Below are 57,671 nucleotides of genomic sequence, written 5' to 3' on the forward strand. Positions count from 1 at the left end.
CCGTGGCATCCTACGACAACGGCAACGTGTGGGAAGACTCGTGCTGCGAGCTCTTCCTTTCGCCCACCGACGACGGCACCTATTATAATATAGAGTGCAACGCCGCCGGAACGATGCTCATCGGAGCCGGAGCGGCCCGCGCCAATCGCGAGCGCGCCAACCAGGAGGTGCTCAACACCGTAGACCGCTTTGCCACCATGGGCCGCATTCCGTTTGCCGACATCGAGGGCGAGCGCACGTGGCAGCTGTGCCTGTCTGTGCCCGCCACCGCCTTGTTCCACCACAAGCTCCAGTCGTTCGCCGGCCTGCGGGCCCATGGCAACGTCTACAAGTGTGGCGACAAGTTGCCCCGTCCCCACTTCGTGTCGCTCTTCCCCGTCGACGTGCCCAAGCCCGACTTCCATCGCCCCGACTTCTTCGGCCCCATGCAGTTTGAGTAAGGCGCGAGCCACGCAATGCTTGCCAAGGCGCAGCCACGCCCGCAACGGGAGGGTTTGCGCCGACGTCAGGTTTGTCCCCAATGGGTTTAGAGATAATGGGCGCCAAATGATGGTGCTGTCAAAAAAATGATGTATCTTTGTAGGCAACAGTTATCACGGGAAACTTTATATGATGTCATTCGAAAAGGAAATCAACGAGTACGAACGTCTGAGGGCTACGTATCAGGCGGAGGTGATCGATAAAATGGAGCGTGAAGAGTATCGGCAGTTTAATGAGGTGCTTTTCTCTACCCATTCGTGCGCCATCGAAGGCAACTCGTTCTCGGTCGACGACACACGCGAATTGAAAGAGAAAGGCCTTGGCATGATTCCCGCGGGCAAGACCCTGTATGAGGCTTTTGAGATGCTCGATCATTTCCAGGCATACGAATATGTGCTCGACCATATCGACCATCCGCTCGACGAAGAATTCCTGAAAGAAGTGAACCGACGTGTCACCCTCCACACGATTGCTTACCGTGCGCCCGACGCCACGCCCGGCCAATACACCACGACCGACATGGCGGCTGGCGACACCGTGTTTGGCGACCACGGGCAGTTGGTGGCGAGGGTGCCCCAGCTGCTTGCCTCCACTGAGCGCGCCATCGTTGCGGCAGCGGCCCATCCCATGGTGCTTGCCGCACGCTTCCACGGCTTCTACGAGTATCTGCATCCCTTCCGCGACGGCAATGGCCGTACGGGGCGGCTCCTCAGCAATTACATCTTGCTGCGCATGCACCATCCGCTTCTCATCATTCCCGCCACCAGTCGCCAGGAATACATAGCGGCCCTGCGCATGATTCGCACCGAGGCAACCGACGAGCACCTTGTTAGCTTCTTCTTCAAAGAGGCCATGCGGCGAATGACCGACGAGTTGGCGCAGAAAGAATCCAACACCCAACGCTTCAAGATGTTCCTGTTCTGATTCGCCATCGATGGCGACGGGCTGCGAACACCTGTGCCCATTCCTGCCGTTTCGGCCGTTCCCGCAACCAATTGGGGACTATTCTTGCTCCGGCCGGCACCTGTTTTTTGCCGTTTTATTTGCAAAGCCGTGATAAAATACTTAACTTTGCAGAAAGTATTTATGTTACGCGCAACTACAATCTATCTTTTTACATGATCATTCGCAATTTCTTAACTGCAGTGGGCTGTCTCTTGGCAACCGCACTGCCGGCTCAGACCCTCTTGAAGGGCTATGAGTATGGTACTGCCACAGCCCCCACGGGCCAGGAGTGGCAGCAGCCCGAGTTGATTGGCTACAACAAGTTGCAGCCGCACGCATGGTTCACCAGCTTCGCTTCGGTCGACGAGGCCAAGGGCGTCCTGCCCGAGAAGTCGAGCTATTGGATGAGCCTCGACGGCAAATGGAAGTTCCATTTCGCCAAGAACCCCGACGCCCGCCCCAAGGATTTCTATCAGGCCGGTTACAACGACCAGGCATGGGACGATGTGGAGGTGCCCATGTCGTGGAACATGTATGGCCTTCAGAAAGATGGCACACAGAAGTATGGCACGCCCATCTACGTCAACCAGTGGGTCATCTTCAAGTATAACATCGCCGTGGGCGACTGGAAGAACGGTGTGATGCGTGAGCCGCCGAAGGACTACACCACCTACGAGTATCGCAACGAGGTGGGCTCCTACCGCCGCGCCTTCACCCTGCCGCAGAACTGGAAGGGACGCGAGGTCTACATCAGCTTCGATGGTGTCGACTCGTTCTTCTACCTCTGGGTCAACGGCCACTATGTGGGCTGCTCGAAAGACTCGCGCGACGTGGCCGAGTTCGACATCAGCCAGTGGGCCAAGCCTGGCCACAACGAGGTGGCCGTGGAGGTGTATCGCTCTTCCGACGGTTCGTTCCTCGAGGCTCAGGACATGTTCCGCCTGCCCGGTATCTTCCGCACCGTGGCCGTGTATAGCAAGCCCAAGGTGCACGTGAGCGACCTCAAGGTCATTCCCGCATGGACGGCCGACGGCACAGGCAAGCTCGCCGTGGACTACACCGTGAGCAATGTGGGCACCAAGGACGTCAAGGGCTACACCGCCGTGTTTAAACTCTTCGCCAACAAGCTCTATGGCGACGCTGAGGGCGAGGCGCGCGTGCTGACCACAACCACAGGCAAGATCAATCAGGCCAAGAACGCCAGCAGCACGCTCCACGAGAACTTCACCGTGGCCAACGTGCGCCCCTGGAGCTCTGAGGAGCCCAATGTCTACACGCTTGTTTGCGAGCTGCGCGACAAGAAGGGCAACGTGGTGGAGGCCGTCAGCACACAGACCGGTTTCCGTACCGTGGAGATTCGCGACGTGGCCGCTAAGGACGACGAGTTCGGACTGGCGGGCCGTTACCTCTTGGTCAACGGTAAGCCGCTGAAGCTCAAGGGTGTGAACCGCCACGACACCAACCCCACACGTGGCCATGCCATCACACGCAAGCAGATGGAGGAGGAGATCATGCTGATGAAGCGTGGCAACATCAACCACGTGCGCACATCCCACTATCCCAACGATCCTTATTTCTATTATCTCTGCAACAAGTATGGCATCTGGCTCGAGGCCGAGGCCAACATCGAGAGCCACGAGTATTTCTATGGCAAGGAAAGTCTGAGCCACGTGCCTGAGTTCCTCAACCAGCACATCGGACGCATGATGGCCATGGCACACGCTCGTGTCAACGATCCCTGTATAGCCATCTGGAGCCTTGGCAACGAGGCCGGACCTGGCGACAACTTCAAGGCCAGCTACGCTGCCATCCACGAGTATGATCCTTCGCGCCCCGTGCAGTATGAGCGCAACAACGACATCGTTGACATGGGATCCAACCAGTATCCCTCGGTCAACTGGGTGCGCGCTGCCGTGCGTGGCAACCTCAACATCAAGTATCCGTTCCACATCTCCGAGTATGCCCACTCCATGGGTAACGCCGTGGGCAACCTGCAGGATTATTGGGATGCCATCGAGTCGACCAACTTCCTTTGCGGTGGTGCCATCTGGGACTGGATCGACCAGTCGATGTACAACTATACTCCCGACGGAAAGCGCTACCTCGCTTACGGTGGCGACTTTGGCGACACGCCCAACGACGGCCAGTTTGTGATGAACGGTATCATCTTCGGCGACCTCGAGCCCAAGCCTCAGTACTTCGAGGTGAAGAAGGTCTATCAGAACATCGGTGTGAAATGGGCCGACAAGGCCAAGGGCACACTCGACATCTTCAATAAGAACTATTATACAGGCGACCTCACCGACTACGACGTGACCTATAGCCTCACGGCCGATGGCCTGGAGGTGGCTAAGGGCCAACTGGCTGTGGGCAGCGTGGCTCCCCGCCAGCACAAGGTGGTGACCGTCGACGGCCTGGCCAACGCCAAGCTCGACGCTGGCAAGGACTACCAGCTCTACGTGGCCTTCCACCTGAAGAACAACACACCGTGGGCCAAGGCCGGATATGTGCAGGCCGACCAGCAGCTGCTCGTGCAGACGGCCGCCGAGCGCCCGTCGCTCGCAGAGGCTGCCAAGACGGGTGCCAAGATCAATGTGAAGGAGACCAACGCCGACATCGCCATCGATGGTGGCAACGCCTTCGCCATGACCTTCGACAAGGCTACCGGAACGCTCCGCAGCCTTACCTATAACGGCAAGCAGATGTTCGCCGACGGATGCGGCCCGCGTCTCGACGCCTTCCGCGCTTGGGTGAACAATGACAACTGGGTGTACCAGGGATGGTATGCCAACGGTTTGCACTGCCTGGAGCACAAGGCGCTCGAGAGCCACGTGGTGACCAACGCCGACGGTACGGTCAGCGTGAAGTTTGTGGTGGAGAGCCAGGGCACCGAGACCGCCAAGCTCGAAGGTGCCGACAAGAACTGGAAGAAACTGACGAAGACGGGTGGAAAGCCTGAGTTTAAGTTCACCACCAATGTGGTTTACACCATCCATCCCGATGGAACGGTGGAGAACCGGAGCACCGTTTCGGCCAACCGACCCAACCTAACGCTGGCTCGTCTGGGCTACGCCATGAAGTTGCCGAAAGCCATGAAGCAGATGAAATACTACGGTCGCGGACCGGTCGACAACTATCCCGACCGTAAGACCAGTCAGGCTGTGGCCATCTGGAACCAGCCCGATGTGGCTCGCGAGTTTGAGAACTTCCCCAAGCCGCAGGATATGGCCAACCACCAGGATAGCCGCTGGGTGGCCCTCAGCGACGGTCAGCAGGGTGCCATCTTCGTGGCCGACAGCGTGATGAGCTTCTCTGCGCTGCCCTACTCAGCCCAGCAGCTCGCCATGGCCAACCATCCCCATGAGTTGCCCGCAAGCGACGGCGTGTGGCTCCATATCGACCACGCCATCACCGGACTGGGCGGCAACAGCTGCGGACAGGGTGGACCGCTCGAGGCCGACCGCGTAAAGAGCACCACACAGTCGTTTGGATTCGCCATCCGACCCACCACAACCATGGCCAACGACCAGCTCACCAACCTCGCCAACGTGGCGCTCGACGGACAGGCTCCGCTGAGCATCAGTCGCGCTACCGACGGTGTGGTGACCATCAACGGCGCCAAGAACCAGACCATCTATTATAAGGTGAACAACGCCAAGCGCGTATCGGTCTACAAGGGCCCGTTCAACCTCACGGAGGGTGGTCGCGTGGTGGCCTTCGCCAAGGGCTCACGCTTCAACTACTCTCAGCAGTTTGAGCGCATCGATGCCATCCCCGTAACGGTGAAGTTCGCCAGCTCGGTAGAGAGCGGCGAGGGCGACGCTGAGCACATGGTGGACGGAAATCCCAACACTTACTGGCACACCATGTTCAGCGTTACAGTGGCCAACTATCCCCACTGGGTTGACTTCGACTGCGGTGCGGCGAAGACCCTCAAGGGCTTTGCCTACCTGCCGCGTCAGGACTCGCAGAACGGCAACATCAAGGACTACGAGATCCAGGTCAGCATGGACGGTAAGACATGGGGCCCCGTTATTGCCAAGGGAGCCTTTGCCAATAACCGCAGCCTGAAGCGCGTGCTCTTCGAGAAGCCCGTTCGCGCCCGTTACCTCCGCTTCACAGCCAAGAGCTCGCAAGACGGACAAGACTTTGCCACCTGCGCCGAGTTTAGCGTGCTCGAGCAGTAAGGCGCAAGCGCCAAGAAAGATATGAATGAGGCTGAGGAATGCCTCGGGCTACCAGGATTTGTTTTGGATGATCCCAAGACACATCCTGTGTAGCCACAGGAGCCTATATAGGGTGCAGGCCCCAATCCAGACGATTGGGGTGTGCACCCTTTTGCGTTTCTTGCAAACCCTGTGTAGCCGCAGGAAGAACTCGTGTAGCCGCAGGAGAATTCTGTGTAGCCGCAGGAGAACCCTGTGTAGCCGCAGGAAAAACGCAGCGTAAGGATAGGCAAGAGCCAGCCTAAGCCCAAGCGTGGCGTCGTGTAAGATGAGCCACGGCCCTGTGTTAGGTCAGCGTGTGGCCCGCCTAAGATTGGCCCAAACGCTGTATCAGGCAAGCAAGCCGATAGTTCAGGACCAGGCAAGTCTTCATGTAAGACGATGACGTAGCGTTCTTGGACCCTGTTGGCCTTCTGCTTTCCTTCGCCAGCCATTCTATCCCCATTCCCTTGCAAATCGAAGCCCACTATGCCCAATAGGTTCCAATGCCTATCGCGCACAGTGGGCTTTTTTGGTTCCCGTTGGTCGTTGCCTTTTACCCCGAATCGGTCATTCGTTTTTACCCCGAATTGGTCATTCGATAGCAATCCGAATTGGTCATTCGATAGCAATCCGAATCTCACTCAAACCCAAAAGGCCCACCCGTTGCCATGATGTTGGCGGCGGGTGGGCCTTTGCTATGTGTTGCTTGCTATGCGCTATGTGTGGCGCTTTGCCCTACCTTGCAGGTGGGATGGGCGCTACGCTGGGCGCATAGGGCATTTTCGGGGTTAGAGGGGCTTATACTCCACGAAGGCCTCCATGGCCTCGTAGCAAGCCAGACCGAGGTTGTCGTAAATCTTGGCGGTGTTGCGGTTGCGGTCCTCCGAACGCTGCCAGAACAGGCGCTCGTCGTTGCCCAGGAACGGAGCGCTCTCCATCTGGCTCTGGTGCTTGAGGATAGAGTTGCGCTTGCCTCTGAGCTCCTCGGGGCTCATGGGCACACACATCTCGATGTTCTCGATTTCCCACTCGGCCCATGCTCCGCGGTACATCCAGATGCGGCAGTCCTTGAGCCACTCGGCCTTGGCCTCCTTCTCCAGGTCGATGGCAGCGAGCACGGCGTCGGTGCACTTGCGGTGTGTGCCGTGGGGGTCGGCCAGGTCGCCGGCGACGTAAATCTGATGAGGCTTCACCTCAGTGATAAGCTTGCGAACGATGTCGACGTCCTTCTCGGTCATGGGGAGCTTCTCGATGGTACCGCTCTCATAGAACGGCAGGTCGAGGAAGTGAACGTGGTCGAGCGGAATGTTGTTGTATGTGCAGGCTGTGCGAGCCTCACCGCGGCGAATCAGACCCTTGATGGTCAGGATGTCGCGTGTGTCGGTATCGCCGTCCTTCTTCTTCTTGAAGAACTCCTTGATCTCTTTGTATTTGTTCTTGATGACCTCGTCCTTGTTGCCATCGAAGATCTGGTTGAAGCCGTTGATGAAGTGCATGAAGCGTGTAACCTCCTCGTCGCCCACAGCGATGTTACCGCTGGTCTCGTAGGCAATGTGCACGTCGTGACCCTGCTCCACCAGTCGACGGATGGTGCCACCCATTGAGATGACGTCGTCGTCGGGGTGCGGAGAGAACACGATGACGCGCTTGGGGAATGGTGTGGCGCGCTCGGGACGATAGGTGTCGTCGGCGTTGGGCTTGCCGCCGGGCCATCCGGTGATGGTGTGCTGCAAGTCGTTGAAGATCTTGATGTTGGCGTTATAGGCTGATCCGTAGATGGTGAGCAGCTCAGACAAGCCGTTCTCATTATAATCCTTGTTGGTAAGCTTCAGGATGGGTTTGCCTGTAACCTCGCACAACCACACCAGTGCGGCGCGTGTGAGCTTGTCGGTCCACTTGCAGCTGGTGACGAGCCAGGGGTGAACGATGCGTGTCAATCGGCCAGCGGCTGCGAGGTCGATCATCACGTGAGCGTCGTTGTGGGTCTGCAGGAATGTGGCGGGGATGGCGTCGCTGATAGAGCCCTCCACACACTTCTGGATGATGGCAGCCTTCTCCTCGCCCCATGCGGTGAGGAAGATCTGGCGCGCCTTCAGGATGGTGGAGATACCCATGGTTACGGCGCAGGGAGGCACCGTCTCGTTGGTCGACTGGCTCATCGACATCTCCTCGCGTGTGAGGCTGTCGATCAGGATGAGGCGTGAGCTTGAGGTGAGGCTTGAACCCGGCTCGTTGATGGCGATGTTGCCAATGCGGCCGATGCCAAGCAGCATGATATCGATGCCGCCGAAGCTCTGGATGCGCTGCTCATAGAGGCGGCACGACTCCTGTACGCGATCCTGGGGCACGGTGCCTTCGAGCGTGAACACGTTCTGCGGATTGATGTCGATGTGGTTGAGCAGGCGCTCTTTCAGCTGGTTGAGTGTAGAGTTCTTTGCGCTCGGCTGCAAGGGGAAGTACTCGTAGGCGTTGAACACGACCACGTTAGAGAAGCTCAGCTTCTCCTCCTTGTGCAAGCGGATGAGCTCGTTGAATACCGGAGTGAGGCTTGAACCGGTGCCCAAACCGAGCACGCAGTACTGGCCCGACTGCTGTTTCTGGCGGATAGCGTTGGCAATGGTGGTAGCAATGCTCAGCGCGCCCTCTTCTGTTTTAGGGAAGATGGTTGTGGGAAGCTTCTCACAACGAGTCAGCTCTGACAGTTCAACAGCGGTTTTAGGATGATAGAATTCCTCAGGTACCTTGTTCAGTACAATCTGAGACGATAAGTTTAATTTTACCATAATGGAATTGATTTATTAGGCTTGTCTGTTAGTTGGCAAAGGTACAAAACTATTCGTTTAGTTGGTCGTGTTTTGCGAAAAAACTGCATACAATTAATGTTTTTTGTCCTTTCGCGTCCTTTTGGCCCATCAAATCGCCCCCGCTGGCATGGTTTGCGAAACAAGGCTTGGGCTTTTCCGTCGGTTTTTCGCCTGTTGGGCAAGCGTGAGGGTGGAGCTTTCGGTTGGTCGTTTGGTCTCCGTTCGGTCAGCTGTTTGGCAGATTTGTTTTTTGCGTTATTCCCCATTGCCAGCAAGAGGTGAGACGTGGCATGTAAGGAAATGGGCGAAGATGCCATGCTTATGGAAAATAATGCTTACTTTTGCAGTTGTCTAACGCGTGGGCCTTTGGCTTGCGCTTAACATTAGAATCATGAAACACATACTTCTCACCCTCCTTGCCGCCTTGTCGTTTTGCGGCAGTTGCTCGGCCCAAACGCCTGTCCTGACGTTGGAGCCGAAGCCGTTTATTGAGGCCGCGCGGGCCGACTCCACCGCCGTGCTGCTCGATGTGCGCCGCCCCTCCGAGTTTGCCGAGGACCACATTGATGGCGCCACCAACCTCGATTGGCTCAACACGAAAGTATTCCGACACGGCATGAAGAAGCTCTGTCGCCAGCGCACCTATTATATTTATTGCCGCAGCGGTCGCCGTAGCAACGCCGCCGCCGTCTACATGCAGAAGAAAGGCTTCCACGTGGTCGACATGAAGGGTGGCATCTTGCGGTGGAAAGAGCAGGGCCTGCCCGTCGTCAAGTAACCCCCAATCGACCTAATGGCCCATTGGGGGTTAACGCTTTGGTGTGGTTGAACGCAGATGCGCCCGGCCTATTCGTGCAGCAACTGGCGCAGGTGGGCGAGGTAAGCATCGACGTTGGGATCGTCCATGCGGCTCCATACGTCGCCCAGGAAAGCGGCGCCTCCAAAGTGCCAGGCCCTGAGCGCGGCGATGTTTGTGGCCGTTACGCCACCCAAGGCCACCACCTGACGGTCAATGAGCCGCTCCTTGGCGGCTTGGCGGAGCTGCTCCTCGGGAAACGCGGCGGCGTAGCCCACCTTGGATATGCTGTCGAAGATGGGACTGAGAAACACATATTGGTGCCGTGGCTTGCTGGCCGCCACCTCCTCCAGGCTGTGGCATGAGCACGACACGCTGCCGCCATAACCCTCGGGCGCTTGCGGGTTGCGGCGGTTCAGATGGATGCCATGCGCGCCGTAGGCCTCGGCCAACTCAAAATGCTCATGCAGCACCACCTGTCCACGCCACCGCTCGGGTATGCGCTCCAACAGGTCACGGCACTCGTCGGCGGAGGCTCCGGGCTTGCGCAGATGCAGCAGGTCGAGCCCATGACCGAAGAGCTTGTCGATGAAAAAAGCCTCTCCCGGCACGAAGTCGGGAGAGGTGATGACGATCCATTTCATGATATGGAAAGGGTTTCGGTTTCAGTTCAGTGGGAAAGTCCGAGGCTTTCGCCGCCCATGCGGCTTACTTCTTTAACTTCTCGATGATCAGGTCGGCCACCTTCTTGCCCGAGAGCATCATGCCGCCGAAGATGGGTCCCATGCGCGGTGTGCCGGCCACGGCAGACGAGGCCATGCCGCATACGTAGAGGCCCGGGTAAATCTCGCGGGTTCCCTCAACCACCATGCGTTCGCCCTCGACCACATCGAGCGAGCGCTCACCGATGACGCCACCCGTGGCGGTGTCGAGGCGAATGCCATTCTTGCTGGCCACCACCTTACACATCTCGCTGTCGTGGCCCGTTCCGTCGATGACACACTTGGCCATGATGTTCAGCGGGTCGACGTGCAGGCCTTCGCGGAGCACCGGTGTCCAGTTGACCACCACACCGCTCACCACGTTGTCCTTAAACACCACATCCTCCACCGAGTAGCAGTTGAAGATGGTTGCGCCAGCGTGCACGGCGTGGTAGAGCAGTGCCGATGTGCTCTCCACCGAGTCGATGGTGTAGAGGCCGTCCTCGAAGGGCACGTAATTGATGTCGAAATCCTTCACGATGTGCAAGGCTTCCTCCTGAATGACAATCTGGTTGAACATCATGGCGCCGCCCCACATGCCGCCGCCGGGCGACAGCTTGCGGTCGAACTGTGCCACTTTCAGACCGGCCTTGGCCAAATAGTAGGCTGCCACGATGCCCGAGGGGCCACCGCCTACGATGGCCACGTCGAGGTCCAAGTTTTTCTGCAGTTTGTCGAAATAGGTACTGATGATACCTTTTGATACTTGTGTCTCAATCATTTTTCTTATGTCTTTAAACAGTTAACGTTATTATCCCTCGCAGCTCTTGAGCGAGTGGCTGATGCGTGCGGCGCAGAAGTTGGGTCCGCACATGGTGCAATAGTTGGCGTCGACGGTGTTGCTCGTCTTGTAATACTCGAGCGCGCGCTCCGGGTCGAGCGACAGGTTGAACTGGTCTTTCCAACGGAAGTCGTAGCGTGCCTTGCTCAGCGCGTCATCGCGCACGGTGGCTCCGGGGTGTCCCTTGGCCAGGTCGGCGGCGTGGGCGGCGATCTTGTAGGTCACCACACCCGTTCGCACGTCCTCCTTCTCGGGCAGGGCCAGGTGCTCCTTGGGTGTGACGTAGCACAACATGGCCGTTCCATACCATCCAATCATCGAGGCTCCGATGGCCGATGTGATGTGGTCGTAGGCCGGCGCGATGTCGGTCACGAGCGGGCCGAGCGTGTAGAACGGTGCGCCGTGGCACTTCTCTATCTGTCGCTCCATGTTCTCCTTGATCTTGTGCATGGGCACATGGCCGGGACCTTCGATAAACGCCTGCACGTTCTTGGCCCAAGCGCGCTCCACCAGTTCGCCCATGGTGTCGAGCTCGGCAAACTGCGCCGCGTCGTTGGCGTCGTGTGTGCAGCCTGGCCGCAAGCCGTCGCCGAGCGATATGGCCACGTCGTATTGGGCGCAGATGTCGCAGATGTCGTCGAAGTGCTCGTAGAGGAAGCTCTCCTTCTGATGCACCTTGCACCACTTGGATATGATGCTTCCGCCACGGCTCACGATGCCCGTGAGGCGCGTGTCGGCCAGGTGGATGTTCTTCAGTCGGATGCCGCAGTGGATGGTGAAGTAGTCCACGCCCTGCTCACACTGTTCGATAAGCGTCTCACGGAAGACGTCCCACGTAAGGTCCTCGGCCTTGCCGTTCACCTTCTCGAAGGCTTGGTACATGGGCACGGTGCCCACTGGCACGGGACAGTTGCGCAGGATCCACTCGCGCGTCTCGTGTATGTCGCTGCCCGTGGAGAGATCCATGAGCGTGTCGCCACCCCATTTGCAGCTCCACACCGCTTTGTCGACCTCCTCCTCGATGCCCGATGTGGTGGCCGAGTTTCCGATGTTGGTGTTGATCTTCACGAGGAAATGGGTGCCGATGATCATCGGTTCCGCCTCGGGGTGCTTACGATTGGCGGGGATGACGGCGCGTCCCTCGGCAATCTCCTTGCACACGAAGGCCGGTGTGATGTGGGTCTTGATGCCCAGTTCCTCGCAGTTCATGTTCTCGCGTATGGCCACATACTCCATCTCCTGTGTGATGATGCCCTGCTTGGCGAAATACATCTGCGTTTGTCCCTCCTTGCGACCGTCGATCCACGGCTGGCGCAGTCGGGGCAGTCCCTTCTCGAGGTTGATCTCCACGGCGGGGTCGCTGTAGGGTCCGCTGGTGTCGTATACGTAGACCGGCTGGTTGGGCTCCTCATGGCGCACACCGTTCTCGATGGTTACGGTGGGCGTCAGTCGCACGCGGCGCATGCCGACGCGTAGGTCGGGATAGAGCTTGCCGCTCAGGTAAACCTTCTCTGAGGAAGGATAATCGAATTTGATGTCTGTCTTCATATAATGGTTATTCAGGTTGGTTCTCGTTGGAAACGGTGGGGTGGGTCAGCCCCGGTCGCCCACCAGTCCGACGAAGCGTTGCATCTCCTCGACGGGGTCGTTGGCGTTGAGGATGGCGCCACTCACGGCAATGCCCGTTACGCCCGTTTGCTTCACCGACGTGATGTCGTCGGCCAGGATTCCTCCAATGGCCACAATGGGCAGGTCGATGTGGTGTGCCCGCATCTGCTCCACGATGTGGCGATAGCCCTCCAGGCCGAGGATGGGCGACAGGTTTTTCTTGGTAGTGGTAAATCGGAAGGGGCCGCACCCTATGTAGTTGGCACCTTGTCGGTGCAGTCGCTCCACGTCGTCGAACGTGTTGGCCGTTCCGCCAATGATCTTGTCGTTGCCCAAGATGCGGCGCGCCTCATCCACGGGCATGTCGTTCTTTCCCAGGTGAACGCCGTCGGCTCCCGTGCGCTCCACCCATTCCACATGGTCGTCGAGCACAAACGTGGCGCCATGCTTGCGGCACAGGTCGCCAATGGGCTTGGCAGCCTCCATAAACTCGGCCTCGGTGGCCCCTTTCATGCGGAGCTGAATCCATCGGCATCCGCCCTCGAGCGCCAGTTGTGCGCCCTCCACATATCCATAGCGCGCGTTGGCGTGTGTGATAAATTGTATCATGACTTGATGAGTTTTTCAGGGTTGAACAAGTGGTCGACGGGCCCATGGCCGGCTCCAATGGCAACATCCTTGCCAGCCTCAATGGCTTGGGCCAAGTAGTCGACGGCGCTGCCCACGGCCTCGGGCAGGGCCAGTCCGCGTGCCAAGAACGACGCGATGGCCGACGAGAGCGTGCATCCCGTGCCATGGGTGTTGCGGGTTTCGATGGTGGGATGCTCGTAGGAGCGGGGCGGTTGGCCGGGCATATACAGTCGGTCCACCTTCTGTTGGCCTTCCCAATGGCCGCCCTTGATAAGCACGGCCTTGCATCCCAGTTGGATGATGCGGCGTGCGGCCTCGTCCATGTCGTCGAAGGAGCGGATGGGCATGTGGGCCAACACCTCGGCCTCAGGCAGGTTGGGCGTGAGCACCGTGGCCATGGGCAACAACTGTTGGCAGAAGGCGTCGACAGCGTCGGGCTGCATCAGGGGCGACCCACTGGTCGACACCATGACCGGGTCGACCACCACAAAGCGCGGATGGTAGGGGCGCAAGGCGTCGGCAATGGCCTGCAGCGTGGGGCGGTCGTTCACCATGCCAATCTTGATGGCCACGGGCGCCACGTCGTCCATCACAGCGCGGATCTGTCCGGCCACCACGTCGGGCCTGATGGCCTGCACGGCTTGCACGCCCAGCGTGTTCTGCACCGTGACTGATGTGACGGCCGATGCAGCATAAACCCCTAAGGCCGACATCGTCTTGATGTCGGCTTGCAAGCCTGCTCCGCCACAACTGTCGGATCCGGCAATGGTCAGTGCGCAAAGATATTTCATGCTTTCCTGTGTTGGCAGGGGAGCATCGGCGCTACGTACCACAAAAGACAATACGGAATAGAAACAGCCTCGCTATCACCTGTCGTTACTGTGAAGGAAGCAATCCCTGCGGCAGCATTACCTGCGTCAGGTTCTATGGGTATAATCTCAGCAACACACTCGTGAAGCACCCCTTATTTCTTGTTGGATCGGGCAAGTCCTCCCAACGGCTCGGTGGCCGCCTTGGACTTTAATCGAGGGCAAAAGTAACGATTAAATGCAACAATCGTGCACGTTGCCTCGGATATTTAAGAATTATTCACGCCAGCGGTGCCCCAAGCGCCGAAGCTGCCTTTCGGCCTTCGGCATGGCACATGGCTTGGGGCCAAAGCGGCAAGCGAGCGCCATGTCACGGTGCGGTCAGAAATCCTCCTGGGGCGACTCTTGGCGCTCCCAACCGGCGCTGAACACGTCGGGACGAGAGCGGAGGCGCGACACCACGAGGTCGAGCAGCGACTTGTGCTCCCCCAATATCTGCATGTCGCAGCACACCACCACCTTGTCGCCCGCCCCTTTGTAGAACAGGGCGTTCACCTTTATGTTCTTGTTGAACGCCAGCATGTCCATGAGGAACTGCTGGGTTCGGTCGGCCGAATGTTTCATACACTCGGCCCGCACCGTGTAGTGGTACATCTTGGTGTTGAGCTTCAGGATGAAGGTGCCGAGGGGCCGAAACACGCAATGGGTGATCAGCACACACGCCACCAACACGAAGGCTTCGAGGTACATGCCCACGCCCGCCAGTGTTCCGCAGGCCGCCGAGCACCATATCGTGGCCGCCGTGTTGAGTCCCCTCACGGTGAATCCCTCCTTCAGGATCAGTCCGCCACCCAGGAAGCCAATGCCCGACACAATCTGCGCCGCGATGCGCGAGGGGTCGCCCGTGCCACCCGACGTCATGGTGACCGACAGTATGGTGAAGGCGGCCGCTCCCACCGCCACAAGCACGTTGGTACGCAGGCCTGCGCTATGCTGGCGATATTGTCGCTCCATGCCGATGAGCGTGCCCATGAGGAAGGCGCAGCCCGTTCTCACTATAAAGTCAATCAGCGTAATCATAGCTTTATGTTTTAGGTGTGTTGTTGCAAAGATAGTGCAAACGAGCGCCATGAAAGCTTGCTTTCAAATGGCCGAGTGCAGCCTATCTTATGCAAAGATATGAAAATAAACCTAAACCTGTTGCGGCAACCCCTTGGATTTTCGTGGCGAATGGCTTTTTTGTATAGGTCATGAAAAGATGCGGCGCCAAATCACCGACATTATCAGAAAGACAAGATAATACAGATCTTAAGATAGCGCCCCCCATGAGATTGTTGGGATTGTTGGGATTGTTCTGAAAAAAAATGTGCGCACTTTTTACGTGAACCAGACGAGGAAAACCTGTTTGGGCGAGATCTTCGACTCAAACAATGGGGCCTTACTTCAACATCAGGCATGTATCGAGTTGCGTCTGGGCATGTATCGAGCCTCGATTAGCCATGTTTCGCACTGCGAAAGGCCATGTTTCGCAACTCGATTAGGTATGTTTCGCAACTCGATTAGGTATGTATCGCAACGTCGAGAGTGGCCCCCGAAGCGCCAAGCGAATCGTTGTTACAATAAAACGTTGATTGATAGACAGTTGCAAAAACTCGCCAAGAAGCACGTATTTGCGCCCAACATTTTTCGCGTTCAAAAGAAACGTGTAGTTTTCAATATAGGTTGTTTCGATTTTTGAGTCATAATTACGCCTTCTTCAAATCTTTGCCGCCCCTCCCACAGCTATCCGCCTCACCTTCGTCAAACCCAAATGGGTCATTAGGCCGAAATAGGGGAGACTATTGGGAGGTTATTGTTTCTTTTCAACTCTTGTCAGCGTTTCTTTCGGCATCTTGCTTCCGTTCGCGTTTCGCCATAGCCCGCTATGCCTTTGGGTGTGCTTGCCGCACCCTGTGTGAGGGCGGAATACCTATTTTTGGGTATTGCAACATCGGGGAGAATGGTGTAATTTTGCGGGTTGAAACGCAATCGTTCTAAAGATGGGCCCTTGGCGCGCTCCTGCGGCAGTGGCTACGGAGCAACAAAAACATTACAATCATCATCATTATGAAGCGGCTTATTGTTATACTCCTGGGCTGCCTGCACCTTGCCGCGGTACACGCACAAGAGTTTGGCGGACAATTGATTTCCGAATGGCAATGGGACATGAACCAACACACCAACTGGTTGAACCAGGTGCGCCTCGACCTCAACCTGCCCCTGTGGCATGGGCGGGGAGCCATAGAGGCCGCCACGCTCCATCTGGCCAACATTCGCCACGAGGCCCTCATCGACGATTGGCAGGGCTTCTCCAACATCGAGGCAGGCAACATGCTTGCGGCCATCGCCGTGCTGGGCTATAGCCACCATTGGGCGTCGGCGCGCGTGTTTGTGGGCGTGCGCAATGTGAACGAGGATTTCTTCACATCGCCCGTCACGGCGCTCTTTGCCAACAGTTCGTGTGGCATCGTGCCCACCATTGCCGCCAGTTACCCCATCGCCAACTACCCGTTCTCGGGCCTCACGTTCTATTTCGATGTTACGCGCGGACGGTTCACCTTCCGCAACAGCTTATGCAATGGCGTGGGCCGCAATGGGTGGCGCCACGACGACAACCCCTTCCTCTTGCGCCCCAAGGACGATGGGGTGTTCAATATGTCGCAGCTCGAATACGCCCACCGTGGCGCCCACTATTTTGCTGGGGCGGCCATCCACACCCGCCAGTTTGCCCTCGACGACGACGGAGCCCTGATGCCCGCCAGCGTGGCATCCCATCACACCACGGGCGCCTGGTGGGTCTATGGCGAGCAACGCCTATGGCAGCGAGGAAGGCAGAGCCTCACGGCCATGGCCCAATACTCCGAGAACACCTGCCGCCAGAACGCTTGTTACCGTTACGCCGAGCTCGGCGTCGCCTATACCGACAGCGTCAACACCTGTGGCCTCTCGGGCCAATACGCCCGTTACCAGCAAGGCAACGAGTGGTCGGCGGAGCTCACCTGGCGACGCACGCTCAACGCATCGGTAGCCGTGCAACCCTCCCTCCAATACATCCACAACCCCAACGGCAGCTTCGTGGCGCTCACAGCACGCCTTTGCTGCACGTTCTAACCTCGCCTTGCGCGCCTCGAAGGCTACGTCGGTTAGCTTTGCTTGGTATGTCGCCCGGTTGGCCTGCCTGACCTTGTTCTTGCGCTGGCCTCCAATGGCTATGGGCTGTGAGAGTTGCACGTGCTTGGATGTGCTTTTCGCCGCCTTTTCCTTTCTTAGGGTTTCGCATCTAATTGTTTGGCAGATGCGCACAGGGGGATGCCCGGTGGCTTCGCTTGTCAGTGTTTTTGAATAAAAGTCATGCCACCACCCCATCTGTCTGAGCCGGCAAAAGGGCGCATAGGGTGGGGGAAGCTCCTGTAATGAGCTGCGAGGTTACAGTTTGATACCTTTCAAGTGGTGAAAAACAACTCATCGAGAAGTGGAATCATTCCGGTGGAGCCTCTGTAGGGGTGCGGTTGTGTCACCATGCCTTGTCTACAGACAAACTTTGTTTTGCTGCACGGGTTTGCGTCAAAAAAACAGGTTAAACATGTTGCGAAATGGAGAATCGTGTTATAATCCCTGTTTTTCAAAATGCAACTTTTTTAATAAAAATACGCTCAAAAGTTTGTGTTTGTAGCAATGATACTGTGTATTTGCAACCGTTAACTTGAGATTTTAAACGAAAAGAGTGTTTTTGTTAAATTGATTTCGTGATGAAAAGCAGTTGTTTGGCGCTCGCCTTTGCATGGATGTTGTCGTCGTTTGCAGGAGTGAACAGCGCGTCCGCACAGAGTAGGTTGCAACCCATAAAGGGTAGTTCGGTAAGTGTTTCCCCATCGAAAGCGAACGTTCCGGTTCGTCGGGAAGTAAAAAAACTGATCGTTTCGATCGCCTCGCCCAATGGCTTCGAGTATGCGGGTGTCGATGAGAATGAGCAGTCGATGGCCGATTATACGTTTGGCTCAACGCAGAACACAGGCAAGTATCTGCAATGGAGCAACGAGGCTTACGACTATGGCCGCACTTACTACCTCAAGCATTGGAACGTGAGCATCAAGCAAGACTACGACACGAGCACGGGCATCGACGACCTCACCATCGCCAAGCAGCCTACGGCATCGGCCAAGAAGGGCGTTTACAGCCTGACGGGTGTGAAGCTCAGCGATGGCAACGACCTCAGCAACCTTCCTAAGGGCATCTATGTGGTCGACGGCAAGAAGGTGATGAAGCGATAAGCGGGGTGTCTCGATATTTGGCAAATATGGGTAGGCTTCGGCCTGCCCTTTTTGTTGGCGTAGGGTTGGTGGTTGCGGTCGCCATGGGCTTTGTGGAGCGACAAGTACATAAAATATGTGAAATTGTGCGCAATATGTTTGATCGAACGAGAAAATGATATATATTTGCAAACAATAACACGCAGATAACCTTCAAAGACGAAAGAATATGAGAAAGTTTGCTACGAAATCGATCCTTGCCTTGGCCTTGTGCGGCTTGACCCTAAGCTCTTGCATTGGCTCTTTTGGCCTTACCAACAGCGTGCTGAACTGGAACAAGGGCTTGAGCAGCAGTAAGTTTATCAACGAGTTGGTGTTCATCGTGATCAGTCCGGCCTACGCCATTTGCAGCATGGCCGACCTGTTTGTGCTGAACGCCGTGGAGTTTTGGACAGGCGAGAAGTTGGTGGCCCATGTTGGCGAAACCAAGGAGGTGATGGGCCAAGACGGCAAGCTCTATGCCATTAAGACCCTGAAGAACGGTTACGAGATTACGGCTCCCGATGGCGAGGTGTCGTATCTTGTTTACAATAAGAAGCAGAAGAGCTGGAACTATCAGGACAAGGGCGCCCTGAAGGAGCTGTTCCGCTTCAATGAGGACGGCACCATCCAGGCCACGCTTCCCGATGGCCGCAAGATGAACGTTACGCCCGACCAGGCTGGCCTGACGCAGGTGCGCATGGCCGTGGGCGGCGGCGTTTACTACGCATCGCGATAACAGGTGGCTGCGTCGCACTACGCTTAGCGCATCATAACATCATAAAAGCGCCGGCAAGGATTCGTCCTCGTCGGCGCTTTTATGATCCCCAATCGGTCATTAGGCCGAAATAGGAGAAATAGTAGGATGTTATGGTTTCTTTTCAACTCTTGTCAGCGTTTCTTTCGGCATCTTGCTTCCATTCGCGTTTCGGCATAGCCCGCTATGCCTTCTACGCGACTGTCGCAACCTGCTCTAAACAAGCACTACCAAGAATTGAAATCTAATGACCGATTGGGGATGTTGGGGTTATGCGGGGGCGATGCTGTCCGCTCGCCTTAGCGCGTAGGCTCCCATGGGCCACGCTTGTTGCCGGCCGCTATGGGAGCGGTGTCGCTCATTTGCCATAATCGTTGTAGAGCATGAGGAGGCAAGCGGCGCTGCAGCTGAAGTGGGAGGCTTGCATGGGCTTGCCCGTGTGGGTGTCGTAGTTCTCATAGATGGGCGCACCCTCGGTGAGGCCCTCTATGTTGCGGAACACCTGGTCGGTATAGGCGTCGGCCTTCTTGCCCTCGCCATAGTTGCGGTAGCCCTTAATGCCATAGTAGGTCTGGTCGAGCCAGATGGGTCCGCGCCAATAGCCCTTCGGGTCATACTTTGGGTTGTCGGCCGCGATGGTGGGGAAGGGAATGTAGGTAGAGAACTTCTTCTTGTTGTCGAGCAGTTTGCGCGCCTTGGCAAACTGCTCCTTCGTGGCGATGTTGGCCCAAAACGGTATGTAGCCCTCACATCCCGCCTCGCGCACAAAGTCGCGTGTGGCGTTCATGCGGCGGTCGTAGAAGAATCCATCTTTCTTGTCGAAGAAATAGTCGGCCACCATGGAGCGATAGTCGGGCAAGAGGAACGGCTCGTCGAGCAAAGCGGCAAACTTCTTGAGCAGCGTGTATTCGAGCGACAGATAGGCGTTGAGGTCCACGCTCTCTTGGTCGGTGCTCCATGCGTCGGGCCCATTTTGCAGCATCTTCGTTCCGTCGAAGCGTATGGCGTTGTCCATGCCGCTCTCCCATGCGGCTGCCACCAGCGTACCGTCTACCGATCCAAACTCGCAGATGTGGTTCTTGTCGTGGTCGCGCTTGGCATACCACCACTTGTGGTATTTCAGCAACTTGGGGTACATCTCCCTCACAAAGGCCGTGTCGTGGGTGTGCTCGTAGATCTCGTTGACCGCCCACGCCGCCAATGGCGGCTTGCTGTCGCGCTCGTTGTTGGCCGATGCGTCGGGGTAGATGCAATCGATGATCATGCCGTCGGGCTGCTGATAGTCGAACATCACGCGTATGTTGTCCTTCGCCAGCTCGGGGTAGAACGAGGCCATGGCCGCTGAGAAACGCCAGCAGTCCCAAGCCCAGCACCCCACGAAATAGCTCACCGCATGGCTGGGCACGATGCCGTCGTGGAAGAGGGCTCCGCGCTTGGAGCGCCAGTTGGAGAGCAATGTGACGATCGACTTGGCCGCCACCCTATTGTACTTGGCCGGCATGTCGGGTCGGATCACCTTCCTCAGGTAGCCGTTCCACCGCGCCTCGTTGGCCTTGAGCGATGCCTCGGGGTTGGCCAGTAGGCTCGCCGTGTGGACCTGCTGCACCGACGCCTCCGTGTCTTGCGTCACGATGCTGATGGCGGCGGTGAGATGGGCCATGCCCTCAGGCACGGTGGCCACGTAGTTGTGGCCCGCCTTGGCCACCCTTACCTGCTCGGGGAACGTGAGCATCACGCGCTCGCCCCCGTGGCAAGCAATGAGCACCGTGCCGTTCTCCACCGAAAGCTGCATCTTGCGGCTGACGCTGTCGGCCCCGAAAACGAGCTGTCGCTTGGAGGGATTGTCAATGGTGAGGAGCGCCGTGCGGGCGTCTACAAACTGCAGGCTCTCCTGGATGGTGGCGCCATCCCGTGTGAGCGCCATGCGCACCTCGCCCGGACAATAGCTCCGCTCCTGCATGGTGCCGCCTTGGAGCGCCACCAGCGAGCGGGCGTACCAATGGCGGTAGTAGATGCTGTAGGGTCCGCAGAAACCCGTGGTGGGCTGGGCTTGCTCCGGAAGGGTGAAGCCCATCCATGATCCCATGTCGGTGAAACATCCGTTGTGGCGGCGTGGCGCTCCCGGCGTAAGGTGGATGTTGATGATATCGTTATACTCTCGGCGCGTGGTCTGCGCCATGCCATCGGTCGACAGCATGGCGAAACCCAGCGTGAGCAGCGCCATTTTCTTAAGGCTTACCATATCTTCTTCGTTTTTAGGATGAAAGAAAGTAGCATTTGCGACGGTTGCGTCCGCATCATTTTTTCATGATCGTGAAGCCGTAGCTCCACTCGTGCGGCGTGATGGTGTACTCGGGATGCACCATGGCTCCCCATGTGTTGTCGCCACCCACACCCATCTGCCTGTGGTCGATGTTGACCCACACCATGGGCTTCTTGTCGACACATCCGCCGTGGCGGTGCTCCTGCATCGACGGGGCGTAGAGCAGGTCGGCCTGCGGAAAGTTCCATGCGCTGACGCTCAACGGCTCGTCGCCCACCACCTTGAGGCCCTTGTTGGCCTTCGAGGCGAGCGTGAACCAGCGCACGTCGCACTTGTTGGCCGTTTCCTGCGCCCTCACATAAGGATGGTATTGCTCCCACACGCTGGCCGAGTACTTGCCGATGAGGTAGCCGCTCTTGCGGTCGGCGTAGTTCTCCTGCGGTCCACGTCCCAACCATGTCATCTGGTCGTAGTCGGCCTTGAGAATCATGCGCATGCCGAGGCGAGGCATCTCGGGCAACGCCTTGTTGCCCGGCGTGAAGTGCATGTCCACGTGGATGCGTCCGTCGGCCATGGCCTCATAGGTCACTTGCAGCTCCGACTGCTGCTCGGGCATGTCGAACGTGGCCACTACGGTGGCCTTGTCCTTGTTGGAGGGTGTCAGGTCCTCTATGCCCTTCAGCACCATCTTGCTTGCCGCCTCACGCCATGTGCCGCAACGCACCTGTGTGCCGTTGGCCACATCGTTGTCGGTGATGCCACGCCAGAAGTTGGGTTGCAGTCCGGCGATGAGCATCTCCTGCCCATCATATTTGAGCGACGTCATCTCGCCCGTCTTCTTCGAGAAGGTCACGCTATAGTTGGCGTCCTGCCCCTTGATGGCAATCTCGTCGGCTGTTTCGGCCTTTTGCAGTTGTCCGGGCACCGCCACATCGGCCTTGTTCGCCTGCACGGGCAACAGCACCTGCTCGATGGCCACCTCGTGACCTGCCGGCACGGCCCCCGTGGCCTTCTTTGTTGAGGCGCGCAGGGTGAGGAAATACTCGTTGTGGGCCGTGGCGGGCAACTGGCCCATGGGGATGACCATCTCGCCGCTCTGGTGAGGCTTGAGCGAGGGGAAATTCATCTTGCCGCTGGCCACCGTCTCGCCATTGGTCTCCACAGCCCATGCAAGCTGGTAGTTGTCGAGCGTGGTGTAGTCGAACCGGTTGGTCACCTTGATGCGGTTGGCCGAGAAGGGCACCGGCTCGAAGGCGATGTTCTGATACACCTTCTTCACCTCCCAGATATGGGGATGGAGCGATCGGTCGGCCGCCACCAGTCCGTTGGCGCAGAAGTTGGAGTCGTTCACCACACCCACGAAGCCCATGTCGCCCCCGTAGGCCCAGAACCGATGGCCCTTGTCGTCGGTCTTGGCGAATGTTTGGTCCACCCAGTCCCAGATGAATCCGCCCTGCAACTGGTCGTGCTTGTAGATAAGGTCCCAATAATCCTTGAGGTTGCCCTCGCTGTTGCCCATGGCGTGGGCATACTCGCAGAGGATGAGGGGGCGGGCGTCGCGCTGTGTGACGTGGCGTTGCAACGACCAGATGCGTGCGTACATCGGGCAATAGATGTCCGACTTGGCGTTGTAGCCACCTCCCTCATACTGCACGGGGCGTGTGGGGTCGATGGCCTTCGAGAGGTCGTAGAGCTTCTCGAAATTCTTGCCGTAGCCACTCTCGTTGCCCATCGACCAGATGATGACGGCCGTGTGGTTGCGGTCGCGCTTGATCATGCGGTACATGCGGTCGTGGAAGGCGGGATACCAGTCGTCGCGATCGGCAAGCTGCTTGTACTTGGTTTCTAAGATGCCATGACACTCAATGTTGGCCTCGCCCACCATGTAAAGGCCATACTTGTCGCAGAGCTGGTACCACTCGGAGTAGTTGGGGTAGTGGGAGGTGCGCACGGCGTTGATGTTGAATTGCTTCATCATCTTCACATCCTTCACCATCTCGTCGATGTTGAGCGTGCGTCCGTGGATGGCGTTGTGCTCCTGTCGGTTCACGCCCTTGATGGTGAGGACCACGCCGTTCACCATGAGCAATCCGTTCTTCATCTCCACGGTGCGGAACCCGAAGGGCTGCGCCACGCTCTCCTGCACCCGTCCGTTCTTGTCGGTGGTGTTGATGACGAGCGTGTAGAGGTAGGGCTGCTCGGCGTTCCAGGGCTGCACCCCCTTGATCACATTGGCGAAATGGAGCAACGTGTCGGTAGCCGATGCGATGGTCTGGCTTTGGGCGTAGATCGCCTTGCCGGCGGCCGTGAGCACCTTCACCTCCACCTTCTGTCCCTTTTGGGGCTGCATCATGCTCACGTCGAGCGTGAAGTTGCCGTCCTTATAATGGTTGATGAGCGCGTTGCCCAACACATAATCGTTCAGCCTGCTCTTCGGGCGAGCCTGGATGAACACGCTGCGTTCGATGCCGCTGTATTTCCAATAGTCTTGGTCCTCCAGGTAACTGCCGTCGCTGAATCGGAACACCTTCAGGGCCAAGCGGTTCTTGCCCTTCTTCAGATAGGGTGAGATGTTGAAATGGGCGGGCAGCCGACTGTCCTCGCTATAGCCCACCCTCTTGCCGTTGATCCAGAGATAGAAGGCCGACTCCACGCCCTCGAAGTCCATGATGATGTCCATGCCCTTCCACTCCTCGGGCACGGTAAACTCATGCACATAATGGCCCACGGGATTGTAATCCTGTGGCACCAATGGCGGGTTGGCCTCGAAGGGATAGGTCACGTCGGTGTAGATGGGCGCGTCGAATCCTTGCAGTTCCCAACTGCCCGGCACCTGTATGTTTTGCCATCCGCTCACATCGTAGGAGGTCTTGAAGAAATCGGTGAGGGCCAAGCTGGGGCTCTTCACCAGTTTGAATTTCCACACACCGTTAAGCGACCGGCGACGCTCCGTCTGGGGGTTCAGTTGGAAGCGCTGGGCATCGTCCATACGCAGTTGGGCCAAGGCGCCGCTCTCCGTGGTGAAGGGCAGGTAGTGGGCCGTCATGGGCATGCGGTTGATGTGGGTCACGGTGGCGTCTTGCCAGGGGTCGGAGGCCGGCGCCTGCTTACGGTCTTGGGCCGCCGTGGCCACCGCTGTGTGGGCGCAGCAGAGGCCGAGGCCCACGACGAATGAGCAGAGTAATTTTCTCATAGGTTATGATAGATGTTAGGTTTTTGTCGTTAGTAGTGGTGGGTAGGGGTTAGAGCGAGCAGAAGAACGTCACCAGGAAGGGCACAGAGAAATCTACGCAACATCCGTGGAAGATGGATACGATGATAAACTTCTCGCCCGAGGCGCGTGTGATGATGGGCAACGTGGTGTCCATGGTGGTGGCGCCTCCCACGCTGATGGGCGCCAGCTTGCCGAAATACTTGGCCAGCAGGGGAGCGCACAGCAGGGTTAGGATCTCGCGGAAGATATTGGCCAGCAGGGCGATGGTGCCCAGTTCGGCGCCACGATACTCGGTGATGAAGATGCTCGACAGCGAGTAGTAGCCGAAGCCGGAGCCGATGGCCAGGCAGTCGGTGAGCTGGCGGTGGCCCAGCAGCACCGACACGGCGGCGCATCCCGCCAAGGTGCCTAGGATGGTCATTACGGGCAGCAGCATCAGGCGCGGGTTCATCTTCTTGAAGCTCTTGAGAATGGTGGTGTCGCAACCGATGCTGATGCCCACGCAGAACATGAGGCAGCAGAGGGCGTAATAGCTCACGCCGCTATCGAGGAACGATTGCGGAATGATGTGGTACAGACCTACGATGATGCCCAGTAAGAAGAATCCTACGATGATCAGGCTGCCTTTCATGCCTCGCCTCCTTCCTGGTGGTGGGCCTTGGCCTCCTTGGCGCTCACGTAGCGCCACAATGCCCAGGCGAAGAGCACACTGCCGGCGCACCCACCGATGGTGAGCACTATGGCTTCGAGGCCCAGCGTTTGCAGGCCGTTGACGATACGCGGATTGCCGCCCACCTCAATGCCGAGGAGGAACAGCAGCACCCATATCAGGGCGGTGATGATGCGCCCAATGGCGCCCATCTTCTTATTGCGGAGCAGGTAACCGGTACCTATTCCGCAAATCATAATCATTACGATTGTAAGCATTGTCTATTTATCGTGTTCTTGTTGTGTGTTGGCAACTGTGGGTTAACTGATTGCTTTTCAAAAGGCTATTCTTTAGGCGACGCAAAGTTAGGCAATTCTTTGTAGCCAACCAAACTTTCGCACCTCCTTTTTCTATGTGCCCCCACCTATTATTATAAGGTGTAGGTGGGTGGCGGAGCTACGAGCCTCCTTGCCTGTGCTGTGGGTGCGCCGCTGGGCCTTGGCAGGGGCGTGGGCCATGCGGAGGTGGCAGGGTGGCGCAATGGGGCTGATGGACAACTGGCGGAAAGGTAGGATGTGTTGGATATTTTGGTGAAAAAGTTGTGCGACGTTTTTACGCGAAATAGCGAGCGGGAACGTCGTTTTTATGCGCTTTTGCCCTCCAACAGGAGGCTCTGATTTGCCCTTAGGTATCTTTCGAGTTGCGAAACATGCCCAACCCTGCCTCGAAAGACCATCTTTCGTGCCTCGAAAGGTAAGGGATGGCATTGCGAAAAGGCATGTTTCGCAACAAGAAACGTGGAATTGGGAGTGTGGAATAGGATGTGTGGAGCACAATGTGCTGAATATCAGACGGTTGGGTAAGATTTCCGAGAATGGCGTATTTCGGCCAAATGTTTCCATCGTGGAAAAGAAATGTGTAGTTTTATATGTAGATTGTTGCGATAATTGGGTGTCGCCCGCAACGGTCGTCCTCCCTCTATCCACTATCGTCGATGGCAGAATCCTTACGGCTTTGGGCCGATGGTTGGATAAAAAGTGGTATCTTTGCAACGGCTTCCCACCTTCTCCCTCGGCGACAAAACCGGGGAAAGGCGGGCGGCACCCATCCTAATCATAGAAAACAAGCATATCAAAACCATGGCAAATATCAAGATTTCCACTTCCTTGGGCGACATTACCGTTCGCCTCTACGACGACACACCCATTCACCGCGACAACTTCCTGAAGCTGGCTTCGGAGGGTTATTACAATGGCACGCTGTTCCATCGCGTCATTCGCGACTTCATGATTCAGGGCGGCGACCCCGACTCGAAGGGCGCGCCGGCAGGCAAGCAGCTCGGTGTGGGCGGTCCCGACTACACGTTGCAGGCCGAGATCAAGCCCCACCTCTTCCATAAGCGCGGCGCCCTGTGTGCGGCCCGACTGGGCGATGAGGTGAACCCCAACAGGGAGTCGAGCGGCAGCCAGTTCTACATTGTGTGGGGAAGCGTTTACAATCCCTCCCAACTCAAGCAGATGGAGAAACAGATGAAGCAGAACCAGGTGGCCGTGACGTTCAACGACCTCGTGAGCTACCACAAGGAAGAGATTATGAACATGCGTCGCAACCGCGACCGCGCCGGACTGCAGGCCATGCAGGAGCAACTGCTGAAGGAGGCCGAGGACATCTGCAAGGCCAATCCCGCCGGCTTCACCGAGGAGCAGGCCCAGGCCTACACCACCGTGGGCGGCACACCCCATCTCGACGGTCAGTACACCGTGTTTGGTGAGGTGACCGACGGGCTCGCCGTGGTGGAGAAGATCCAGGGCGTGAAAACGCTGCGTGGCGACCGCCCGTGCGACGACGTGAAGGTCATCGCCATGACCGTGGAGGCGTAAGCATCCCTACCTCTTTCGCCCCGTTTCTTACCCCATTCGCATTTCATGGGGGCGAAAGAGCGTACAAAGGGAAAATATGAACAACTTTTGGTTGTAAATGAATATTCCCACATCATGATTATTCGGTAACTTTGCAGCCGAATTCTTAATGTAGGTATGAAAAGATTATTGTTCACATTTTCCTTCGTCTTCCTGGCCAGCTATGGCATGGCGCAGGAAACGCTCTCGTTGGGGCAATGCCTGAAAATGGGCATTGAGCGAAACCTCAACCTCAAGACTTATGAGGGCAACGTGCTCAAGGGAAAGCACAACATCAGTGAGAACCGCTCGCGACTGTTGCCGCAAATCAACATCGGCGCCGCGCTCAACGACAACTTCGACCCTCCCGTGTCGGTGACCGACGGCTCCGCCTATGGCAAGCCCTACAACGTAACCAACACGTTGCAGTATAACGCGTCGGCCAGCGTCCAACTCCAGATGCCGCTCTACAGCCAGACGGCACGCACCGCGCTCAACATCGCCAAGACCCTCGATGTGCTCAACACCCTCTCCTACGCCAAGGCCAAGGAGGACCTTATCGTGCAGATCAGCAAGATGTATTACCTCGCGCAAAACACCGAGGAGCAGATAGGCATCATCAAGGACAACATCAAGCGACTGGAGGAGTTGCGCGACATCACCCAGGCTTTCCACGACAACGACATGGCGCTCAGCGTGGATGTGAAGCGCGTCAACGTGAACCTCGAGAACCTCAGCGTGCAATACGACAACGCCAAGGCCATGCTCACCCAGCAATACAACATGCTGAAGTATGTGATCGACTATCCGGCCGACAAGGCCATCGCCGTGGAGAAGGCCAACATACAGCAGATCGACATGGCCGCCCTCACCGGGCTCGACGAGAACCTCTCTGAGCTCCAGCTCTTGCGCACCCAGCAAACGCTGGCCGAGCAACAGAAAAAACTGGCCAAGGACGGCTACCTGCCCACCGTGGCCATCAGCGGCAACTGGACCTACACGGCCTTCACCGATAAGTTTAAGAATTGGTTCCACTCGGGCGAGTCGAACCATTGGTATCGGTCCGACGGCATCGGCCTGTCGGTGCGCGTGCCCGTATTCGACGGATTCGAGAAGCGTTCGAAGATACGAAAGGCGCAGGTCGACATCGACAATGCCAAGCTCGCTTACGAAAACACCATGAAGGGCATGCAGACGCAGTATGCCAACGCCGTGAACGACCTGGCCAACAACCAGCGCAACTTCAGCAAGCAGCGCGACAACTACCTGCTGGCAGAGGATGTGTATAAGGTGACGAGCGACCGCTACCGCGAGGGCATCGCCTCGATGACCGAGGTGTTGCAAGACGAGATGAGCATGAGCGATGCGCAAAACAATTATCTCACCGCACATTACAACTATCAGGTGTCGAACCTCACGCTGCTGAAACTCACCGGACAGTTGGACAAACTACTGAAACCCTAATGGACCATAAGGTCAAAAAATCCCCAACGACAATATAAATCATCATGGAAACAAACAACAACAATACGACCAACAACACCAATCCCGTCGACAATAACCAGCCGTCGGCCCACGAAGTAACCGCCAAGCAACTCAAGCGCCAGCGCATACGCCAACTGCTGGTGAGCCTCATCGGAGTGGCCATCCTCGTGTGGGGCATCGCCAAGATAGCATGTATGTTCATGGATTACAAGAGCAATGAGCAGAGCGACGACGCGCAGGTGGAGCAGTATATCTCGCCCGTGAACATGCGTGCGTCGGGATATATCAAGAAAATCTATTTCAAGGAGCACCAGGATGTGAAGAAGGGCGACACGCTGCTCGTGCTCGACGACCGCGAGTATCGCATCCGCGTCATGGAGGCTGAGGCTGCGCTGAAGGACGCCATGGCTGGGGCCAATGTGGTCGACGCGTCGCTGCAAACCACCCAGACATCGGCCACCGTCTACGAGGCGTCGATCGCCGAGATCGAAATTCGCCTGGCCAAGCTCGAGAAAGACCGCCAGCGCTACCAGAACCTGGTGGCCCGCAATGCCGCCACGCCCATCCAACTCGAACAGATTGAGACCGAATACAACGCCACGAAGAAGAAACTCGACGCCACGCGGCGCCAGCAGAAGGCCGCCTATTCGGGTGTCAACGAGGTGCAGACGCGCAAGAAGAACACCGCAGCGGCCATTGAGCGCGCCCAGGCTGCCTTGGAGATGGCCAAGCTCAACCTCTCCTATTGTGTGGTGACGGCGCCATGCGACGGAAAGCTTGGGCGAAGAACGCTCGAGGAGGGACAGGCCGTCAACGCCGGACAGACCATCACCTACATCATGCCCGACACCCAGAAGTGGGTCATTGCCAACTACAAGGAGACGCAGGTGGAGAAACTCTATGTGGGCCAGAAGGTCTTGATGACCGTCGACGCCTTCGAGGGCAAGGAGTTTGAGGGGCGCATCACCGCCATCTCGGGCGCCACCGGATCCAAGTATTCGCTCGTGCCCACCGACAACTCGGCTGGCAACTTCGTGAAGATTCAGCAGCGCGTGCCCGTCCGAATCGAGTTTGTGGGACTGAAGAAGGCCGACAACGACAAGTTGGCGGCGGGCATGATGGTTGTTGTTAAGGCCCAACTCAAGAAATGACACAGGCTGAGATCTACACGGCGGTGCCCGAGCACCTGCCGAAGAATTTCCCGTTCTACAACTGGGTGCCCAAGCCCTTGGGCATCGCTTTCCTAATCATTCTTTTCATACCTATCATGACGGTCAGCGGTGCCTACACCGTCAACAGTAGCGAGATGGTGGGAGGGCTTGGCATCCAGTCTGAACATATAGCCTTCATCAGCTTCGTAACGTCGATTGGCATGGCGGCGTTCTCGCCGTTCTTCTATGCGCTGGTGAGTGTGCGCCGACAGAAGCTGATGAGCCTGGTGGGCTTCTCGCTGCTGGCGGTGCAGAGCTATATCTGCGCCAATACCGACAGCTTGTTCATCCTGGCGCTCAATAGCCTCATCATGGGCTTCGTGCGCCAAACGCTGCTCATGTGCAACCTGTTCACGCTCATCAAGTATGGCTTCGGCATAGAGGCCACACGCAACGTGACGCCGGGCAACGAACCGACCGACGAGGCGGGATGGGACGCGCTCGACACGGAGAAGAAGGCGAGCCAGCCCATCATCTATTTCTTCTTCATGCTCTTAGGGCAGATCGGCACATGGATCACCGCATGGTTTGCCTACAACTACCATTGGCAGATGGTCTACTACGCCATGCTGGGCGCCATCCTCGTGGCTTTGCTCATCACCTTGGTGTGCATGCCCTACAATTCCTACCCCACGAAGCATTGCCCCCTGTCGTTCTCCAAGTTTGGCAACGTGGTGGTGTTCTGCGTGATGTGCTGCTCGTTTGTCTATGTAACGGTCTACGGCAAGGTCTACGATTGGTACGACAGTCCCTATATCCGTTGGTCCACAGCCATTTGTGTGGTGTCGACGCTGCTGTTCTTCTACCTGGAGAAGACGCGCCGCTCGCCTTACTTCATGCTCAAGGCCTTTAAGTCGCGTAGCATTCAGGGCGGCATATTGCTCTTCATCGGCCTGATGGTGTGCAACTCCAGCTCCATGCTCGTCAACATCTTTGTGGGGGTGGGCATGAAGACCGACCAAATCCAGGTGGCCGCCCTCGGCAACTGGGTGTTGCTGGGCTATTTCATCGGTTTGGTCGTCATCCTTTTGCTCAACAACAAGGGCGTCCATTTCAAGTGGTTCTTCGCCCTGGGCTTCGTGCTGATAGCAGCCGCCTCGCTGTTTATGTACTTTGAGGTGCAGACGGCGGGTCTGTTGGAGCGCATGAAATGGCCCGTCGTCATACGCGCCACTGGCATGATGCTGCTCTATTCGCTTATCGCCGTGTATGCCAACCAGCGCATGCCCTATAAGCTGTTGTCCACGTGGGTGTGCATCATGTTGACCGTGCGTATGGTCATTGCGCCAGGTATCGGATCGGCCCTTTACCAAACGGTGTTCCAGTATCGCCAGCAATATTACATCACGCGTTATGCCCACGACTACGACCGCACCAATGCCCAAACGGCTCTTGCCTACGACCGGACGGCGCGGGGCATGCAGTATCAGGGCAAGAGCGAGACCGAGGCGCAGAACATGGCGGCCCTGTCGACCAAGGGTCAGGTGCAGGTGCAGGCCACGTTGTCGGCCATCAAGGAGATGTCGGGATGGACCATCTATGCTTGCATCATCCTCGCCGGACTGATGTTGGTGGTGCCGTGGCCCAAGCGCGACATATCCCACGATACTCGGGAATATTACATACGGTATTGATTTCCAATGGGTTGACGTGGCGTGGGAGGCGGCATGGAGGGTAGCCCGACCACCGTTGGCCATGGCGTGAGAAGCCGTTGGCATAGGGTGAGGGGCGTTGAAGAATTGCAGTCATTGGCAAAATTCAACGTCCCTTACTGTTGTTGTATAGATTATTTTTGCTAACTTCGCCGCCAACAAACGGCAGAAGCAATGATAAACAATAGCTATGGCATTCATCTGCTCGAGCAACAGATAGCCAATGACGAGGACATCTGTTGCTCGTGTGGCAACATATCCTCGTTTCCCAAGGCGTTTTTCGACAACTATCACGTGGCTGATGTGGGCATCATCGTGTGCACGTCGGGCTCGTTTTCGTTGGGCTGCGAGGGTGTGGAGTATAGGGTTGAACAGGGTGAGACGGCCTTCCTTGCGCGCGACGCCTATTTCTCCGTGGTGCGCCATAGTGCCGATTGCTCGGTGGTCATTATCCTTTATCGGGTCGACTCCATTCGTGAGATCCTGGGAAACACCGTCGTGGGCATGAAGTTTATGGAGCTTGTCAACCCCAAGGCGTGCCGTGTGATGCACACGGGCCACGAGGATGAACTCACCAAATACTCCGAACTGTTGGCCGCTGACAACACCGAGAACAATGTGTTTGCCGCCAATGAGCGCCGCTTGCTTCTCCTGTCGCTCACCTATAGGCTATGTGGCATCTTTCGGGAGCTATCGAAGGAGGGCGACCAAGCGTCGAGCCGACGGCTGGAGACCTACATGCAGCTCATGCGCCTCATCGACCATCATTACATGCAGGAGCGTGGGGTGCGATTCTATGCCGACCGTCTCTGCCTGTCGCCCAAGTATCTCACCACGTTGGTCAAGTCGGTGTCGGGAAGCACCGTGCAGCAACTGGTGTTCAAAGCCATCACGAAGAAGGCCGTGTCGCTCATCACCACCACCGACAAGAGTATGAAGGAGATAGCCGATTGCCTCCACTTTCCCAACGCCTCGGCCTTCGGAACGTTCTTCAAGAAGCAAGTGGGCCTGTCGCCCATCAACTACCGGGAGAAAGAAAAAGGTGGCGAACCGCATAATAATAACCTATCTGAGGTCGTTTAAACGATAGGCCCCTCCCTGTTGGATGCGCGCGAACGACCTAAGCGTTGGGGCCGAATGGTCCGACGGTCGTGTGCAAAACGGCGCATCTGCGTGAATGAAGGGTGCGACGATCGCCCACGAAACACCCGATGGCAGGTCGTCCAACGGAGGGGAAGGTTGTATAAGAAATTAGGAAAAAGCACATATTATGAAGTTGTATCCGTTATTGTTTCAGCCGAATCTCCATACCGTTGTATGGGGCGGCAATCGTCTTTGTCCATACAAGGGCCTTCCCGCTTCAACCGAACCGATAGGCGAGAGCTGGGAGGTGAGCGCCGTGCCGTCGAGCAAGAGCATTGTGGCCAATGGCGAATGGGCGGGCCAAGACCTTGTGTCGGTTATCGCGCAAGCGCCCGAGGACATCTTGGGAAAGTCGGTGTACGACAAGTATCATGAGCTCCCGTTGTTGGCAAAGTTCATCGATGCCAAGCGCGACCTGAGCATTCAGGTGCATCCCAACGACGAGATGGCTCGCCGGGTGCATGGCAAGATGGGCAAGAGCGAGATGTGGTATGTCATCGATGCCGAGCCGGGCAGTTACCTATATGCGGGCTTCAAGACGCAGATCACCGACTATGAGTTTAAGAAACGCATAGAGGATGGCACCATCACCGATGTGTTGGCGCGCCATGAGGTGAAGGCTGGCGATGTGTTTTACCTTCCGGCGGGCCGTGTTCACGCCATCTGTAGCGGCATTCTGCTGGCCGAGATCCAACAGTCGTCCGACCTCACTTACCGCATCTTCGATTACAATCGCCCGGGTTTGGATGGCAAGCCGCGCCAGTTGCATGTCGACTTGGCTGCCGAGGCCGTCGATTATCATGTGGAGGCCGAGTATCAAACGGCCTATCAGAGTGAGGAGAACCGTGCCAACCCAGTGCTCGATACGCCTTATTTCAGTGTTCGTGTCAACGACATTGCGCAGCCGTTCCATCGCAACCTGCTCAAGTACGACAGCTTCATCATCACCATGAGCATCAAGGGCGACACCCGCATCCTTGTGCGATCCACCGGCGATGAGCTGTTGCTGAAGGAAGGAAACAGTTGCTTGATTCCTGCAGCCATTGCCGACTACGACCTCATTCCCTTGTCGTCGAAGAGTTTGGTGCTCGACGCTTTCATCGACAATAAGGACCGGAGCCTCGGCCATCGCATCACGCGCTTCCTGCACCTCACCAGCAAATAATCCCAAATCGGTCATTAGACCAATCATCCTTCACCCACGTTCCACATTCAAAAACAATAGAAATGACTTCGTTTGAGAGCGACTATAACAACGGCATGCTGCCCGAAATATTGCAGCGCCTCATACAAACCAACGATGAGAAGGCCAGCGGTTACGGCTTCGACAAGCATTGCTTGAGCGCCAAGAAGCGCATTTGCGAGGCCATCGACATGCCCCACGCCGAGGTGTTCTTCCTCGTGGGTGGCACGCAAACCAACACCACGGTGATCGATTCGGTGCTCCAAGGGTGCGAGGGAGTTATTGCGGCGCAGAACGGCCACATCTTCGTGCATGAGTCGGGCGCCGTCGAGGCTTTCGGCCATAAGGTCATCACCCTGCCCGATACCAACGGAAAGCTAACCGCGGAGGCCATCGAACAATACATGACCACCTTCTTGGCCGACGAAACTTACCCGCACATGGTGCAGCCGGGCATGGTCTACATCACGTTGCCCACGGAGTTGGGGGCGCTCTATTCGCGCTCCGAACTGGAGGCGATCTATACGGTTTGTCGCCGCTTCTCCCTGAAGCTCTACGTTGATGGGGCACGTTTGGGCTACGGACTGATGGCCGATGGCGCCGACATCGACCTGCCTTTTCTGGCCCGTCATTGCGATGTGTTCTATATTGGCGGCACCAAGGTGGGTGCCATGTTTGGCGAAGCTGTGGTGTTTACCAACATGAAGGCGCCCCGATACATGTTCACCATCATTAAGCGCCATGGCGCATTGTTGGCCAAGGGGCGCATGCTCGGCCTGCAGTTCGACACCTTGTTCACCGACAACCTGTATCTTCGGGTGGCTCGCCACGCCATCGAGAAGGCTTATGAGGTGCGCCAATGCTTCCTCAACCATGGCCTGAGCATGGGCGTCGACAGCCCGACCAACCAGCAATTCGTCATCCTCAGCGTTGCGCAGAAGGAGCAACTCATGCAGCGCATCGCCTTCGAGGTGTGGTGTGCCCGTCCCGACGGCAACCTCTTGTGTCGCTTCGTAACCAGTTGGGCCACCACCGACGACGACATCCTGCAGCTCAACCAAGCCCTCACAGAGGTGGTGGGGTGAAGCCGCAAGGCTGAGAACGCATGGCGTGGACCATTCGTTGCGCCCTCCTTTAGGGTGCCCGTCTAAGACCAGCCGAGTGCTTTTCTGAGCTCTTTAGGGTGCTCGTGTAAGACCAGCCGGGTGCTTTCCTAAGCTCTTTAGGGTGCTCGTCTAAGACCAGCCGAGTGCTTTTCTAAGCTCTTCAGGGTGCTCGTCTAAGGCCGGAGAAGCCCGTATCTAAAACCAACGGTCCGCTTGGATGAGGCGTTGGCCAACCGATCGCAGCGTGGCGGGACGGTTAATATGCGTTAAAATAATGGTCGGGGTCTTCCCTTTATGGGGCGAAAGCAGTATCTTTGATAAAACGAAATACAAGAAGATGAATGTTCTAACCCGATGGGTCCTGATAGTTGCCACCTGGATATGCGCCACAAGCGCCATGGCACAAGCCGATACGCTGCAACGGCGCACCATGGCTTATGCCAACTTCCGCCCCGCCTTGGTGACGCTCACCAGTGGTAAGGTGGTCAAGGCGGCGCAGGCCAACGTGCTGCTCAAGGGCAGTGTGCTGGTCTATCGCAACCCGCAAGGCCGCATTATGGAGGCCAACAGGGCTACGGTGAAGAGCGTCGACTTCGACGATCGCCACTATGAGCGCATCGACACCCTGCTCTTTTGGCGCGTCGACACGGTGGGCGACAACGCCCTTTACAAAGCCACTTACATCGACATGGCGTCGCTTAGACAGCAGATCCTGAACAGTAGGAACATGACCGATATGCAGGTCAATTCGCTGATGCTTAGTTCTACGGCCCTCATGGCCAACGAGGAAGACCTCGAGTTGCCCTACACCGACGTGTATTACTTCCGTTACCGAGGCAAATGGGTGAAGGTACACGAGCGTTACATCGACCATGCCTTGCCACGCAACAAGCGCCAAGCCTACAAGGTGGCGGTCGCCATGCCCGGCTTCTCGTGGTCCAATCCGCGGTCGCTCATCAGCTTGCTCAGGGCCATCAGCGACTAACGCTTGCGCCCTGCGGCACCTTCCGTTCCACAACGAGCCATCGTTAAACCCTCCGTAAGCCACACCCCATCCCTTGATAAACCATCCCAAACAACACATAGCGATATGCAAAACGTAACCGAATACCGCAACTTAGTATTGAAAGCCTTGCTCAGCGCGGTCGACGACGACGGTCGCCGGCGCATCAGCGACGAGGAGGCTGCCGAGCTCGCCCAAGAGTTTACCGACGAAGAGTTGGCCTTCGGCATGGACTACAACACCCCCGAGGAGGTGGCCGACATGCTGCTCGACGCAGGAATATAATAGCCTTTCATCCCCTTAAACGACTGCATCACCATGAATGAAAAGAAATCGATAGACGCTTATCTCAACGAGATCAAGCAAGAGCGACTCCTCACCGACGCCGAGGAGCGACAGTTGGCTGAGCGTATCCAGCAAGGCGACCAGCAGGCACTGGCCGACCTCACCACCGCCAACCTCACTTACGTGGTGTCGTTGGCCCACCAGTACGCAGGGAGTGGCCTTCCCGTGGAGGACCTTATCAGCGAGGGAAACATTGGCATGATGCGCGCCGCCGCAAGGTTCGACGGCAGTCGCGGCAAGCGTTTCGTTACTTTCGCGGCGCCCTACATCCGCGATGCCATGCAACAAGCCATTGAGCAGCAGACCGGTCTTTACCGCGTGCTCCACGAGGGCGACGTGAAGGCGGAGAAGCGCCGCAGCCATCCGCTGTCGATCGACGCTCCCGTGGGCGGCAGTCAGGACCTGAGCTTAGGCCGCGTGGTGGCCAATCCGCACGCCATCGACCCCAGTAGGCAGATGGAGGAGCAAGCCATCATCGAGGAGTTGGCGCACCTTGTGACCCGCCTCGACGAGCGCGAGCGACAGGTGGCCGCCTGCCTTTACGGCATCGACACGCCCCAGCTCAACATGGCTGAGACCGGTGAGAAGATGGGGCTCAAGCGAGAGCGGGTGCGCCAGATACGCGACAAGGCGTTGCGTCGCCTGCGCCGCATGACCAGTAACAAGGACCTGCTTAATTATCTGTCACGATGAGATACATGCTTCTTTCCGATATCCACGGCTCGCTGCCCTGCCTGCGCCGTGCCTTGGAGTTCTACAAAGCCCAGCGTTGCGACATGTTGCTGCTCATGGGCGACATCCTCAATTATGGCCCGCGCAACGGAGTGCCCGAGGGCCTCGACGCACCCGGCATAGCCAATCTGCTCAACGCCATGGCCGACGACATCGTGGCCGTTCGCGGCAACTGCGATTCGGAGGTCGACCAGATGCTGCTCCATTTCCCCATCCTTGGCACTTACACGGTGCTTGTGGATGAGGGGCGCCGCATATTGCTCACCCACGGCCACGTATATAATAAGGAGAACCTGCCGCCCGGACGCTTCGACGCCGTGGTTTACGGTCACACCCACCTCTGGGAGTTGGCCGAGAACGACGCCCATTGCCTCGTTTGCAACACGGGTTCCATCACCTTCCCCAAGGGCGGCAACCCACCCACGCTGGGCATCATGGCCGATGGCGCCATCACCCTCTACAACTTCGATACGCTGCAACCCGTGGCCACACACGCGCTGCCCAAGCGATAGAGACCCGCAAAACGATCCTACGACGCGCGCTCCAACACGTTGCCGCGTCACCATCGCATATCGTTCCGCCCTACGAAAGGCGCATCCTCATGATTCATGTCATGTAGATGCGCCCTTCGTCATTTTGTGGGGTGATGGCGTGTTGCGATTGAACCCAAATCGGTCATTAGATTTCAATTCTTGTTAGTGTTTGTTTCGAGCAGGTTGCGACATTCTCGTTGAAGCCATAGCGGGCTATGGCGAAACGCGAATGGAAGCAAGATGCCGAAAGAAACGCTGACAAGAGTTGGAAAGAAGTCATAAAATCATAATAACTCACCTATTTCGGTCTAATGACCGATTAGGGTTGAAGGGAATTTTGTAACTTTGCACCCGCTTTTAGGATAGCGGTGGGGCAGGAAGCCGCCACCTTCGTAACACACACATAACAACACTACTTAAATGCTGGTAAAAGGATTGGGCAGCCTGTTGGTGCTTGCCGTAGGAACATTCTTGCTGGGTATGGCCGAATTTGTTATTGAGGGAATCTTGCCCGATTTGGCCCGCGACCTGAACATCTCCATTCCCATGGCGGGACACGCCATCTCCATCTACGCCCTGGGCGTTTGCGTAGGAGCCACGTTTCTCATAGTCCTTCATAAGTTGCGCCCCAAACACATCCTCCTGGGCTTGGTGTCGCTTGTCTTCATAGGCGCGCTGCTCTCGGTCACGGCGCAGAGCTATGTGTGGCTGTTGGCGGCCCGCTTCATCAGCGGCTTGCCCCATGGCGCCTATTATGGCGTGGGAACCATTGTGGCGTATCGGTTGGCCGATGAGAGCCACAAGACGCGTGCCGTGGCTATTATGTGCGCCGGAATGACGTTTGCCAACCTTTTGGGAAATCCCGTGGCCACGCTGCTCTCGGGAGCCCTCTCGTGGCGACTGGCCTTCGCGGTGATCGCGGTGGGCAGTTTGGTTGATTTGTTGCTGGTGGCCCGATTCGTGCCCAACCTCGACCCCCTTCCCGGCTCGGGCTACAAGGGACAGTTCCGCTTTCTGCGCCATCTCGACCCGTGGCTCATTATCCTTGCCACGATGTTTGGCAACGGAGGCATCCTGGCTTGGTACAGTTACATATCGCCGGCGCTGGTCGACGAGGGCGGATTGTCGGCCTCGCTGTTGCCGCTCTACATGGCCGTGGCCGGCTTGGGCATGGTCATAGGCAACCTCCTGAGCGGTTGGATGTCGGATAAGTACAAGGCCGGCCTCACGGCCATGGTGCTCCAGGGCGTGGCCGGACTGGCCCTGTTGACCGTGTTCTTCACGGTGGAGTGGGGCCTGGTGCATTTGGCCCTGATGTTTGTGTGCAGCGGATGCCTCTTCGGCATGGGCACACCCGAGCAGTTGCTCATCATCGAACACTCGAAAGGCGGCGAGATGCTTGGCGGGTGCTGTATCCAAATAGCCTTTAATTTCGGAAATGCGGCGGGCGCGTTCCTTGGCGGACTGCCCATCAGCTGGGGCATGGGCTACGCCTGGCCCGCCATGGTGGGCATGCCCTTCGTGGCCATTGGCTTCCTGCTGCTCCTCGCGTTCCATCGCCGCTACGAGTAGGCAGACGCCCATTCCGCCCGAAACCATCCGTCTGTTCCAAGCTTTGCCCTAACACATGACGGATGCCCCGTAAACGTGTCACATTTTGATAATTGTTACACGAAATGGGCGATTTTGCGAAAATGTTACATCGAATGTTACAACAAAACGGCCAAAATGTAAGATTTTGGCCGTTTTTTGTAAGAAATATCCTGTTTGTTTTGTGGTTTTTGTTATATATTTGCAACTGAGATGAAGGCCCAACCATACGCAATGGGCCCGTCGCGAATCGCAGTGTGAACCATTGACACCCCATCCCCTAAGACGACGAGAATAAGACGACGCATTAACAGACGACGATTGACGAATCGACAGACGATGGATTGACGAATCAGACGACAACAGAATGGAATAACAAAGGAGGACGATTGACGAATCGACAGACGACGGATTGACGAATCAGACGACAACAGATTGACGACGACAACGCTGCGATCGCGACGCAGACGACAACCAAAACGCTCCCCAACTTAGGTTGTGGGAGCGACCGGGGTCAACACCCGCAAGGATTGACCCCATGGTTAGTGGGAGGATAAGAGGTCGAGCGACGACCTCGGGAACTGGCGGAACGGCCGCCAGTTCCTTTTCCCACCAGCCGCGACGCATGTATTAGGATGTACCCATATAAATAGAAATTTGTGTAAGAGAGAGGCTGCGACCCTGCGATAGGGTGCGGCCTAACAAAAGATGAGAGGGTGGCCACCCTGTGAGAGAGTAATGGCCGCCTAACCCATAAGGACATTTCTGCGAGAAGAAAGGATCCCCTATCACGCAAGAGTACACTTCGCGGAGTGTCCGTGTTTCAATGAAGGACATATCACTCCTACAGGATCACCCCCATCCTTCGGAGAGACAACTTTTTCAATTATTCTCTTTTCGAAAAAGTCACCTCGGGCAAGCGAGCCCCTGGTGGCCTTCAATCTTTTTGTTTTAACTCCAACGCCAAGTTCAAGGAACCCGATACCGTAAACTTCAGAAAATGGAAAGTTTTAGGAATCCAATACCATAAACTTCGGAAAATGGAAAGTTTTAGGAATCTGATACCATAAACTTTTTAAATCGGAGAGTTTTAGGAATCCAACGGCATTACTTTTCACACCTTGCGATGGCCTATGTGTTGCCACTTGGCAACCGATGGGCGCTGATGCGAAACCTAAGATGCCCCAAGGAAAGGAAGGCCAACGAAGAATAGCGTTTATGCGTAAATCTTCGCAACAATCTATACATCAATCTACACATTTCTTTTCCACGACGGAACCATTTGGCCGAAATACGCCATTCTCAGCGATTTTATCCAATCGCTTGATATTCAATAAGTTGTGTTCTGAGCTCCACATTCAACCCTCCACATTTCGCATTTTGCCTTGCGAAACATGGCCTTTCGCATGACGATCCCTTACCTTTCGAGGCGCGAAACATGGTCTTTCGAGACACGGTTAGGCATGTATTGCAACTCGAAAGATGCCTAACGGCAAAACCGAGCCTCCGGTTTGATCGCAAAAATGCATAAACACGGCGTTTTCGCTCGCTATTTCGCGCAAAAATGCCGCACAACTTTTTACCCAAAAATCTTCACATGTGGCGTTACCGCCTATAGGCTGCTTGCCTCGGGCAGATGCGCCTATTGCACCTCGCCCGGCTTCACGCCATACTCCTCCTTGAAGCGCTTGGCAAAATAGGACGGTGTGGAGAAGCCCACCTCATAGGCCACTTCAGAAATGTTCTTGTCGGTGGTTTCGAGCAGTCGCTTGGCGCGGGCCAGACGGGCCTTGCGCAGCAGGTCGACCACCGTGTAGCCCGTGAGCGCCTTCACCTTGCGATAGAGCTGCACGCGGCTCAGTCCCATCTCCTCGCCCAGGTCTTCCACCGAGTAGTTGGCGTCGGGAATGTGGCTCTTGATGGTTTTGCGCAATTGTTCCACAAATGTCTGGTCCTTTGCGCTGAGCGCCTCTTGCTCCTCCTGCTCGGTGGTGGTTCCCGTGAACATACGGCGCAGTTGCACCCTGCTCTTCAGCAGGTTGGCCACACGCGCCAGTAGCGTTTCGGCGGCGAACGGCTTGGTGATATACGAGTCGGCGCCCGTGGCGTAACCCTCGGCGCGCTGTTTCTCGAGTGTGCGTGCCGTGAGCAGCACCACGGGGATGTGGCTGGTCGACAAGTCGCCCTTCAGCAGTCGGCAAAACTCCAGTCCGTCCATGACAGGCATCATGACGTCGCACACCACGAGTTGAGGCACATTCTTGCGCGCCACGGCCAGTCCCTCCTCGCCGTTCTGCGCCTCCATCACGTTGTAGTGGGGTGCGAGGATCGATCGCAGGTAAGCGCGCATGCTCACATTGTCATCGATGATGAGCAGCAGTGGACGGTCGTTGTCGTAGTCCTCCGTCCCCGTCACAAGGGCGCGGTTGTGCTCTGCCGCCACGTCGCTCACCGAGTAGTCGTCGGCCAGTAGCGTGTCGGCCTTCACCTGCGCCTGCTTGTCCTGGGAGGCGTCGTAGCCCGGTTGCGAGTCGGGTATGGTGAAGCTGAAGGTGCTTCCCTTGCCCTGCTGGCTCTCCACGCCCACCTGTCCGTGGTGCAGGTCTACGTAAGCCTTGACGATGGCCAGTCCGATGCCCGTTCCTCCCACGGCGTCTGCCGCTTGGTAGAAGCGCTCGAAGATATGCTGTCGGTCGTTATCGCTCAGACCTTTTCCTGTGTCGGCTACTGAAATGGTGTAGCTGTCGTTGTCGTGGCAGAGGCGTGTGGTGACATTTCCCTTGGGCGGCGTGTACTTCAGGGCATTGGTCATGAGGTTGAAAAAGATGTGGGCCACCTTCTCGCGGTCGGCGATCACCCAGCAAGCGTCGGTCGGCGCTTCCACGCTCAGCCTGATGCCGCGTCGCTCGGCCACCGCCTTGAAGTCGTCGCTCCACAGTCGCAGTTCGTTGGCCAGGTCGAAATGGTTGAGCGTGAGCTGGGCTTTCTCGCTCTGAATCTTTCTAAACTCCAGTATTTCGCTCACCATTTGTGTGAGGATTCCCACGTTGCGCCGAATCATCTCCACCAGTCTACGTGGCTCTCCCACGATGGTCGGGTTCTCGCCCAACTGGTCGGCGGGTCCTGCGATGAGTGTCAGTGGTGTTCGCAACTCGTGTGAGATATTGGTGAAAAAGTGCAGTTGCGTCTGTGTCATGCGCTCCATGTCGTCGGTGAGTTTGCGCTGCTTTACCATGCTCTCCTTGAGTTGGGCGTTGTATCGCTTCTTGGCCATGTAAGCCTTGATGGCCAATGCGCATGCCGCAAGAAGCATGGTCACGAGGAAGAGCAGCATGAAAAGGTAGCTGCGCTGCGTGTCGAAGGCGTTGGTGGTGGTCTCCACGCGACGTCGCAGGGACAAGAGATTGTCGGTCTGTCGCTCGAGTTCCTCCTCCTGGTTGAGCAGCACGTTTACGTTCTCGACCGTCACCAGGGCAGATGACAGCAGGTTCTCGCGCTTGTAGGGTCGCTTCTCGAGGATGTCCATGGCCAGTTTCATCACCTTGTCGCCTCGTGTTGGGTAGATGTAGGAGGCCATCAGCTCACCGTCTCTCACCATTGGCATGCCGCCGCCCTTATGTGCCATGGCGTCGATACCTATGAAATGTATGGCGTTGAGGTCGAGTCCGTGCTTGCGTGCAGCATTCTTGGCTCCCACGGCCATGCGGTCGTTGTGGGCGAAGACGTAATTGAAGGCGGCGTGAGGAGCCGACAATAGCGAGTCCATCTTTCGGTAAGCCTGCTGCTCAGTCCAGTCGCACTCTATGTGTTCCACAATCTGCAGGTTGTTGTGTTGTGCCGCCTCCATGTCGAAACCGCGGCGGCGTGCTATGGAGGGCGACGAGGTGTAGAGGCCGCATATCTCCAGGACGCGGCCGTTCCCCTTCACTTGGCTTGAGAGGTAGCGTGCCATGTTGCGCCCCATCTCTTCGTTGTCGGCGCCAATGAAAGCCGTGTATTTGTTGGAATGGGTGCGCCGGTCGAACACGATGACGGGTATGCCCTTGTCGTAGGCGCGTTCAATGGCCCCCGACACCTTCATCTGTCCGGGTGCCACAATCAGCAGGTCGACGCCCATTTCCGCAAACTTGTCGATCTGTTGGGTTTGCAATGCCACGTCGTCGTCGGCCGACGAGATACGCAGGTCGATGTCGTTCGCAGAGAAAGCCGCTATGCGCAACTCGTTGTTGAGCTTGTCGCGCCACACGTCTTCGCTGCATTGCGACACACCAATAACATACTTAGGATGTCGCTGTCCGCACGAAGCGAAGGCCAGTACGCCCAGGGTGGCTATTAGGTAGAGTAGGGATTTAAACGGTTTCATGAACGCGGTTTAGGGTAAAATAATGTCATCGGCGCCGCCTATCGTATTTAGGGATCGTGCCAGTGAGCGCCATGAGAGCTTGCTCTCTTATGGCCGAGCGCCTCGCAATCGTTTGCAAAGATAGTGCAAATATGGGCTGTTAGGAACAAAAACATCGATTTTTATTCTAAAAAAAAGCCTCGTTGCCGTATTTTGCCACATTCCATGGTCGTTTTCTTGCCGTTCCAACGCCGATCATGAGGCTATTCAACCCAAGCAACGCCCCATGAATGCAACAGATCGTTCGTTGTCTGCAACAATTGTTACCATGAACGAATCGTTTGGGCTTACGAACATTTTGTTCTTGCAGATAGTCATATTCCTACATAATTTTGTGATAGACTTCAATTTCAACACCCCTAAACAATCTATAGCATGAAATCGTTTGTAACAATAGTCGGTAGCATGATGCTTCTGATGGTTAGCATGAATGTAGCCGCACAAGAAGGGAACGCTTCGTCGCATTCTAAGGAAGAAGGCAACCGCAACGTGATGCTCAACGCAGCCAGCGCCAATGGCCCGCGTGAAATTCAGATAGGTCTGCCCTCGGCCGACGTCAATGTGTTGGAGAACGGCCTGTAAGAGATGTCGCTCAACCTCAATGGCGACATGGGAAAGAACTGGTTCTACAGTGTGAACATGTACCAGGACTTCGACCCGGGAACCTTTAAGATCAAGTCTACTCCCTATCAGGACCGCACGCTCTAAGAGTCCCCTTCGCCTTTTGACGGGTCAAAAATCGAAACGTTTTCGTTAAGCCAAATGAGCAGAGCTAAGCTTGCTTAAGCTTTGCCATGGCGAGAAAACGTGCCATGAAATGGAAGGTTTTCGTTAAGCCAGATGAGCAGAGGAAAGTTCACTTAAGCTCTGCCATGGCGAGAAAACGAAGGATGAAATACAACGTATAACGCTATAGGAAAAAAATAATGAAAGCTATAAAACTGACGCTTGTCCCGGTGATGCTTTGCTTCTTCGCCATGGGATTTGTCGACATGGTAGGCATTGCTTCCAACTATGTGAAGGCCGACCTGGGGATCAACGACGCCACGGCCAACATGTTTCCCTCGCTTGTGTTTTTCTGGTTCTTGCTTTTCAGCGTGCCCACGGGCATGTTGATGAACAAGATCGGCAAGAAACGCACCGTGCTGCTGTCGCTCCTGGTGACCATCGTGTCGCTGGTCCTTCCGCTCTTCGGTGAGTCGTTTGGCCTGATGCTCGTGACATTCTCGTTGCTGGGCATTGGCAACACCCTCATGCAAACGTCGCTCAATCCGCTGGTGTCGGTGGTGATCAAGGGCAACCTGGCAGCTACGCTCACCTTCGGCCAGTTTGTGAAGGCCATCGCCTCGTTCCTCGCGCCCTACATTGCCATGTGGGGAGCCATGGGTGCCCTGCCCAGCTTCGGCTACGGTTGGCGTGTGCTCTTCCCCATCTATATGATCATTGGCATGGCCGCCGCCTTCCTGTCTGTGACGTCGATTCCCGAGGACGAGGAAACGGGCAAGGCTTCGTCGCTCGCCGACAGTGTTAAGTTGCTTGGCAAGCCCATCGTGCTGCTTTCGTTCATCGGCATCATGTGCCACGTGGGTGTCGACGTAGGCACCAACACCACGGCTCCGAAGATTCTGATGGAGCGTTTGGGCTGGACGCTCAACGACGCCGCCTTTGCCACATCGCTCTATTTCATCTTCCGTACGGTGGGATGCCTCACGGGCTCGTTCTTCCTTCGTGTCATGAAGGCCCGCACCTTCTTCATCATCAGCGTGTCGATGATGGCTCTGAGCATGGTGGGCATGTTCGTCGGAACCAACCAGACGTTGCTCTACGCTGCCATCGCCCTTGTGGGTTACGGCAACTCCAACGTGTTCTCCATCGTGTTCTCGCAGGCCCTGCTGTCAGTGCCCGAAAGCAAGAATGAGGTGAGCGGCCTGATGATCATGGGTCTGTTTGGTGGCACGGTGTTCCCCTTGCTCATGGGTTTCGCCAGCGACGCCGTCGGTCAGGTGGGCGCTGTTGCCGTGATGGCTGTCGGTGTGGCATACCTGTTCACGTATGTCAATAAGGTAAAGCAATAAGATAGCATAATCCATCATCAACTAATATAACTAAAAATCATAACGTCATGAAAGATAAATATGTAGTGGGACTGGGCGAAGCACTGTGGGACGTGCTTCCCGATGGTAGAAAACTGGGCGGCGCCCCAGCCAATTTCGCCTATCATGCCGGCCAGTTTGGGCTGAACGCCATTGCCGTGAGTGCGCTGGGTGAGGACAAGCTCGCCGATGAGACCATCGCCCAACTTGAGGAGAAAGGCCTGCATTATTGCATGCCTCGGGTGCCTTACCCCACGGGGACGGTGCAAGTGGAACTCGACGACGAAGGTGTTCCCACCTACGACATCAAGGAGAATGTGGCTTGGGACAACATTCCCTTCACCCCCGAGTTGCAAGCCATCGCCGAGAACACGCGTGCCGTGTGCTGGGGATCGTTGGCGCAGCGCAATGTGGTGAGCCGTCAGACAATCTATAAGTTCCTCGATGCCACGCCCAAGGATTGCATGAAGATCTTCGACATCAACCTCCGTCAGACGTTCTACACGAAGGAGGTGATCTGCCAGTCGATGAAACGTTGCAACGTGATGAAGATCAACGATGAGGAGCTCATCGTCATTGGCCGCATGTTTGGCTATCCTGGCCTCGACATTGAGAACAAGTGCTGGCTCATCCTGGGCAAGTACGACCTCGATATGTTGGTGCTCACATGTGGTGTGAACGGCAGTTATGTGTTCACCCCGGGATGCGTCTCGTTCCAGAAGACCCCCGTGGTGGAAGTGGCCGACACCGTTGGCGCCGGCGACTCGTTTACCGGTTCGTTCTGCGCCTCTATTCTTGAGGGCAAGAGCGTGGCCGAGGCCCATAAGCTCGCCGTGGAAGTGAGCGCCTTTGTCTGCACCCAGCCGGGCGCCATGCCCGATGTGAAGGCATATTTCAACTTGTAGTATTTATAATAGTCTCTGAACATCCTCCTGCCTCCTCATCTATCCATGAGTGGGCGGGGGGATGTTTGTCGATGGGCCCTAACGACGAAGGAGGTGTGGCAAGCCGTTCAACCGCTGGGTTGATGGGTTTGTCACGCCTCCTTCGTGTATGCGGCGTTGGCCTTGCGGCCGTCGCCTGTTGATGCCGCCTAAGCGGTGTTAGAGTTTCACTACGAGGTACTTGCTGACGCTCCAGAACAACTGCGTGTCCTTGATGCGCAGTGTGGTGGTGCCGTCGTCGTTGTCTTTGAGCTCATACGATCCACCCGGCATCTGCGTCATGATCTTCGGATCGTCAGAGTTGAGACGGATGTTGTTGTAGTTGCGGATGTCCACGCGTGTGAAGTTGCTGGTGTTGAGGTCAGCCACGTTCACCTTCTTCTTGGCGAGGAATCCACCCTTGATGATGCCCTTGGCCTTGAGGTCCTTGGAACTGCCAATGGCCACGAATCCCGTGTGGAGCGAAGCATCTTGCTCGGCGATGGTGGTCTTCTGTGCCTCCATGGTCTTTGTCTGTGTCTCCACGGTGCCCTTGAGCTGTGTGTTGGTGCTTGTCAGGCTGTTCACATCCTCTGTGAGCTTGGCGATGTTGGTGTTCTTCTCGTTGAGCTGCGCCTCCAGGTCGGCGATCTTCTTGTCCTTCTCATCGAGCTGGGCCTTGTAATAGGCGATGAGCTTGTTGATGCGTTGGCCGTAAGCCGACTTATTGTCCTTCACCGAAGCCTCGAGCTGTGCGATGCGCTCGCGCTGGCGCTTCAGGGTCTGCGCAAGGTCGAGCAGTTGGCTCTTCATCTTGTTCTTGTCGATGGCGCCGCCTTCCTTGTTGCCCATCTGCTGCAACATGCCCTCCTGTGCGGAGATGCTATCGAGGCCAGCCGACATGACATTCACAAACTCAGCCATCTGGCGGATATCCTCCTGGTGGAGGCTGTCACTCATACTCAGGGAGTCGAGCTGTGATTGCAGAGCATCCGTTTTACCATTGCCGCAGCTGCTGACAGTTGCGGTTAGGGCAAGGCCGAAGAGGCCCGCGAGAATCATTTTCTTCATTTTCATAATTGTTGCCTTATGTAGTTTAACGTTGCAAAAATATGAATTAATCGCGCTATTGGTACTATTATCGCGTTTATTTATCGTTTTTTATGATTTATCCGTATTTTGTAACGAAAAAATGGCGTTTTTCCATCATATTTATCCAATAATCGTTTGGCTAATCGAACAAACGCCCTTAATTTTGCAGTTGTAACGCTCCGTATGCGCTACCTTGGTGCCACAGCGCAGGCGTAGTCTGTGTATCGCTGCTCCAAAATCCATCCTTATGCCCATGAACGAGAACATTTTGCTGTCGGTTGTCATTCCCATTTATAATGTGGAGCGCACGCTTGCCCGCTGTGTGGAGAGCGTGTTGGGCCAGCATGTGGAGGGCATGGAGCTCATCCTGGTTGACGATGGCTCCACCGACCGCTCGGCGCTTGTGGCCAACCGCTACCAAAACCGGCCCCATGTGACCCTCATCCACAAGGCCAATGGCGGACTGTCCGACGCTCGCAACGAGGGATTGTACTACGCCAAGGGCCGTTATGTGACGTTTGTCGACTCCGACGACTACCTCTTGCCCGACACCTACGCGCCCCTGATGGCCATGCTCGAGGCCCATCCGGAGTACGACATCCTCGAATATTCGTTTGTGAGAGAAACCTCGTGCGGTTGGAAGACCATCAAACTTCCTGAGCGCGAATACACCCATATTGGCGATTATTGGTTGGGCTGCCGTGGCTATGAGCATACCTACGCGTGGAACAAGATTTACCGTCGTTCGCTGTTCGACGGCACACCATGGGCCAAGGGTCGCCTGTTTGAGGACGTTTATGCCATGGGCGGCCTGTTGCCGAAGGTCCACACGCTTCGCACCACGAGCCGCGGCACTTACCGCTATACCTATAATCCATCGGGCATCACCGTCAAGGCCGACGCGTGTGGGTGGCGCGATCTGCTGCAAGGCCATCTGCGCATGTTGCACAACTATGACTTTCGGGGTCACGCAGACTTCGCACGTTATTATGCCACGCTGCTCAATATCCAACTGACGACCTTCGAACTCTCGGGTGACGAGCATGATATTGTGCTGCCCAGCCTGCCTTATCGTCACACGTGGAAGCTCTGCATGCTGCATCTCTTGGGCATGCGACGTCTGTGCCTGCTCCATCGCCAAGCCAAGCGCTGCCTGCAAGTGGTAAGCAGAGCAATCCATGAGGTCAACTAACGGCATCGTCCCTCATGGGCCATTGGCCACGAGGCTCGGCGAAGCCTAACCCAATGTGAGGAGGAGACATCGAAATCATAAATAGAAAAACGATTCAGCTATTCCAACTTGAATGGCTGAATCGTTTTGCATTATCCCAAATCGGTCATTAGATTTTAATTCTTGTTAGCGTTTGTTTCGAGCAGGTTGCGACAGGCGCGGTGAAGCCATAGCGGGCTATGGCGAGACGCGACTGGAAGCAAGATGCCGAAAGAAACGCTGACAAGAGTTGAAAAGAATCCATAAGATCCTAACCATTCACCTGTTTCGGTCTAACGACCGATTTGGGTTTATGCTTGGGCCGATAAGCATAAAGAGCATGACAGGCTTGCTGGGCGTCTTGCCCCATAAGTCTATCATGCCCATAAAAATTTTTGCCTATAAAGCCAAGCTCATGGCGGCCTTGGGGGCGTTGCCCCGGCTTTCGGTCCTTGGCTTGGTTTTTATCGCTTGCTGTACATTTCCTCGTAGTAGCGCTGGTAGTTGCCCGAGGTAACGTTGTCGAGCCAGTCTTGGTTGTCGAGATACCAGCGAACGGTCTTTTCGATGCCCTCCTCAAACTGCAGGCTGGGCTCCCATCCGAGCTCACGCTGGAGCTTGCGGCTGTCGATGGCGTAGCGCATGTCGTGGCCCTTGCGGTCGGTGACGTGCGTGATGAGGTTCATGTCCTCGCCCTCGGCGCGCCCGAGCAGGCGGTCGGTGGTGTTGATGAGCACCTTCACGATGTCGATGTTCTTCCACTCGTTGAAACCACCGATATTGTAGGTGTCGGCCACCTTGCCCTCATGGAAGATGAGGTCGATGGCGCGTGCGTGGTCTACCACATAGAGCCAGTCGCGCACGTTGAGGCCCTCGCCATAGACGGGCAACGGCTTGCGGTGGCGTATGTTGTTGATAAAGAGCGGAATGAGCTTCTCGGGGAACTGGTAAGGACCATAGTTGTTCGAGCAGTTGGTAACGATGGTCGGCATGCCGTAGGTGTCGTGGAAGGCGCGCACAAAATGGTCGCTCGATGCCTTCGAGGCCGAGTAGGGGCTATGGGGCTGATACTTCAGGTCCTCCGTGAAGAACTTGCTTCCGTAGGCGTGGTGGTGCTCCGATGACGCCTTTGTGGTGAACGGGCTCTCGATGCCCTCGGGGTCGGTGAGCTCCAAGGCGCCATACACCTCGTCGGTCGATATGTGGTAGAAGCGCTTGCCCTCGTAACCTTCAGGCAACGCCTCCCAAGTGGTCTTGGCGGCCTGCAGGAGCGACAAGGTGCCCATCACGTTGGTGTGAGCGAAGGTAAAGGGGTCGCGGATGGAACGGTCCACGTGGCTCTCGGCGGCGAGGTGGATGATGCCGTCGATGTGGTGCTGCTCCATGAGCTGACGCATGGTGTCGAAGTCGCAGATGTCGGCCTTCACGAAGGTGTAGTTGGGTTGGTTCTCAATGTCCTTCAGGTTGGCGAGGTTGCCAGCGTAAGTCAACTTGTCGACGTTGATGATGTGGTAGTCGGGGTATTTGTTGACGAAGAGGCGCACTACGTGTGAGCCGATGAATCCGGCGCCGCCGGTAATCATGATGTTGCGCTTAAACTGTTGTTCCATGTCGTTGTGTCATTATGGATGAATAAATGTGCCGCTCCTAATGGCCTTGTTGTCGCTTGGATCGCTTCGTGCCCATAGGATCAACGGTGCAAAGGTATGAATTATTTATGAGATAAAGAGTTACAAAGCCTATACTTTTCGTTAAAGTGGCGAAAATGGTGCCTGTTCGTGGCCTTAAAATTTGTGGGAGTGCGAAAAATACCCGAAATTTGCAGGTCGAAAGGCAGCATGGCTGTGCCTTTCGACCGAGAGAATGACCCTGTAACACATAGAAAACAATGGATAAGAAAGACTTAAGAATCATCTTCATGGGTACCCCCGAGTTTGCCGTGGGCACTCTGAGCCGCCTGGTGGAAGGCGGCTATAACGTGGTGGCTGTGGTTACGCAGCCCGACAAACCCGTAGGTCGTCACCAAGACCATCTGCAGCCCAGCGAGGTGAAGCAGTATGCCCAGGCCCACAACCTGCCCGTGTTGCAGCCCGTGAAGATGAAAGACCCCGACTTCCTGGCCGAGCTCGAGAGCTATCACGCCGATTTGCAGGTGGTTGTGGCGTTCCGCATGTTGCCCGAGGTGGTGTGGTCGATGCCCCGCTTTGGCACGTTCAACGTGCATGCCGCCCTGCTGCCCCAGTATCGTGGTGCCGCCCCCATCAACTGGGCCGTCATCAACGGTGAGACCGAGACCGGCGTAACCACCTTCTTCCTGGACAAGGACATCGACACCGGTCGCATCATTCTCAGCAAGACGTTTGCCATCCCCGACGACGCCAACGTGGAGTATGTTTACGATGGGCTGATGGCCCTGGGCGCCGATGCCGCCGTTGAAACCGTCGACGTCATGCTCCAGGGCAATGGTGAGGTGCCGTCGATGGACCAGGCGCCGTTGGCCGAGGGCACGGAACTGAAGCCCGCCCCTAAGATCTTTAAGGAGACCTGCCAGATAGCGTGGAACCAGCCCGCCAAGCGCGTCTACGATTTTGTTCGCGGCCTGTCGCCCTATCCCGGCTCATGGACCACGCTCGCTCCCAGTGGCGCGGTGCTCAAGGTGTATGGCGCCGCCAAGACTGGCGAGGCCACCCAGGAGGCGCCCGGCACCATCAGCGTGAGCGGCCACCGCTTGCTTGTGGCCACCGCCGACGAGTGGTTGGAGCTCAAGGAGGTGCAGATGGCTGGCAAGAAACGCATGCCCGCCAACGCCTTCCTCAATGGCAACAGAGCCATCGAGGAGAGCGTGTGCCAGTAAGAAATGCGCTGAATACACAGTAGTAAGCTAAAACGCCCCCGCGAACACGGTTGTTCGTGGGGGCGTTTTCTTAGTTATTGGCGAGCGGAAAGCCGCTCGCCGTATATTGGTCGTTTTGTTTTTACTTCACCATATACTTCTTGCCGTTCATGATGTAGAGGCCGTGAGCGGGCTTGCTGATCTGGCGACCGCTGAGGTCGTAGATCTTGCCGTCGTTCTTGGCGTTCACCTTGATGTTGTTTACGCCAGTGGCGTAGCCGTCGGGTGACATGAAGGTGATGTTGACAACATAGAGCTTGGTCTGCTCGTTCTCGTCGGTCACCTTGAAGCCGATGGTGGCGGGGATAGAGAAGTTCTCGCCCAGTTCCTCGTAGTTGTTGGCGAAGGTGATGAACTTCGTGTAGTCCTCAGAGATGTTGAGGCCGAATATGCCACCCTCATTGTTGCATGCGCCGCTCTTGTCGAACATCAGACCTGCGTTGACAGGATCCACACCGTTGCTGTAGATGCCGCTGGCTGTCATGCCCACGAGCGGATAGTTGGCGAACAGCGTGTTGACGTCGGTGCCAAGAGCCTCGGCCACAGGGGCGAAGTCGAAATCGACCTCCTGGTCAATGTCGCCTACAGGCAGCATGATGTCGGTGGTGCCAACCACTGTGATGTTCTCGATCTTGCTCACAACCTGATAGTTGAGCGTAACGGTCACCATCTTGCCATTCTCCTCATTGACGAGGAAGAACTGACCAGAGTAAGCTGTTCCGGCGGGATCGGCGGCAAACTGCATGGCGTAGAATTTCACCTTGTTGTCCTCGGTCTTGATGTACATACCCCAAGGCGACTGCTCGTCAGACACCCAACCGCGTGACTTACCGTCCTTGTCGACCCAGAAGCCCGGTGTGGGGTTCATGTTGTAGATCTTGGTGTAGATCATGCTCTCGGGATAGGTGTCGGGTTGAGCCTTGCGCAATGTGTCGGAGATGAGTGCGTAGAGCGTGGGATCGGTGGTGCCGATGGCAGCGTTGATGTCGTCGACAGAGATACCGCAATCGACGGTAGACCACTCATAGTTGCCGGGCAGGGCCTGGATGTTCAGCGTTCTGTTGAGCACGCTCTCGAAGCCTTGTTGGTCCACCTCCTTGCTCTTGTTGATGGCCAGGATCACGGTCAGGCGGTAATACTTCTCGCCAGCTACGAAATAAAGGTTGGTGCGGGCGGTGTCCTCGCTATGTGTAGCGTCGGGATACTGACCCACGTGGATGTCGCTGAAGTTGTTTTGAGTGGCAGGCTCAACAAACCAGTAAGCGCCAGTGCCCCAACCGGTGATGGTACCGCCCTGTGTGAGCCAGAAGCCACCGTTGTTGGCTGTAGCGTTGGATGAGAGGCTGCCATTGCTGTCCATGGCCTGCATGCTGATGTTACTGGCGTCGACGCCAAGCGCAGCAGCGATGACCTCCATGTTCGGATGGATGCTGGTGTATGAGTAGTCGGTTTTGATGTCCTGGTTGACGGTGATTGTAGATTCGCCCACCATGGTCATGTCCTCGATGCCGTTGTAGGGAGCCTCAACGATGTTCACCGTGTAAGTCACCTTGTATGCCTTGCTGCCATACACGAGATAGATGTCTACGTAAGGCTTGTCGCCCACCTTCAAGACGTTGGGATACTGGCCAATGGTGCAGCTCAGCGTGTCGTTGTCAGCATTGTAGGCCAGTTTCTGCAGATAGAGGTTGTCGGTGTTTTCGTAACCGTTGTTACCGCAAGCCCAAAGGGGGTCGCCTGTGGAGCTAAGTGCGCGCTTCATCCATCCGTCGTTGGTGGTGTAAACCACCAGTGAGTCGGTCATGATGCCGTAGGTGGCATCGAGGCGCGGCATGTGGGCAATCTTGTTTATGATGAAAGGAAGTTCATCCTTGTCGCAGCCCAACTTGTTGGCTACGTCGTTGAGTTTCACATACACGTTGTCGGTGTCGTAGCCTGTGCGCGGATACTGCTCGATGCTAACGCTCGACTCGCCCACGATCTGAAGCTTCGAGATAGCCAGCTCGGGAGCGGGAACCTCGGGCACATACACGCGGTATGCGATGTCGAAGGTAACGGTCTTTTCGCCCACTACGAGCGCGGCCTTCACGTTCAGGTCGGTGGTAACCGTAAACAGGCTGGGCTTTTGGCCTACATAAACGTTGAAGATGTTGTTCTCCTCGTCGAAGTTCTGGCCAACGAACCAGGCACCATCGGCGAAGGCGCAAACCTGACCCGTCTGGGTGAGCCAGAACTCACCTGTGTTACCAGTGTAACCGTTGACGGTTCCGGTAGAGTCGATAACAGCAAACACCTTGGTATTTGCCATGTCTGACAGTTGGGCCACGAGGGTGGCGGTGTCGGTGCCGAGAGCCTCGGCCACGTCTGTCAACTTAAACTGAGCGCCGACGTTCGACCAATCGGTCGTCGGGCCTTGCTTCAGCGAAGCCGAGAACTGTGCGCTGGCGTTGAGGCCAAAGAGGCACATCACGACTAAAAGAAGCTGTCTGATAGAAGTAGACATTTTCATAAGCAGTGCTTTTTTTAAGTGATAGTTATTAAATTGTTTAGTTTTGTTTTTTTAGGATATTTGGGTTTTAGTCTCTGGTTTTCACCTTGTAGTTTTTGCTGTCGCTCATGGCGCTTCTTGGGCGCCGGCCATCATTGGTTGGCCAATCGACACCGCAAATGTAGTGAAAATCGTGGCGGATAACAAGCAAATACATCGAAAAAACTGGTAAAACGACTATATTTGCATCCTTTGGACGATTTTTGCAGACGTTTTCAGGTCGAAACAAAGTTTAAGTGTTAAAAGACCATTTTTTATTAAAATTCACTTGGTGGAATCATCCTTTTAATATATCTTTGCAATTGAACTAAAGCCACTTTTGTGGCATCTACGCTTAAAACCGCATCTACGAATAAAACAAATTCCTAAAATATCTACAATGAAACATCTAAAATCCACGCGCAAGGCACTAACGGCCGCCACAGCCCTGTTGATGGCAGCCGGAGCCACGATGTTGCAGTCGTGCGACAAGGATGTCCTCACCGGGCAGCCGTCATGGTTGGGCAACTCCATCTATGACCAGCTCAAGGAAGAGGGCAACTACTCGTACACGTTGCGACTCATCGACGACCTCGGACAGACCGCCGTGCTCAGCCAAACTGGTAGTAAGACCCTGTTTGCTGCCGACGACGATGCCTTCAACCAATGGTTCCAAACCAACAGTTGGGGAGTGAAGAAGTATGAGGACCTCACGCAGGCCCAGAAGAAGCTTATCTTCAACTCCTCGATGGTCAACAACGCCTACCTCATCGAGTTGTTGAGCAACGTTAGCGGCAACCCACCCGAGGAGGGCATGTGCATGCGCCGTGAGTCGGCCGTGTCGGTGTTCGACTCGGTGGCACGCATCTATCCCGACCAGATGCCCAACACCGCCTACTGGCAGAAGTACAAGGATCACAAGAACGGCATCGTGCTGCTTCGCGACAACACGTCGAAGCCCATGATCCACTTCCTGCCCGCCTACATGAAGCACAACAAGATTACCGACAGCGACCTGGCCACACTCACCAATGGCGAGTCGAACTCTGTCAGCGACGCGTGGGTGAACGGAAAGAAAATCGTGGATCGCGACATCACCTGCAAGAACGGTTATATACATAAGGTGGAAGGCGTGATGACCTCTGCCGACAACATGGCCGACATTGTGGCCTCGCACGCCAACATGAAGACCTTCAACTACCTGTTGGGGCGCTTCTCGGCACCTTATTATGACGATGCCGCCACCAAGGAGTACAACCGTTTGTATAACAACACCGACTCCGTGTTTGTGTTGCGCCACTTCGCATCGACCGCCAACACGGGCAACTACGGTGCGGCAACCTCGGGCGAACTGGCACATGATCCCGATGGACAGGCCGTCGACGCCAAGTTGCTCTACGACCCCACATGGAACCAATACATCTACAGCAACACCTCGGGCTACGACCTCCACTATGACGCTGGAGCCATGCTCGTGCCTTCCGACAAGGCCTTCAACACCTGGTGGAACGCCGATGGCAAGGTGCTGCAGGATATGTATGGCTCATGGGACAAGGTGCCTATGAACGTGCTCGTGAAGCTCATGAACATCAACATGATCAACACGTTCTCGGAGACCGTGCCCTCGAAGTTCAAGAATATCGTGGACAACACCACCAAGGTGAGCCTCGGACTGACCACAGCCGATGTGGACAGTTGCTTCATGGGCTGTAACGGTGTGGTCTATTTATTAAATAAGGTGTATACGCCTGCCGATTATCGCTCGGTGAGCTTCCCCGCACTGATCAACTCCAATGGAGCCGACGGCATCATGAGCGTTATCTATTGGGGTATCGACAACCTCAACTTTGAGCCCTACCTCAACTCCATGGACTCATACTACAGCCTCATTATCCCCACCAACAAGGCCATGCTGACCTATGTGGACCCGTGCTCATACGGAACGAGCCGCACCAAGCTCTATCGTTTCACCTACAACAACCAGCGTAAGACCGTGGTGGCCAACCGCTACGACTATGACCTGGCGACAGGAGTCGTCGACGAGGCGTCGAAAGACTCGGTGACCAACGCAGACCAGGTGAAGGACCGCTTGGAGGACCTTATCGACAACCTCATCGTTGTGGGCAATGTGGAGGACGGCCACACCTATTATAAGACAAAGGGCGGATCGCCCATCATCGTGCGCCACGCCGGCAAGGTTGGTCAGATGACCGTCAACGGTGCCCTCCAGCAGGAGACCGGTACCCATGTGGTGGTGTCGCAGATCTACGACCAGAGTGCCGCCGGTAACGGTAAGGCATACGTCGTGGAGAACGCAATGCCCCTCTCCAGCCAGCGCAGCACGTTCAGCATCCTTAACGACTACGACAACTTCAGCGTGTTCACCTCGCTGCTCCGTGGTTCGTCGCTCCTCGCCACACGTACGCTCGGACAATATGACGCCGTGACCGGTGAGCGCAACATCAACGTGTTCGACAACTACAACTACACCGTCTACGTGCCTGCCAATGCTACCGTGCAGAAACTCATCGACGAGGGTTACATGCCCACATGGGAAGATGTGGACGCCCTGACGGCCGACGATTTCGGCGGCGACCGCAAGGCCCTGCAGACAGCGCAGACCACACTGACCAACATCATCAACAACTTCCTGCGCTACCACATCCAGGACAACAGCGTCTTCATTGGTGGAACACCGCAGAACAACGTGCGTTACGAGTCGTCGAAGATCAATCCCGCCAACAAGCGCTACTTCTCCATCACTGTCAACGCCAACGACGACAAGATGACCGTCGAGGACCAGTTGGGCAACAAGCGCAACGTGCTGAAGACCGACGGACTCTACAACATCATCGGACGCGAGTACTGGCTGCAGAACCGCGACAGGGTAACGACCAACCAGATCTACCAGGCCTCAGACGTTGTGGTGCACCAGATCGACGGACCGCTCTTCTACGATCACGACCAGCTCAAGCCCTGGCGTGAGGTTATCGGACTGACAACCACCGCAGCCAAACGACACAACCACGCTAAAGCAAGGAGGAGATAAGCCATGAAACACTACTTAAAATATATCATGCTGACACTGCTCTGCATTGTTTCCATGCAGGCATCAGCCCAGCAGATCACATCGGTACACGGTTCCGTCCTTGATGAGTTTGGACCGGTCATGGGTGCCGCCGTCTGCGAAATCGACGCCACAGGGCGTATCATCGAGTCGACGACGACCGATGTCAACGGAAACTACTCCATGAAGGTGAGCAACCCCACCAAGAACAAGTTGCGCATCAGCTTCGTGGGAACATTGGCACAGACGCTGCCTTTCACCAGCGACGAGATCAACGTAACGCTGAAGAACCAGAACACCTTGAAGGAGGTGACCGTCGTGGCCAAGAAACGCCTCTCGGGAGGTGGACTCGCCATCCCGGAGCGAGAAATATCTTATTCTACACAGACCATCTCGACCAAGGAGTTTGAGGGACTTGGCATGAACACCATCGACGAGGCCCTGCAGGGACGTATCGCCGGACTCGACATCGTGTCGGTAAGCGGTAACCTCGGCGCAGGAACCACCATGCGCCTGCGTGGTGCGTCGACCGTGTCGTCGCTCACCTCAT

40 protein-coding genes, 1 pseudogene and 1 riboswitch (2 of these 42 cut by a window edge) are annotated in these 57,671 nt (G+C 56.3%); of the genes and pseudogenes, 26 read left to right on the forward strand and 15 right to left on the reverse strand.

From position 1 onward, the window contains the following. The 3 genes from KM934_RS01435 to KM934_RS01445 all read left to right on the forward strand — a co-directional run. Nucleotides 1–440, forward strand: partial view of a carbohydrate-binding family 9-like protein gene (locus KM934_RS01435; protein WP_215758833.1) — the 3' portion only. Its footprint begins 217 nt before the window's first position; the window shows 440 of its 657 coding nt (coding positions 218–657); the start codon falls outside the window, past its left edge; the stop codon is at nt 438–440. A gap of 169 nt (nt 441–609) precedes the next feature. Beyond that, nucleotides 610–1,404: a Fic family protein gene (locus tag KM934_RS01440; RefSeq protein WP_317192654.1), complete on the forward strand. Its 795-nt coding sequence runs from the start codon at nt 610–612 to the stop codon at nt 1,402–1,404. A gap of 194 nt (nt 1,405–1,598) precedes the next feature. Beyond that, a complete protein-coding gene (locus tag KM934_RS01445) occupies nt 1,599–5,612 on the forward strand; it encodes a glycoside hydrolase family 2 TIM barrel-domain containing protein (RefSeq protein WP_215758834.1) in 4,014 nt (1,337 codons plus the stop codon). Between the two features lie 809 nt (nt 5,613–6,421). Here KM934_RS01445 and KM934_RS01450 read toward each other — a convergent pair. After that, entirely contained in the window at nt 6,422–8,416 is a 1,995-nt protein-coding gene (locus tag KM934_RS01450; RefSeq protein ID WP_215758835.1) for a glucosamine-6-phosphate deaminase, read from the reverse strand. A 412-nt stretch (nt 8,417–8,828) separates the two neighbouring features. Here KM934_RS01450 and KM934_RS01455 point away from each other — a divergent pair, with 412 nt between their 5' ends. Beyond that, nucleotides 8,829–9,215, forward strand: coding sequence for a rhodanese-like domain-containing protein (locus KM934_RS01455; protein ID WP_215758836.1), 387 nt, complete (start codon nt 8,829–8,831; stop codon nt 9,213–9,215). 68 nt (nt 9,216–9,283) lie between these two features. On the opposite strand, the gene KM934_RS01460 is transcribed toward KM934_RS01455, so the two are convergent. The 6 genes from KM934_RS01460 to KM934_RS01485 form a co-directional block, all read right to left on the reverse strand. Further along, complete coding sequence (locus KM934_RS01460) at nt 9,284–9,877, reverse strand: thiamine phosphate synthase (protein WP_215758837.1); 594 nt, start codon at nt 9,875–9,877, stop codon at nt 9,284–9,286. Between the two features lie 64 nt (nt 9,878–9,941). Then, nucleotides 9,942–10,715: a sulfide-dependent adenosine diphosphate thiazole synthase gene (locus KM934_RS01465; protein ID WP_215758838.1), complete on the reverse strand. Its 774-nt coding sequence runs from the start codon at nt 10,713–10,715 to the stop codon at nt 9,942–9,944. 30 nt (nt 10,716–10,745) lie between these two features. Then, nucleotides 10,746–12,323 (reverse strand): phosphomethylpyrimidine synthase ThiC, encoded by a 1,578-nt coding sequence (gene thiC, locus KM934_RS01470; protein WP_215758839.1) that lies wholly within the window; start codon nt 12,321–12,323, stop codon nt 10,746–10,748. A 45-nt stretch (nt 12,324–12,368) separates the two neighbouring features. Further along, on the reverse strand, nt 12,369–12,992 hold the full coding sequence (locus KM934_RS01475; RefSeq protein WP_215758840.1) for a thiamine phosphate synthase: 624 nt from the start codon (nt 12,990–12,992) through the stop codon (nt 12,369–12,371). Continuing rightward, nucleotides 12,989–13,804 (reverse strand): bifunctional hydroxymethylpyrimidine kinase/phosphomethylpyrimidine kinase, encoded by an 816-nt coding sequence (gene thiD / locus KM934_RS01480; RefSeq protein ID WP_215758841.1) that lies wholly within the window; start codon nt 13,802–13,804, stop codon nt 12,989–12,991. The genes KM934_RS01475 and thiD overlap by 4 nt, the downstream gene beginning before the upstream one ends. 85 nt (nt 13,805–13,889) lie before the next feature. Continuing rightward, nucleotides 13,890–13,988, reverse strand: a riboswitch (TPP riboswitch). Nucleotides 13,989–14,203: 215 nt separating this feature from the next. Next, nucleotides 14,204–14,902, reverse strand: coding sequence for an MgtC/SapB family protein (locus KM934_RS01485; RefSeq protein WP_215758842.1), 699 nt, complete (start codon nt 14,900–14,902; stop codon nt 14,204–14,206). Nucleotides 14,903–15,928: 1,026 nt separating this feature from the next. Between KM934_RS01485 and KM934_RS01490 the strand changes: the two genes are divergently transcribed. The 3 genes from KM934_RS01490 to KM934_RS01500 all read left to right on the forward strand — a co-directional run bounded on the left by KM934_RS01490 (nt 15,929) and on the right by KM934_RS01500 (nt 18,889). After that, a complete protein-coding gene (locus tag KM934_RS01490) occupies nt 15,929–16,972 on the forward strand; it encodes a carbohydrate porin (protein WP_215758843.1) in 1,044 nt (347 codons plus the stop codon). A 638-nt stretch (nt 16,973–17,610) separates the two neighbouring features. Further along, the gene (locus tag KM934_RS01495) at nt 17,611–18,132 is read left to right on the forward strand and encodes a hypothetical protein (protein WP_215758844.1); all 522 of its coding nucleotides are present in this window, start codon (nt 17,611–17,613) and stop codon (nt 18,130–18,132) included. Between the two features lie 208 nt (nt 18,133–18,340). Beyond that, nucleotides 18,341–18,889: a DUF3332 domain-containing protein gene (locus KM934_RS01500; RefSeq protein WP_215758845.1), complete on the forward strand. Its 549-nt coding sequence runs from the start codon at nt 18,341–18,343 to the stop codon at nt 18,887–18,889. Nucleotides 18,890–19,265: 376 nt separating this feature from the next. Here KM934_RS01500 and KM934_RS01505 read toward each other — a convergent pair whose 3' ends face one another. Genes KM934_RS01505 through KM934_RS01520 form a run of 4 tightly spaced genes read right to left on the reverse strand, consistent with a single transcriptional unit; the run spans nt 19,266 to nt 25,311 of the window. Beyond that, nucleotides 19,266–21,149: an MGH1-like glycoside hydrolase domain-containing protein gene (locus tag KM934_RS01505; protein WP_215758846.1), complete on the reverse strand. Its 1,884-nt coding sequence runs from the start codon at nt 21,147–21,149 to the stop codon at nt 19,266–19,268. 55 nt (nt 21,150–21,204) lie between these two features. Next, complete coding sequence (locus tag KM934_RS01510; RefSeq protein WP_215758847.1) at nt 21,205–24,363, reverse strand: glycoside hydrolase family 2 TIM barrel-domain containing protein; 3,159 nt, start codon at nt 24,361–24,363, stop codon at nt 21,205–21,207. A 49-nt stretch (nt 24,364–24,412) separates the two neighbouring features. Continuing rightward, complete coding sequence (locus KM934_RS01515) at nt 24,413–25,015, reverse strand: lysine exporter LysO family protein (protein ID WP_215758848.1); 603 nt, start codon at nt 25,013–25,015, stop codon at nt 24,413–24,415. Then, nucleotides 25,012–25,311 (reverse strand): LysO family transporter, encoded by a 300-nt coding sequence (locus KM934_RS01520; protein WP_215758849.1) that lies wholly within the window; start codon nt 25,309–25,311, stop codon nt 25,012–25,014. The genes KM934_RS01515 and KM934_RS01520 overlap by 4 nt, the downstream gene beginning before the upstream one ends. A gap of 861 nt (nt 25,312–26,172) precedes the next feature. On the opposite strand from KM934_RS01520, the gene KM934_RS01525 reads away from it, so the two are divergent. The 12 genes from KM934_RS01525 to KM934_RS01580 all read left to right on the forward strand — a co-directional run bounded on the left by KM934_RS01525 (nt 26,173) and on the right by KM934_RS01580 (nt 38,896). Continuing rightward, nucleotides 26,173–26,913 carry a peptidylprolyl isomerase gene (locus tag KM934_RS01525; protein ID WP_215758850.1) on the forward strand — a complete coding sequence of 247 codons (741 nt, stop codon included), beginning with the start codon at nt 26,173–26,175 and terminating at the stop codon, nt 26,911–26,913. A gap of 156 nt (nt 26,914–27,069) precedes the next feature. Beyond that, nucleotides 27,070–28,395, forward strand: a complete 1,326-nt coding sequence (locus tag KM934_RS01530; RefSeq protein ID WP_215758851.1) for a TolC family protein — start codon at nt 27,070–27,072, stop codon at nt 28,393–28,395. A 44-nt stretch (nt 28,396–28,439) separates the two neighbouring features. After that, a complete protein-coding gene (locus KM934_RS01535; protein ID WP_215758852.1) occupies nt 28,440–29,567 on the forward strand; it encodes an HlyD family secretion protein in 1,128 nt (375 codons plus the stop codon). Beyond that, nucleotides 29,564–31,261 (forward strand): MFS transporter, encoded by a 1,698-nt coding sequence (locus tag KM934_RS01540; protein ID WP_252344841.1) that lies wholly within the window; start codon nt 29,564–29,566, stop codon nt 31,259–31,261. Before KM934_RS01535 ends, KM934_RS01540 begins: the two co-directional genes overlap by 4 nt. 192 nt (nt 31,262–31,453) lie before the next feature. After that, nucleotides 31,454–32,362, forward strand: a complete 909-nt coding sequence (locus tag KM934_RS01545; protein WP_215758853.1) for a helix-turn-helix domain-containing protein — start codon at nt 31,454–31,456, stop codon at nt 32,360–32,362. Nucleotides 32,363–32,546: 184 nt separating this feature from the next. Further along, a complete protein-coding gene (locus KM934_RS01550) occupies nt 32,547–33,587 on the forward strand; it encodes a type I phosphomannose isomerase catalytic subunit (protein ID WP_215758882.1) in 1,041 nt (346 codons plus the stop codon). 62 nt (nt 33,588–33,649) lie between these two features. Next, the gene (locus KM934_RS01555) at nt 33,650–34,690 is read left to right on the forward strand and encodes a threonine aldolase family protein (protein ID WP_215758854.1); all 1,041 of its coding nucleotides are present in this window, start codon (nt 33,650–33,652) and stop codon (nt 34,688–34,690) included. Between the two features lie 418 nt (nt 34,691–35,108). Further along, complete coding sequence (locus KM934_RS01560) at nt 35,109–35,696, forward strand: hypothetical protein (RefSeq protein ID WP_215758855.1); 588 nt, start codon at nt 35,109–35,111, stop codon at nt 35,694–35,696. A 105-nt stretch (nt 35,697–35,801) separates the two neighbouring features. Next, complete coding sequence (locus KM934_RS01565) at nt 35,802–35,999, forward strand: hypothetical protein (RefSeq protein WP_215758856.1); 198 nt, start codon at nt 35,802–35,804, stop codon at nt 35,997–35,999. A gap of 33 nt (nt 36,000–36,032) precedes the next feature. Then, a complete protein-coding gene (locus KM934_RS01570) occupies nt 36,033–36,752 on the forward strand; it encodes a sigma-70 family RNA polymerase sigma factor (protein ID WP_215758857.1) in 720 nt (239 codons plus the stop codon). Further along, on the forward strand, nt 36,749–37,303 hold the full coding sequence (gene yfcE / locus KM934_RS01575; RefSeq protein ID WP_215758858.1) for a phosphodiesterase: 555 nt from the start codon (nt 36,749–36,751) through the stop codon (nt 37,301–37,303). Before KM934_RS01570 ends, yfcE begins: the two co-directional genes overlap by 4 nt. Before the next feature lie 441 nt (nt 37,304–37,744). Beyond that, entirely contained in the window at nt 37,745–38,896 is a 1,152-nt protein-coding gene (locus KM934_RS01580; protein WP_215758859.1) for an MFS transporter, read from the forward strand. A gap of 1,660 nt (nt 38,897–40,556) precedes the next feature. Here the strand turns inward: KM934_RS01580 and KM934_RS01585 are convergent. Continuing rightward, nucleotides 40,557–43,277 carry a hybrid sensor histidine kinase/response regulator transcription factor gene (locus tag KM934_RS01585; RefSeq protein WP_215758860.1) on the reverse strand — a complete coding sequence of 907 codons (2,721 nt, stop codon included), beginning with the start codon at nt 43,275–43,277 and terminating at the stop codon, nt 40,557–40,559. A 414-nt stretch (nt 43,278–43,691) separates the two neighbouring features. Between KM934_RS01585 and KM934_RS01590 the strand changes: the two are divergent. The 3 genes and pseudogenes from KM934_RS01590 to KM934_RS01600 all read left to right on the forward strand — a co-directional run. Beyond that, nucleotides 43,692–44,018 (forward strand): annotated as a pseudogene (locus KM934_RS01590) (hypothetical protein); the annotation flags it as partial. 221 nt (nt 44,019–44,239) lie between these two features. Continuing rightward, nucleotides 44,240–45,391, forward strand: coding sequence for an MFS transporter (locus KM934_RS01595; RefSeq protein ID WP_317192655.1), 1,152 nt, complete (start codon nt 44,240–44,242; stop codon nt 45,389–45,391). 47 nt (nt 45,392–45,438) lie between these two features. Further along, a complete protein-coding gene (locus KM934_RS01600; RefSeq protein WP_215758861.1) occupies nt 45,439–46,314 on the forward strand; it encodes a carbohydrate kinase family protein in 876 nt (291 codons plus the stop codon). A 198-nt stretch (nt 46,315–46,512) separates the two neighbouring features. Here the strand turns inward: KM934_RS01600 and KM934_RS01605 are convergent, their stop codons facing one another. Then, the gene (locus KM934_RS01605; protein WP_215758862.1) at nt 46,513–47,409 is read right to left on the reverse strand and encodes a Cbp1 family collagen-binding glycoprotein adhesin; all 897 of its coding nucleotides are present in this window, start codon (nt 47,407–47,409) and stop codon (nt 46,513–46,515) included. Between the two features lie 268 nt (nt 47,410–47,677). Between KM934_RS01605 and KM934_RS01610 the strand changes: the two genes are divergently transcribed. Beyond that, nucleotides 47,678–48,616 (forward strand): glycosyltransferase family 2 protein, encoded by a 939-nt coding sequence (locus KM934_RS01610; RefSeq protein WP_252344844.1) that lies wholly within the window; start codon nt 47,678–47,680, stop codon nt 48,614–48,616. A gap of 482 nt (nt 48,617–49,098) precedes the next feature. On the opposite strand, the gene KM934_RS01615 is transcribed toward KM934_RS01610, so the two are convergent. After that, on the reverse strand, nt 49,099–50,244 hold the full coding sequence (locus KM934_RS01615) for a dTDP-glucose 4,6-dehydratase (protein WP_215758863.1): 1,146 nt from the start codon (nt 50,242–50,244) through the stop codon (nt 49,099–49,101). Nucleotides 50,245–50,522: 278 nt separating this feature from the next. Between KM934_RS01615 and fmt the strand changes: the two genes are divergently transcribed. Next, nucleotides 50,523–51,488: a methionyl-tRNA formyltransferase gene (gene fmt / locus KM934_RS01620; RefSeq protein WP_215758864.1), complete on the forward strand. Its 966-nt coding sequence runs from the start codon at nt 50,523–50,525 to the stop codon at nt 51,486–51,488. A gap of 121 nt (nt 51,489–51,609) precedes the next feature. Here the strand turns inward: fmt and KM934_RS01625 are convergent, their stop codons facing one another. Next, entirely contained in the window at nt 51,610–54,036 is a 2,427-nt protein-coding gene (locus tag KM934_RS01625) for a DUF4859 domain-containing protein (protein ID WP_215758865.1), read from the reverse strand. Nucleotides 54,037–54,454: 418 nt separating this feature from the next. Here KM934_RS01625 and KM934_RS01630 point away from each other — a divergent pair, with 418 nt between their 5' ends. Then, nucleotides 54,455–57,103 carry a fasciclin domain-containing protein gene (locus tag KM934_RS01630; protein WP_252344845.1) on the forward strand — a complete coding sequence of 883 codons (2,649 nt, stop codon included), beginning with the start codon at nt 54,455–54,457 and terminating at the stop codon, nt 57,101–57,103. A gap of 3 nt (nt 57,104–57,106) precedes the next feature. Continuing rightward, nucleotides 57,107–57,671, forward strand: partial view of a SusC/RagA family TonB-linked outer membrane protein gene (locus KM934_RS01635; RefSeq protein ID WP_215758866.1) — the 5' end (the start) only. The gene runs 2,756 nt beyond the window's last position; only the first 565 of its 3,321 coding nucleotides appear in the window; its start codon is at nt 57,107–57,109; its stop codon lies beyond the right edge, outside the window.

The sequence above is a fragment of the Hallella faecis genome, from assembly GCF_018789675.1.
GTDB lineage: Bacteria > Bacteroidota > Bacteroidia > Bacteroidales > Bacteroidaceae > Prevotella > Prevotella faecis.

Coding starts and splice junctions, on each gene's coding strand:
- KM934_RS01440 (WP_317192654.1), top strand. CDS start 610: ATGATGTCATTCGAAAAGGAAATCAACGAGTACGAACGTCTGAGGGCT.
- KM934_RS01445 (WP_215758834.1), top strand. CDS start 1,599: ATGATCATTCGCAATTTCTTAACTGCAGTGGGCTGTCTCTTGGCAACC.
- KM934_RS01450 (WP_215758835.1), bottom strand. CDS start 8,416: ATGGTAAAATTAAACTTATCGTCTCAGATTGTACTGAACAAGGTACCT.
- KM934_RS01455 (WP_215758836.1), top strand. CDS start 8,829: ATGAAACACATACTTCTCACCCTCCTTGCCGCCTTGTCGTTTTGCGGC.
- KM934_RS01460 (WP_215758837.1), bottom strand. CDS start 9,877: ATGAAATGGATCGTCATCACCTCTCCCGACTTCGTGCCGGGAGAGGCT.
- KM934_RS01465 (WP_215758838.1), bottom strand. CDS start 10,715: ATGATTGAGACACAAGTATCAAAAGGTATCATCAGTACCTATTTCGAC.
- thiC (WP_215758839.1), bottom strand. CDS start 12,323: ATGAAGACAGACATCAAATTCGATTATCCTTCCTCAGAGAAGGTTTAC.
- KM934_RS01475 (WP_215758840.1), bottom strand. CDS start 12,992: ATGATACAATTTATCACACACGCCAACGCGCGCTATGGATATGTGGAG.
- thiD (WP_215758841.1), bottom strand. CDS start 13,804: ATGAAATATCTTTGCGCACTGACCATTGCCGGATCCGACAGTTGTGGC.
- KM934_RS01485 (WP_215758842.1), bottom strand. CDS start 14,902: ATGATTACGCTGATTGACTTTATAGTGAGAACGGGCTGCGCCTTCCTC.
- KM934_RS01490 (WP_215758843.1), top strand. CDS start 15,929: ATGAAGCGGCTTATTGTTATACTCCTGGGCTGCCTGCACCTTGCCGCG.
- KM934_RS01495 (WP_215758844.1), top strand. CDS start 17,611: ATGAAAAGCAGTTGTTTGGCGCTCGCCTTTGCATGGATGTTGTCGTCG.
- KM934_RS01500 (WP_215758845.1), top strand. CDS start 18,341: ATGAGAAAGTTTGCTACGAAATCGATCCTTGCCTTGGCCTTGTGCGGC.
- KM934_RS01505 (WP_215758846.1), bottom strand. CDS start 21,149: ATGGTAAGCCTTAAGAAAATGGCGCTGCTCACGCTGGGTTTCGCCATG.
- KM934_RS01510 (WP_215758847.1), bottom strand. CDS start 24,363: ATGAGAAAATTACTCTGCTCATTCGTCGTGGGCCTCGGCCTCTGCTGC.
- KM934_RS01515 (WP_215758848.1), bottom strand. CDS start 25,015: ATGAAAGGCAGCCTGATCATCGTAGGATTCTTCTTACTGGGCATCATC.
- KM934_RS01520 (WP_215758849.1), bottom strand. CDS start 25,311: ATGCTTACAATCGTAATGATTATGATTTGCGGAATAGGTACCGGTTAC.
- KM934_RS01525 (WP_215758850.1), top strand. CDS start 26,173: ATGGCAAATATCAAGATTTCCACTTCCTTGGGCGACATTACCGTTCGC.
- KM934_RS01530 (WP_215758851.1), top strand. CDS start 27,070: ATGAAAAGATTATTGTTCACATTTTCCTTCGTCTTCCTGGCCAGCTAT.
- KM934_RS01535 (WP_215758852.1), top strand. CDS start 28,440: ATGGAAACAAACAACAACAATACGACCAACAACACCAATCCCGTCGAC.
- KM934_RS01540 (WP_252344841.1), top strand. CDS start 29,564: ATGACACAGGCTGAGATCTACACGGCGGTGCCCGAGCACCTGCCGAAG.
- KM934_RS01545 (WP_215758853.1), top strand. CDS start 31,454: ATGATAAACAATAGCTATGGCATTCATCTGCTCGAGCAACAGATAGCC.
- KM934_RS01555 (WP_215758854.1), top strand. CDS start 33,650: ATGACTTCGTTTGAGAGCGACTATAACAACGGCATGCTGCCCGAAATA.
- KM934_RS01560 (WP_215758855.1), top strand. CDS start 35,109: ATGGCACAAGCCGATACGCTGCAACGGCGCACCATGGCTTATGCCAAC.
- KM934_RS01565 (WP_215758856.1), top strand. CDS start 35,802: ATGCAAAACGTAACCGAATACCGCAACTTAGTATTGAAAGCCTTGCTC.
- KM934_RS01570 (WP_215758857.1), top strand. CDS start 36,033: ATGAATGAAAAGAAATCGATAGACGCTTATCTCAACGAGATCAAGCAA.
- yfcE (WP_215758858.1), top strand. CDS start 36,749: ATGAGATACATGCTTCTTTCCGATATCCACGGCTCGCTGCCCTGCCTG.
- KM934_RS01580 (WP_215758859.1), top strand. CDS start 37,745: ATGCTGGTAAAAGGATTGGGCAGCCTGTTGGTGCTTGCCGTAGGAACA.
- KM934_RS01585 (WP_215758860.1), bottom strand. CDS start 43,277: ATGAAACCGTTTAAATCCCTACTCTACCTAATAGCCACCCTGGGCGTA.
- KM934_RS01600 (WP_215758861.1), top strand. CDS start 45,439: ATGAAAGATAAATATGTAGTGGGACTGGGCGAAGCACTGTGGGACGTG.
- KM934_RS01605 (WP_215758862.1), bottom strand. CDS start 47,409: ATGAAAATGAAGAAAATGATTCTCGCGGGCCTCTTCGGCCTTGCCCTA.
- KM934_RS01610 (WP_252344844.1), top strand. CDS start 47,678: ATGAACGAGAACATTTTGCTGTCGGTTGTCATTCCCATTTATAATGTG.
- KM934_RS01615 (WP_215758863.1), bottom strand. CDS start 50,244: ATGGAACAACAGTTTAAGCGCAACATCATGATTACCGGCGGCGCCGGA.
- fmt (WP_215758864.1), top strand. CDS start 50,523: ATGGATAAGAAAGACTTAAGAATCATCTTCATGGGTACCCCCGAGTTT.
- KM934_RS01625 (WP_215758865.1), bottom strand. CDS start 54,036: ATGAAAATGTCTACTTCTATCAGACAGCTTCTTTTAGTCGTGATGTGC.
- KM934_RS01630 (WP_252344845.1), top strand. CDS start 54,455: ATGAAACATCTAAAATCCACGCGCAAGGCACTAACGGCCGCCACAGCC.